The sequence below is a fragment of the Streptomyces barringtoniae genome, assembly GCF_020819595.1.
GTDB classification, from domain to species: Bacteria; Actinomycetota; Actinomycetes; order Streptomycetales; family Streptomycetaceae; genus Streptomyces; species Streptomyces barringtoniae.
Window position 1 is genome coordinate 112934 of the sequence record NZ_JAJHNP010000017.1, and the last position, 55645, is coordinate 168578.

Below are 55645 nucleotides of genomic sequence, written 5' to 3' on the forward strand. Positions count from 1 at the left end.
AGCAGTCCTCGCAGCAGAACGCCGAGGAGTTCAGCCAGTCCCAGGAGAGCGCCAAGGTCGCCGCCCTGAAGCAGCTCGGCATCCCGGTGAAGTCCTGGGTGATCGTCTCCACCGTCGTCAAGGACTCGCCCGCCGAGGGCAGGCTGCACGCCGGTGACGTGATCAAGGCCGTCGACGGCACCGCCGTCAAGCAGCCCTCCGACGTCGCCAAGCTCGTCACCGAGCACAGGCCCGGGCAGAACGTCGTCTTCACCGTCGTCCCCGCCAAGGAGCAGGCCGCCGCCGAGAAGGCGCACAGGACGGCGACGAAGACGCAGGACGTCACCATCACCACGACCACGTCCGACGACACCGGCGCCAAGCGGGCCATCGTCGGGATCTCGGCCGGGACCGACCACACCTTCCCGTTCAGCATCGACATCAAGCTCGCCGACGTCGGCGGCCCCAGCGCCGGTCTGATGTTCGCCCTCGGCATCTACGACAAGCTGACCCCGGGGAAGCTGACCGGCGGCAAGTTCGTCGCAGGCACCGGAACCATCGACGACAACGGCACCGTCGGACCGATCGGCGGCATCGAGATGAAGACGGTCGGCGCACGTGACGCGGGCGCCCAGTACTTCCTGACGCCCGCCGACAACTGCGCGGCTGCCGCCGAGGACACCCCGAGCGGGCTCACCCTGGTCAAGGTGAAGAACATCGGCGACGCGCTCGACGCGCTGAAGGACATCCGCAGCGGGAACACCGCCGCGCTGCCCAAGTGCACCACCAAGGGCTGAGCCGGCCATGACACGGCCGGACTCCTGACGCCGCCGGACTCCTGACGCCGCCGGACTCCTGACGCCGCCGGACTCCTGACACGGCTGGGACGCCCCGCGGGAGGGGGCGCCCCCATCGCCGTACCGAACCGGCCGGGATCAGTCCTCGAAAGTCGCCGCCAGGGCCTCTGCCAGGCCGGGCACCAGGTCGGGGCCGGTCAGGACCTCCGTCGGGGAGTCCTTCTCGCGCAGCCGCAGCGCCGACTCGCGGCCGCCGTCGCGCAGCACCGCGACCGTCATGCGCACCTCCTGGCGCTCGGGGTGGTCGGCGACCCACTTGGCCAGCTTGGCCTCGCTCAGGTTCTGCGGGACCTGCGCCTCGGCGGCCGGCGGCAGCATCAGGCGCTCCACCGAGAGCGCGCAGCCGACCACCGCGTCGGGCCAGGCGATGGTGCCGAGGAACTCGTCCAGCGGCTTGCCGGACGGGATCTCGTCCTGCTCGATCGGGGTGAGACCGGCGGAGGCGGACTCGTCCTCAAGGCCCAGCTGGGCCGCGAGCGCGGGTTCCTGGGCCCGCAGCCGTGCGGTGTCGACAAGGGCGAAGAGGCGAGCGGGCTGGTCCCAGCCGAGGCCGGAGACGTACTCGTCGATCTCGAGTACGGCCCGGGTGAGCGGGCTCGCTGCCATGGGAGTGTTGGACATGGTCACAATCCTGCCTCGTTCACCACCCGAATCGGGAACCGACCAAAGCGTGAGTAAGTTGCATAGGTGTGGGTCCGCGATCACGGGGGGCCACGGCGGGTCCGCGAACACGAGGGCCTGACGGATCGACAGCGAACTTCGAGGTGCGCACCTTGGCTTTCCAGATGCCGGACCGCGGCGGAGGCCCGACGGGGCCACGGATCAGAGCGGGACGACCGTCCCGGGGTGTCCGGACCCTGCTGATGACGCTGGGCGTGCTGGCCGTCCTCGGCATGGCGTTCACCATGTTCGCGGGCTTCTGGACGGACTGGCTCTGGTACCGGTCGGTGCACTACTCGTCCGTGTTCACGACCGTGCTCTGGACCAAGATCGGCCTTTTCTCCGTCTTCGGTCTGCTGATGGCGGTCGCGGTGGGGGTCAACATCTGGCTGGCGCACCGCCTGCGGCCCCCGCTGAGCGCCATGTCCATGGAGCAGCAGAGCCTCGACCGCTACCGGATGGGCATCGCGCCGTACAAGAGGTGGCTGCTGCTCGCCGTCACCGCGCTCGTCGGACTGATCGCCGGCGCCTCCGCGGCCGGCCAGTGGCAAACCTGGCTGATGTGGGTCAACGGCGTGCCCTTCCACCAGAAGGACCCCCAGTTCCACCTCGACGTCTCCTTCTACGCCTTCGACCTGCCCTGGTACCGCTTCCTGCTCGGCTTCGGCTTCGCCACCGCCATCCTGTGCCTGATCGCCGCCGCGCTCACGCACTACCTGTACGGCGGGCTGCGCGTCACCAGCCCCGGCGCGCGGGCCACCGCCGCCGCGACCGGGCATCTGTCGGTGCTGCTCGGCATCTTCGTCGCCCTGAAGGCGGTCGCCTACTGGCTCGACCGGTACGGCCTGGCCGTCAAGTCCAGCGACTTCAAGGCGACCGGCAACTGGACCGGCCTGCGCTACGTCGACGCCAACGCCTATCTGCCGGCGAAGACGATCCTGTTCTGCATCGCCGCCATCTGCGCGCTGCTGTTCTTCGCCACGCTGTGGCGGCGCACCTGGCAGCTCCCCGTCATCGGCTTCGGCCTGATGGTCCTCTCCGCGATCCTCATCGGCGGCCTGTACCCGGCGATCGTGCAGAAGTTCCAGGTCGAGCCCAACGAGCAGGCCAAGGAAGCGCCGTACGTCCAGAAGAACCTCAAGGCGACCCGCGAGGCGTACGGCATCGACGACACCAAGGTCACCGAGTACGCCGGCAAGTCCACGGCCTCGGACACGGCCTCGGACGCGACCAGGCTGCGGGCCGACGCGGACGACGCGGCGAGCATCCGGATCATGGACCCGAACATCGTCTCGCCGACGTTCCAGCAGGCGCAGCAGATGAAGAACTACTACGCCTTCCCGACCAACCTGGACGTCGACCGGTACCCCGCGAAGGACGGCACCGCCGCCAAGGAGCAGGACACGGTCATCGGGCTGCGCGAGCTGAACCTGGACGGAGTCCCGAAGAACAACTGGATCAACGACCACTTCCGCTACACGCACGGCTACGGCGTGGTCGCCGCCAAGGGCACCGAGGCCGATGACCAGGGCCAGCCGGTCTTCACCGAGTCCAACCTGCCGTCCAAGGGCGACCTCGGCACGTACCAACAGCGGGTCTACTACGGCGAGAAGACCAACACGTACTCCATCGTCGGCGGACCGCAGAAGGAGGTCGACTACTCGGCGGACAACGGCGACGAGAAGACCACCAGCTACACCGGCAAGAGCGGCGTCAACCTCGACAACCCGATCAACCGGGCCGCGTATGCGGTGGCGTTCAACGAGCCGCAGATCCTCTACTCCGGCGCGATCGGCAAGGGCTCGCGGATCCTGTACAACCGCACGCCCAAGGACCGCGTCGAGGCGGTCGCGCCCTGGCTGACCATCGACGGGGACGCCTATCCGGCGGTCGTGGACGGCCGTATCCAGTGGATCGTCGACGCGTACACGACGTCGAACGGCTACCCCTACTCCTCCCGTACGACCCTCGGGGACACGACGGCCGACTCGCTGACCGCCGCCAACAACAACCGCGCGGTGGTGGCCCAGCAGAACCAGGTCAACTACATCCGCAACTCGGTGAAGGCGACCGTCGACGCGTACACCGGCGAGGTCAGGCTCTACCAGTGGGACACCCAGGACCCGGTGCTGAAGACCTGGATGAAGGCCTTCCCCGGCACGGTGCAGCCGCGCAAGGCCATCTCCCAGGACCTGATGGGGCATCTGCGCTACCCGCAGGACCTGTTCAAGGTGCAGCGCGAGCTGCTCTCGCGGTACCACGTGACGGACGCGCAGACGTTCCTCAGCGGCAGCGAGGTGTGGCAGGTCCCCGATGACCCGACCAACGACTCGGGCAGCGCGGTGCCTCCGTACTACCTGAGCATGAAGATGCCGGACCAGAGCAAGCGGTCGTTCTCGCTGACGACGACGTTCACACCGAACGGACGTGACAACCTCAGCGCGTTCATGGCGGTCGACTCCGACCCGGGCACCAGTGACTACGGCAAGATCAGAATCCTGAAACTGCCGACCAGCACGACGGCCGACGGTCCCAAACAGGTGCAGAGCCAGTTCAACTCCCGGCCGGACATCGCGGAGACGATCAGCCTGCTCACCCGCGGGCATTCCAAGGTCGAGTACGGCAATCTGCTGACCGTGCCGCTCGACGGCGGACTGCTGTACGCGGAGCCGGTCTACGTCCTCGGCGGTAAGCTCAAGTACCCCTTGCTGGGCAAGGTGCTGGTCACCTACAACGGCAGGACGGCCTTCGAGAACACCCTGGACGAGGCGCTGAACAAGGTCTTCGGCGTGCAGGGGTCGACCACCCCGCCGAACACCGGCACCACCAGTCCGCCCACGTCCTCCAACCCGACCGTCCAACAGGCCCTGGACGAGGCCCAGAAGGCGTACGACGCAGGGCAGAAGGCCCTGCAGGCGCCGAACGGGCCGGACTGGTCCGCGTACGCCAAGGCCCAGAAGGACCTGAAGGACGCGCTGCAGCGGGCGCAGCAGGCGGAGGCCAAGGCCGGCCAGTCCGGCGGCGGCAAGAACGCGGACAAGGGCACCGGCGGAAAGGGCACTTGATCAAGGCCACTCCGCGCCGTGGTACGGTTGACATGCAACGGCGCGGGGTGGAGCAGCTCGGTAGCTCGCTGGGCTCATAACCCAGAGGTCGCAGGTTCAAATCCTGTCCCCGCTACTCCAGTCGAAGGCCCGGATCCCAAGGGATCCGGGCCTTCGTGGTGTGCGAACTCATGTGCTGAGGGGAGGGACGGCCGCGCCGCCGTGGGGAGTTGAGGGGGGTGTGTTTGACTTGTCGTCCTGTGGGCATGTCGACAAAACGCTGAAGTGACCTCACGGGCTGCGGTATACCGGGTGTACCCGGGGTGCAGGTGGTGCGACGATGGACGTTATGGGGGAGAAGGCAACTCTGTTCGAGTCAGGGCGATTTGTGCAGCCTTCCGATGAGGGACCGCCCCGTGACGAGCTGACCGACATGGGGGAAGCCGCCGAGGAGGTACGCCTCGGACTCGCCGCGCAGAGCGGCGACGCCGAGGCGGCGAGCGTCCTCGGAGCCATGCTGCTGCGCCGCGGCGACCTCGACGGAGCCGAACCCCATCTGCGGGCCGCCACCGCGGCCGGCGACCGGGCCGCCGCCAACAACCTGGGCGTCCTGCTGCACCAGCGCGGCTACCCCGAGGAGGCCGCCGGCTGGTGGCGCATCGCCGCCGTCGCCGGATCCGCCGCCGCAGCGCACGCGCTCGGCCGCTACCACCGTGAGCGCGGTGACGAGCCGGCGGCCGAGTACTGGCTGCGCCAGTCCGCCGAGCAGGGCCACGTCCTGGGCGCCTACGCGCTCGCCGACCTCCTGGAGCACCGCGGGGACGTCGGCGCCGAGCACTGGATGCGGGCCGCGGCCGAGCGCGGACACCGTGAGGCCGCCTACCGGCTGGCCCGCGCGCTCGACACCGCCGGGCGCGAGGACGAGGCCGGGGCCGACAACGCTGTCGCGGAGGCGGAACAGTGGTACCGGCAGGCCGCCGCGCGCGGCCACCGGCGTGCCGCGCTGCACCTCGGGGCGATCCTGGAGAAGCGCGGGGAACTGAAGGAGGCCGGGCGCTGGTACCTGACCTCCGCCAAGGACGGCGAGTCCCGGGCCGCCTGCGCGCTCGGCTTCCTGCTGCGCGACGCCGGGGACACCGAGAGCGCGGCCGTGTGGTGGCTGCGCGCCGCCCAGGAGGGCGACGGCAACGCGGCCAACGCGCTCGGCGCGCTGCACGCCGAGCGCGGCGAGACCCAGACCGCCGAGCGCTGGTACCGGGCGGCGCTGGACGCCGGTGACGACAACGGCGCCTACAACCTCGGGCTGCTCTGCGCCGAGCAGGGACGGACCGCGCAGGCCGAGCAGTGGTACCGGCGGGCCGCCTACGCCGGACACCGGGAGGCCGCCAACGCGCTCGCCATCCTGCTGCTCCAGGGCAGTGACACCACCGGCGCCGAGCCGTGGTTCTCCAAGGCCGCCGAGGCCGGCAGCGTGGACGCCGCGTTCAACCTCGGCATCCTCTACGCCGGACGCGGCGAGGAGACCACGGCGCTGCGCTGGTACGAGCGGGCGGCCGCCGCCGGGCACACCGAGGCCGCGCTCCAGGTCGGGATCGCCCGGCTGCGCGAGGGCGAGGAGCAGGAGGCCGAGCGGCATCTGCGGTGCGCGGCGGGCGGGGGCAGCGCGGAGGCGGCGTACCGGCTGGCGGCGCTGCTCGACGCGCGGCGGCCGCCGGAGCCGGCGCACGAGCTGGGCGAGACCGTGCACGAGAAGACCGAGTGCGAGGAGTGGTACGAGCGGGCGGCGACCCAGGGGCACCGGCGCGCGCAGGTGCGGGTCGGGATGCTCGCGGCGGCCCGGGGCGACGTGGTCGAGGCGGCGCGCTGGTACCGGGCGGCGGCGGAGGCCGGGTCGCGCAACGGCGCCTTCAACCTCGGGCTGCTGCTGGCGCGCGAGGGGAGCGAGCCGGAGGCCGCGGTGTGGTGGACGCGGGCGGCCGACGCCGGGCACGGCCGGGCGGCGCTGCGGCTGGCCCTGGTCTACGCGCGTCGGGGCGAGCTGGCGGAGGGGCAGAAGTGGGCCGACCGGGCCGTGGAGCTGGGGCCGGCGGAGGTTTCGGAGCGGGCGGGGCGGCTGCGGGACGCACTGCGGGAGGAACTCTCGGCGTGACGCTGCGCTGGGCTCCGGCGGACGATTTCCCACCCGCCCACCTGTCCGGGTCGGCTGTGAAGTGACCCCGGCCACGTCTCCGGTAACCGATTTGCTTCCGTCGACCTCCCTCACGTAATGTCGTGTTCACCGACGCGGGGTGGAGCAGCTCGGTAGCTCGCTGGGCTCATAACCCAGAGGTCGCAGGTTCAAATCCTGTCCCCGCTACTGAAGGCCGAGGGCCGGAATCCAGAGATGGGTTCCGGCCCTCGGTGTTTGTGCGCGCGTGTGCGATACGAAAAGAGCCCCGGCGGGTCGCCGGGGCTCCAGGGAAGCGGTGGGTTACGCCCGCGCGCAGTCCGGGCACAGCCCCCGGTAGGTCACCTCGACGTCCGACACCGTGAAGCCGAAGCGCTCGGTGTCGGGGAGGTCGGCGAGCGGGTTGCCCGTGGGGTGCACGTCACGGATCGCGCCGCACCGGGCGCAGACCAGGTGCTGATGCGGCCGGTGTGCGTTCGGGTCGTAGCGCTTGGCGCGTTTGTCCGTCGCGACTTCCAGCACCTCGCCGAGCGAGACCAGCTCGCCCAGCGTGTTGTAGACGGTCGCCCGGGAGATCTCGGGCAGCTTCGCGACAGCCCGTGCGTGGACCTCGTCGGCCGTCAGATGGACGTGCTCGCCGTCGAGGACCTCGGCCACGACGCGTCGCTGCGCGGTCATCCGCCATCCGCGTCCCCGCAGCCGTTCCAGAAGGTCGCTCATAGCCACCAGCCTAACAGCAAGGGGGACCAGGACGGGAATAGGTGTGAGTTTGGATCAGCGCTTGATTTGGATTTAGTCCAATGTAGGATCTGGACTGGCTTTGGCCGCAGGACAGGACTGGGACAGGAGTAGTCGGTAATGACGCAGGAGGCGCGCGTGACGCAGGGACCGCTCACCACGGAGGCCGGTGCCCCGATCGCGGACAACCAGAACAGCGAGACGGCGGGCGTCGGCGGACCGGTCCTCGTCCAGGACCAGCTCCTGCTGGAGAAGCTCGCCCACTTCAACCGGGAGCGCATTCCGGAGCGGGTCGTGCACGCGCGGGGTGCGGGCGCCTACGGCACCTTCACCGTCACCGCCGACGTCACGCCGTACACGCGTGCCGCCTTCCTCTCCGAGGTCGGCAAGGAGACCGAGGTCTTCCTGCGCTTCTCGACGGTGGCCGGCAACCTCGGCGCGGCGGACGCCGTCCGTGACCCGCGCGGCTTCGCGCTGAAGTTCTACACCGAGGAGGGCAACTACGACCTCGTCGGCAACAACACCCCGGTGTTCTTCATCCGGGACGCGATCAAGTTCCCGGACTTCATCCACACCCAGAAGCGCGACCCGTACACCGGCTCCACGGAAGCCGACAACGTGTGGGACTTCTGGTCGCTGTCGCCGGAGTCGACGCACCAGGTGACCTGGCTGTTCGGCGACCGCGGCATCCCGGCGTCGTACCGCCACATGGACGGCTTCGGCTCGCACACCTTCCAGTGGAACAACGCTGCGGGCGAGGTCTTCTGGGTCAAGTACCACTTCAAGACCGACCAGGGGATCAGGAACCTCACCGCGGAAGAGGCCGAGGTGCTCGCGGGCCGGGACCCCGACTCGCACCAGCGCGATCTGCGCGAGGCGATCGAGCGCGGGGAGTTCCCGAGCTGGACCGTGGGTGTGCAGATCATGCCGGCGGCCGACGCGGCGACGTACCGCTTCAACCCGTTCGACCTGACCAAGGTGTGGCCGCACGCGGACCACCCGGTCATCGAGATCGGCAGGCTGGAGCTGAACCGCAACCCGCGGAACGTCTTCGCCGAGGTCGAGCAGTCGGTCTTCAGCCCCGCCCACTTCGTGCCGGGCATCGGCCCCTCGCCCGACAGGATGCTCCAGGGCCGCCTCTTCGCGTACGGCGACGCGCACCGCTACCGCGTCGGCATCAACGCCGACCACCTGCCGGTGAACCGTCCGCACGCCACCGAGGCGCGCACCAACTCCCGGGACGGCCACCTCTACGACGGCCGGCACGGCGGGGCGAAGAACTACGAGCCGAACAGCTTCGGCGGGCCGCAGCAGACCGGCCGTCCGCTGTGGCAGCCGGTCCCCGTCGACGGCCCCACCGGCAACCACCCGACGCCGGTGCACGCCGAGGACGACGACTTCGTGCAGGCGGGCAACCTCTACCGGCTGATGTCGGAGGAGGAGCGGGAGCGCCTGGTCGCGAACCTGGCGGGTGCCATCTCGCAGGTCTCGCGCGAGGACATCGCCGAGCGGGCCATCGGCAACTTCCGCAATGCCGACGCCGGCTTCGGCAAGCGGCTGGAGGCGGCGGTGCAGGCGCTGCGCGGCTGAGCCGGTCGTAGTGGAGCCGGCCGTACCGAGTCAGTCGTACCGAGTCGGCCGTATCGAGTCGGCAGCACGACCGTGCTGCCGGGCGGGCCGGACCCCATGGTGCTCGGGGTCCGGCCCGTTCCGCTTGTGGCTCTCTGTCGCTCTGTCCCTCTCCGTCCCTTTCCGGTCGCTCAGAACGCCGGTGCGGGCTCGGGGGCCGGGGCCCAGCAGCGGATGATGTCGCGGACCGAGACGATGCCGGCCACCTCGCCGCGGTCGAGGACGACCAGATGCCGGAAGCCGCCGTGGGCCATGGCGCGTGCGGCCTGCTCCAGGGTCCAGGTCGGGGCGGCGAAGACGACGTCGGTGGTGGTGTGGGCGTGGGTGCGTTCCGTGTCGGGGTTCTGGCCGAGCCCGACGGAGTTGAGGATGTCGCGTTCGGTGACGATGCCGATGCCGCCGGCGTCCGGGTCGAGGACGACGGCGGCGCCGACGCGGCGGGCGGACATCAGGGCGGCTGCCTGGCGGAGGGTGTGGGCGGGGCCGACGGTGAGGATCACCGTGCTCATGGCGTCACGGACGAGCATGGATGGGGCCACCTCCTAGGAATCCAGTGCGCTAGTTCCTGGATTCACAAATTCACAAGTGGGGGTAGCCTCAGACTGACAGGTAAAGCGCGGGTCAACAAGGGGGCGCGCGAAGTCAGTTGAGGGCGTATCGGGAGTGCCCTCCCTGTTCAGCGGCGCGGGTTGAGATATCCCAGCAGCTCGTCGTGCAGCAGGCCGTTGGACGCCGCCGCGTTGCCGCTGTGCGGGCCCGAACGGCCGTCGAGGCCCGTGAAGGTGCCGCCGGCCTCGGTGACGATGATGGCGTTGGCGGCCATGTCCCAGAGCGACAGCTCCGGCTCCGCGCAGATGTCCACGCATCCCTCGGCGACCATCATGTACGGCCAGAAGTCGCCGTACGCGCGCGTGCGCCACACCTGGCGGGTGAGGTCGAGGAAGCCGTCGAGGCGGCCCTGCTCCTCCCAGCCGGAGAGGGAGGAGTAGGCGAACGACGCGTCCTCGAGCTTGCCGACGCCGGAGACATGGATACGGCTCGCGGAGGTCAGGCTGCGGCCGGTGAAGGCGCCGTGGCCCTTCGCGGCCCACCAGCGCCGGCCGATGGCGGGGGCGGAGACGAGGCCGACGACGGGCTGGTAGCCGCCCTCAGCCGCTTCCATCAGGGAGATCAGCGTCGCCCAGACGGGGACGCCGCGTACGTAGTTCTTGGTGCCGTCGATGGGGTCGATCACCCAGCGGCGGGGGCCGGAGCCCTCGCTGCCGTACTCCTCGCCGAGGACCGAGTCCCTCGGGCGGGCGCGCTGGAGCTGGCCGCGGATCAGTTCTTCCGCCGCCTTGTCCGCTTCGCTCACGGGGGTCATGTCCGGCTTCGTCTCGACCTTCAGGTCGAGGGCCTTGAAGCGGTCCATGGTGGCGGCGTCGGCGGCGTCCGCTAGGACGTGGGCGAGGCGCAGGTCGTCTAGGTAGTCCGGCATATATGGAACCGTATCTGCCGGGGTCGGTGGGGGCTAGCAGCGGCGGGCGGTGTCGGTGCACTGTGCTGCGGGTGGCCGTGCGCGCGGTGCTGCGGCCGGGCTGGTTCGTGCGCCGCCCCGGCGGCACGACTGCCCGCAGGCCGTGCGGATACGGCTGCCCGCAGCTCCCCGTACGGCAACCGGCCCCCTGGCCGAACCGCGCCCCGAGCCTCCGCGAACCCTTGACAGTGCATACAAGCGCGTCAAATCTGGGCGCAGAGCCGCTCCGCCCCCAGGGAGGCGATGATGCCTGCTGCCCGGGAGTCCCTGTTGGACGCCGCCTATACGGCCCTCGCGCGCCGGCCGTGGTCCGCGGTGCGGATGGTCGACGTGGCCGCGGCGGCCGGGGTGTCCCGGCAGACCCTGTACAACGAGTTCGGCAGCAAGGACGGGCTGGCCCGCGCGCTCGTGCGGCGGGAGGCCGACGGCTACCTCGCCGGAGTGGAGCGGGCCCTCGCCGGACCGGGCGAGGCGACGGAACGGCTCACCGCCGTCGCCGAATGGACCAGCTCCGCCGCGCGGGACAACGAGCTGGTACGGGCCATGCTCACCGGCTGCTGGGGCGAACGGCTGCCCGCCCCACCGCTCGCCGCCGTACCGTCCTCCTCCCCGGTGCCCGCGCAGCGCCGCGCCGACGGCCCGCTGCCCACGCCCCGCGACTTCGTACGCATCGTGCGGGACCGTGCGGTCATCGCGCTGACCGGCCCCGCGGCCGGCCCCACCGACACCGCCGAACTGGCCCGCCCCTGTGAACTGGCCGTACGCCTCGCCCTGTCCTGCGTCGCGGCACCGCCGGGGGAGAGCGGCACGGCCGAGCTGATCCGCGCGGTCTTCCCCCGCCAGCCGGTGTGATCCGCAGGTCTCAGTGACCGCAGATTTCAGTGATCCGCAGGGCCTCAGTGTTCCCAGCCACCAGTGATCGAGGCTCTCACCGAGCTCAGTACGGGCCGCCCCGGAAGTACCGGGCCCGGTACGGCCGGGCTCCGTCGCCGTGCTCGTGGGCCGCGTCGGACCGGTCCCCGGGAGCCGAACGCTCCGACAGCGCGCGCAGCCGCTCCAGGCCGGCCAGCACCTCGGTGCGGCGGCCGGACTCCTTCATCCACCGGGGCAGCCGCGGGAACATCGCCCTCGTGGCACCGGTGCCGCCCTCGCGCAACACGGCACCGGCATAGGCGGCCAGCGCGTCGACGTGCGCCACGTTGTAGGCCCACAGGACCCGGCTCGCACAACGGGTCTGCAGCCACAGGGGCCGCCGGAAGAACGGGTCCTCGGTCCCGCCGAGCTGCGCCGCGACCAGCCCGCCGCCCTGCACGGCCGCCGTCCACTCGGCGTGCGCGCCACACGCTGCACACGTGAGTCGACGAGGCCTGAACAACAGCTCGGAGTAGTACTCGAGGGCGGGCAGACCAGGGCGCGGGGCGACGTCCGCCCGGCCGCCGCAGCGGGGGCAGACCACCAGGATGCGGTCGGCGAACCGGGCCAGCCACTCTCCCTGGTCGCGGTGCCGGACGGGGCCGGTGTCCTGCTCGGAGTCCATGCCCGGGACCCTAGTGCGCCGACCCCGACAGCTGCAGTCCGATCACCCCGACGATCACCAGGCTGATCGAGACAATCTTCAGGGTGGACACCAGGTCGCCGAGGAAGACCATGCCGTAGATCGCGGTGCCGGCCGCGCCGATGCCGGTCCACACCGCGTAGGCCGGGCCCACGTCGAGCTTCTTCAGGGACAGGGTGAGGAGACCGAAGCTGCCGAGGGCGAACGAGGCGAAGGCGATGGTCGGCCAGAGCCGGGTGAACCCGTGCGAGAGCTTCAGGCACACGGCGAAACCGGTCTCCAGCATCCCGGCCACGATGACCAGCAGCCACGCCATGTGCGGTCCTCCCGTTGATCCGGATCTCCGGCTCGGTGCGATTATGCACTTACCGAACCCGGGCCCCGGCAAACAACGCAAGGCCGCTCAGTCGCCTTCCGTGCGCTCCCGCGTGGCCAGCAGACGGCGCAGCGAGTACAGGCGCGCCGGGTCCGCGTGGCCGTCCGCGACCCAGGCGTCCAGCGCGCAGTCCGGCTCGTCGTGGCTGCACGCGCGCGGACAGCCCTCCGTGCCGGGTTCGAGGTCCGGGAAGGCGTGGATCACCCGGGACGGGTCGATGTGCGCCAGGCCGAAGGAGCGGACCCCGGGGGTGTCGATGACCCAGCCCTCCGCGTCGGACAGGGGGAGCGCCAGGGCCGATGTGGTGGTGTGGCGGCCGCGGCCCGTCACCGCGTTGACGCGTCCCGTCACACGCCGCCGCTTCTCGGGGACCAGCGCGTTCACCAGCGTCGTCTTGCCGACGCCCGAGTGGCCCACGAACGCGGTGACCCTGCCGTCCAGGTACTCCCGCACCCGGTCCGCCGCGTCCCCGTTCTCCAGTTCCTCGCGGCTGGTGACGAGGTACGGGATGTCGAGGGCGCCGTACAGCTCCAGCAGCTTGTCCGGCGGAGCCAGGTCCGACTTGGTCATCACCAGCAGCGGCTCCAGGCCGCCGTCGAAGGCCGCGACCAGACAGCGGTCGATCAGACGCGGGCGCGGTTCCGGGTCGGCCAGGGCCGTGACGATCGCCAGCTGGTCGGCGTTGGCGACGACCACGCGCTCGTACGGGTCGTCGTCGTCGGCGGTGCGCCGCAGCACCGACGTGCGCTCCTCGATGCGGACGATCCGCGCGAGCGTGTCCTTCTTGCCGGTCAGGTCGCCGACCAGGGCCACCCGGTCCCCGACCACCGCCGCCTTGCGGCCCAGTTCACGGGCCTTCATCGCGAGCACGGTCCGGTCGTCGACCAGGCAGGTCAGCCGGCCGCGGTCGACCGTGAGGACCAGGCCCTCGGCGGCGTCCTCGTGCTTGGGCCGGATGTTCGTACGCGGCCGGGTGCCCCGGCGGCCGGGACGGCTGCGGATGTCGTCCTCGTCGGTGTGCTTGCCGTAGCGGCGCATGGCGTACGTCCCCTACTGCCCGAGCATCCCGGTCCACAGCTCGGGGAAGTCCGGCAGGGTCTTCGCCGTGGTCGCCACGTTCTCGATCCGCACGCCCTCGACGGCGAGACCGATGATCGCACCGGCGGTCGCCATGCGGTGGTCCTCGTAGGTGTGGAAGACGCCGCCGTGCAGCGGGCGCGGGCGGATGTGCAGGCCGTCGGCGGTCTCGGTGACGTCACCGCCGAGCTCGTTGATCTCCTTGGTGAGCGCGGCCAGCCGGTCCGTCTCGTGCAGCCGCAGATGGGCCACGCCCCGCAGGGTCGACGGGGAGTCCGCGAGGGCGGCGACGGCCGCGACGCCCGGGGTCAGCTCGCCGACGTCGCCCAGGTCGACGTCGATGCCGTGGATGGCGCCGGAACCGGTGAACACCAGCCCGAACTCGGTGAGTTCGCAGGATCCGCCCATCTCGGTGAAGATCTCCCGCAGCCGGTCACCCGGCTGCGTGGTGCGCTCCGGCCAGTCCGGGATCAGTACCTTGCCGCCGGTGACCAGGGCCGCCGCCAGGAACGGCTGGGCGTTGGACAGGTCCGGCTCGATCGTCAGGTCCCGGCCGAGCAGCGCGCCCGGCGTCACGCGCCACACGTTCGGCTCGCCGCCCGACTCCGGGGTGTCGACCTGGGCGCCGACCGCGCGCAGCATGTCGACGGTCATCCGGATGTGCGGCATGGAGGGCAGGGTCGCGCCGGTGTGGCGGACCTCGACGCCCTGGTTGAAGCGCGGTCCGGACAGGAGCAGGGCCGACACGAACTGCGACGAGGACGACGCGTCGATCGACACCGGGCCGCCGTCCAGGGCCCCGCCACCGTGCACGGTCAGCGGCAGCGCGCCCCGGCCGTCGTCGTCGATCCGGGCGCCGAGCTGCCGCAGCGCGTCGATCACCCCGTGCAGGGGACGCTCGTACGACCGCGGGTCGCCGTCGAACCGGATGGGGCCGTCGGCCAGCGCGGCCACCGGCGGCAGGAAGCGCATCACCGTGCCGGCGTTGCCGACGTCGACCGTGGCCGGGCCGCGCAGGCCCGTCGGCAGTACCCGCCAGGCCTCGCCGGTGCCGTCGGGGCCGACCCCTTCCTCGATCTCCACACCCATCGCACGCAGGGCACCGGCCATCAGCAGGGTGTCGCGGGAGCGCAGCGGGCGGCGCAGCCAGCCGGGCTCGGAGGCGAGGGCCGCCAGCACCAGGGCGCGGTTGGTGACCGACTTGGACCCGGGCACGTGGACCGTCGCGTCGACGGCTCCGCTCGCGTGCGGGGCGGGCCAGAGGGCGGTGTGTGCGGGGTTAACGGTCATGGCCCCACTTTAGTGGCTGGGGACGGCCGGGCCCCTGCACGCGGGGAGGCGCAGGCTCCACCGGTCCGCGGGGGTCGATCCGCCGCGTCTCTCCTGCGATTCCCCCGTCGTCGCGGCCGTGGCGACCTGCTTCAATGCCGACCGCGGGTACGGAGTCTCCAGTCGCGGATCCCGACGCGGGGTTCAGGGAAGGCACGGGGGCGAGCGTGGCCCGCCAGGGCCTTTCGTACGGCTCCCCGGGCGTCACACCTGAAGCAGCCAGCGGCCCCCGCCGATCAGCGAGGACAGCGACACCGCGTGGAACAGGAACAGCCACAGCCCCGCCGGTACGTGCGTCAGCCGCGACAGCTGGTCCGCGTCCGAGTCCCCGGCGCCACCCCGTGACCGCTTCAGCTGCAGCTCGAACGGCGGCCGTACCCCGCCGAACAGCAGGAACCACACCACCGCGTACGCGAACGCCGCCTGCACCTGGGGCCCGGTCAGCCACGACACCAGCAGGAAGGCACCCCCCGCCAGCACCACGGTCAGGACGCCGTACGCGTTGCGGATCATCACCAGCATCGCCACCAGCAGCGCCGTCGCCGCCCACAGCAGCAGCGTGATGCGGCCGGCCGCCAGCAGGGCGGCGCCGCCGAGACCCAGCAGCGAGGGGGCGGTGTACCCGGCCGCCGCCGTCAGGATCATGCCGAGCCCGTACGGCTTGCCCCGGCTGAGCGTGAGGCCGCTGGTGTCGGAGTGCAGCCGGATGCCGGTGAGCTGCCGGCCGGTGAGCAGCGCGATCAGACCGTGGCCGCCCTCGTGCGCGATGGTGATCGCGTTGCGGGATATCCGCCACAGGGTGTGCGGGACGACGACGGCGAGCGCGGCCGCCGAGGTGGCGAGCACCACCCACACGTCGGGATCGGACTGGGTACCGGTGAGCCGGTCCCAGAGGTCGGGCAGCGCGAGGGCGGCGAGGCTGTCCATGTCCGGCGAGGGCTCCCTGTCGTCGTACGGAGTCTGGCAGTGTGGCACGTACGTGCGGACGATATCTGAGACGCCGACGCGGCAGCGATCGTTCCTGACGGCAAACGTGCAGGTCACAGCGTTTCTCCGACCAGTGAACGCCGTGTTCCGGGCGATCTCCGGGACTTTGGTCGTCGCCTCGGAGCGCTCGTCTTCCTTGCGTAAGGTAGTGAAGACCCTGGGTTAGCGTTTCCGCAGGTCGGAGGGGCGGTTTCTTATGTGCGGACGGTATGCGTCGAGTCGTAGGCCCGAGGATCTCGCAGGAATCTTCGAGGTCGAGAAGTGGGAGCCCGAGGAGACCCTGGAGCCCGACTACAACGTGGCCCCGACCAAGGAGGTCTACGCCGTCCTGGACCGCCCCCTGAAGGACGCGGCCGAGCCGCGGCCGGTTCGGCAGCTGCGCAAGCTGAAGTGGGGACTGGTGCCGTCCTGGGCGAAGACTCCCGAGGGCGGCGCCCGGATGATCAACGCGCGCGCCGAGACCGTGCACGAGAAGCCCGCCTACCGCCGCGCCTTCGCCGCCCGGCGCTGCATCATCCCCGCCGACGGCTACTACGAGTGGGTCACCGGCGAGCAGGAGCGCGACCTGGAGGTCGAGGGCAGGAAGAAGCGGCCGCGCAAACAGCCGTACTTCGTGCTGCCGGCCGACGGCTCGGTGTTCGCGATGGCCGGGCTGTACGAGTTCTGGCGCGACCGGACCCTGCCCGACGACCACCCGCAGGCCTGGTGGGTCACCTGCTCGGTGATCACCACGGAGGCCGAGAGGACCCCGCTGGCCGTGGCCCCCGCCGACGGCCCGCACTCCCTGGTCGACATCCACCCCCGGATGCCGCTGATGCTCACCCCGGACCGCTGGGACGCCTGGCTCGACCCGGGCCGCACCGACCCCGACGGCCTGCGCGAGCTGCTGGCGCCGCCCCCGCCCGGCCTGATGCGCGCCTACCCGGTCTCCACGGCCGTCAGCAACGTCCGCAACAACGGCCCGGAGCTGCTGAAGGAGCTCGAGGCGCCGGAAGAGGGCACACTCTTCTAGCGTGATCGAGATTGTCGAGACCGACGCCGGGACCGCACGCATCACCTGGCACAGGGCGAAGCGGGCCCGGCTGGTGCTGGCCGTGAGCCACGGCGCGGGCGGTGGCATCGAGGCACGGGACCTCCAGGCGCTCGCCCGGGTGCTCCCCGAGCACGGCGTGACCGTGGCCCTCGTGGAGCAGCCCTGGCGCGTCGCCGGGAAGAAGGTCGCCCCCGCGCCGAAGACCCTGGACACCGGCTGGCGCGGCATCTGGCCCGCGCTGTCCGGGATGGAGCTGCCGGTGGTCTCCGGCGGCCGCAGCGCCGGGGCCCGGGTCGCCTGCCGTACGGCGGCCGAGCTGGGCGCACACGCCGTACTCGCGCTCAGCTTCCCGCTGCACCCGCCGGGCAAGCCCGAGAAGTCCCGCGCCGGGGAGCTGCTCGGGTCCGGCGTGCCCACGCTGGTCGTGCAGGGCGGCAACGACCCCTTCGGCAGGCCGCAGGAGTTCCCCGAAGGCGGCTTCGGGCTCATCGAGGTGCCGTACGGGGATCACGGGTTCGCGATCCCCAAGCGCGCGGAGATCACCGAGGAGCGGGCCCTGGAGATCATCACCGACGGTGTCGTGGAGTGGCTCGGGTCACTCGGGTGACGGCCGGGAATGCCCCGCGCCGGACCGCTGTTGTGGCGGACAGAAGTGCTGAGGCCTCGGCACCGACGTCGTAGGAGAGGAAGTCCGCCGCATGGGTTCGACCATCTGCCCGAGCCACAAGCGCAGCGCTGACCTGGACTGGACGGTGCTGCACGCGGCCAAGACCGCTCCTATTCGAGGGGCGGCAGGCACGGGTCGTGTTCTATCCTCCGAAACGAGTGGGACCGGTCTCGGTCCTGCCCGGGATCTTGAGGAGGTGGGTCCGGTCACCGGTACCGACGCAGGGACCGACAACGGCCAGGCGGAGCAGCCCGAGGGCCAGGGCGTGAGCGCGGAGGCGATTTCCGAGTCCACCGCCGAGCGCAGTGCGCGCTTCGAGCGGGACGCGCTCGAGTTCCTCGACCAGATGTACTCGGCCGCGCTGCGCATGACGCGCAACCCGGCCGACGCCGAGGACCTGGTGCAGGAGACCTATGCCAAGGCGTACGCGTCCTTCCACCAGTTCCGCGAGGGCACCAACCTCAAGGCGTGGCTGTACCGGATCCTCACCAACACCTTCATCAACTCCTACCGCAAGAAGCAGCGCGAGCCGCAGCGCTCCGCCGCGGAGGAGATCGAGGACTGGCAGCTCGCCCGCGCCGAGTCGCACATGTCGACGGGTCTGCGCTCCGCCGAGTCGCAGGCGCTCGACCACCTGCCCGACTCGGACGTGAAGGAAGCGCTGCAGGCGATCCCCGAGGAGTTCCGCATCGCCGTCTACCTCGCGGACGTAGAGGGCTTTGCGTACAAGGAGATCGCGGACATCATGGGGACACCCATCGGTACGGTGATGTCCCGGCTGCACCGGGGCCGCCGTCAACTGCGCGGCATGCTGGAGGACTACGCCCGTGACCGCGGGCTGGTCCCGGCGGGCGCCGGAGAGTCGAACGAAGCGAAAGGCTCGGGCTCATGAGCTGCGGAGAGCCGCACGAGACGGACTGCAGTGAGGTCCTCGACCATCTGTACGAGTTCCTCGACAGCGAGATGCCGGAAGTCGATCGCGACAAGTTCCAGCACCACTTCGAGGAATGCTCTCCGTGCCTGGAGAAGTACGGCCTGGAGCAGGCCGTGAAGAAGCTGGTCAAGCGGTGCTGCGGGCACGACGACGTACCCGCGGACCTGCGCGCCAAGGTCATGGGACGGATCGACCTGATCCGCTCCGGCCAGGCCGTGCCCGAGCACGACGTGACCGCCACCCCGCAGGAGAGCTGACCGCCATCGGCCGGCTTGTCACCCGAACGTGCTAATCCTCAGGTCGTAGACCCCGCACCCCCCGATCCCCGCCCTAGGCTCCGAGCCCGGGCAGGCACGGTCGGGGAGGGGAGCGATGGAGGCGGTACCGGCGAGAGCACGCGGCTGGGTGGCCGCCGTCGCCCTGCTGGCGCTGCTCTGCCTCCTGCCGCTGCCGACGATACGCACCCCCTGGTGGGCGCTCGGCCTGCTCTCCGCTCTCTACGCCGCCTGTGAACACGTCGTGCGCCGGCGCTTCGGCGGCACCTTCTACCCCGTGCTGCTCGCCGGGGCGTTCCTGCTGCCCCCGCCGGCCGCCGCCCTGGTCCCGCTGCCCGCGGCCCTGCTCTCGCCGGTCGAAGGGGCCGGGCACCGGCCCGCGCCGCTCCGGCGCGTCTGGCGGGCCGCGCGGCCCGCGCTCGCCGTGTGGGGCGCCGCCCGGATGCACTGGGCGCTCGGCGGCCGGGACGCGGTCGTCGCCTCCGACTTCCCGTACGCGCTGCTGCCCGCCGGCGCTGCCATCCTCGCCTTCTGCCTGATCCTCACCGTCCTCGACGGCGGCACCCGCGCCGTCGCCCTGGGCATCCCGCTGCGCCGGGCCTGGCGCGGGCTGCTGTCCCGCTGCCTCGCGCCGGTCGCGGTGCACGGACTCGCCGGGCTGATGATGGCCGTGCTGTGGCGCAGCCCGTACGGCCCGGTCGCCGCGCTGCTCGTGCTGCTGCCGATGTGCGTGTCCTGGTGGGTCTTCGCCCAGTACCACCGCGAACGCGCCGCCCACCAGGCCACCATCCGCGCCCTGGTGCAGGCGGTCGACATCAAGGACGGCTACACCCGCGGTCACAGCGAACGCGTCGGCCAGGCCTCCGTGATGATCGCCCGCGAACTCGGCATGGACGACGACCGAGTCGAGGTGCTGCGCTTCGCCGGCATCCTGCACGACGTCGGCAAGCTCGGCGTCCCGACGAGGCTGCTGCGCAAGGACGGCCCGCTGACCCCCGAGGAACGCCGGATCATCGAACTGCACCCCGAGTACGGCCATGAGATGGTCCGCGGGATCTCCTTCCTCGGCGAGGCCCGCGCCGCGATCCTGCACCACCACGAACGCCTCGACGGCAGCGGCTACCCGTACGGCCTCCTCGGCAACCGGATCCCCGAGTGCGCCCGCGTCGTCGCCGTCGCCGACGCCTTCGACGCGATGACCTCGACCCGCTCCTACCGCCGGGCCCGCCCCGTCGAGGCCGCCGTCGCCGAGCTGGAGGCCTGCGCCGGTACGCAGTTCGACCCGCGCATGGTGGCCGCGCTCGCCCGCGCGCTGGGCCGCTACGGCTGGCATCCCACGGTCACGTCCGAGGACACCGGGACGCCGAAGGAGAGCCAGGGCCGGGCGCCGGTCATCGGGACACCCCGGTGACCGCCCTGCGGATCGTCCACGGCGCCGCCGCCCTCGCCGCGGCCGGCTCCCTCGCCGTCACCCTGTGGACCGGGCTCGACGAACGGGGCGTCGCCCTCGCCTTCGGGGTGCTCACAGCCGTCGGTGAGCTGACCCGCTGGAGCGGCGCCCCGGTACGGCAGGCCGCCCCCCTCGCCACCGCAGGCTCGCTGTCGTACGCCCTGCTCGCAGCGGTGGCCGGACGGCCCACGCACCACGACGCGGCGCAGGTCGTCACCGTGGTCCTCGCCGCCGCCCTGCTCGGCGCCGTCCCGCACATCTGGCACGGACGCACCCCCACCCTCGACCATCTGGCCCGCCGCGTCCTCACCGTCGGCTTCGCCGCCGTCTGCTTCCAACCCCTCTACAACAAGGGCGTGTTCACCTCCTGGAGCGGCCCCGAACACGCGCTGCTCCTGGTCGCCCTGCTCTGCCTCACCGCCCTGTGCGACGCCGTCCTGGCCGCCGCTCTCGCCCACTCCCGCACCCGCTGGCCGTTCGGCCCGTGCCTGCGCGAGGAGCTGCGCGGGCTGCTCGGCATCGGCTCCGCCGTCTGCGCGACCGGCGCGGTGATGGCGCTCGGGGTCGCCGTCGCCGGGCTGTGGGCGCTGCCCGTGTTCTGCCTGCCCCTGCTGCTCACCCAGTTGTCCCTGCGCCGGTACGCGGCCGTCCGCGCCACCTACCGGCAGACCATCGCCTCCCTCGCCCGCGCCACCGAGATCGCCGGCTGCACCCCGGCCGGGCACGCCCGCAGCGTGGCCGCGCTCAGCCTCGCCGTCGGCCGGGATCTCGGCCTGACCGGGGACGAACTGACCGTCCTGGAGTACGCGGCCCTCATGCACGACATCGGCCAGCTCAGCCTGGTCGACCCGGTCCCGGCCGGCGCCACCGCCGGCCTGCCCGCCGCCGAGCAGCGGCGCATCGCGCTGCTCGGCGGGGCCGTCGTGCGGCAGACCGGTGTGTCCGCGGACGTCGCCGTGGTGGTGGAACAGCAGGCGGAACCCTGGCGTGAACAGCCCGTCGCCGCCCGGATCGTCCGGGCCGTGAACGCCTACGAGGAGAAGACCCGGGACGCCGGCCCCGAGGGACCCCTGCGGGCGCTGGAGGAGCTGCGTCTCGGCACCGCCGGTGACTACGATCCGGAGGTGGTGGAGTCCCTGTCCCGGGTCCTGGCCCGGCCGCGGACCTGGTGGGAGAGGGCGCCGGTGGGGGGCGACGGGAGACGCACGGCACTGTCTGACCCCGCTCCCGGCTGGGTAACCCATGGGTAATGAGCGCCTTTCCCACCGTACGTGGTTGGATGCGAGGGAGAGGGTGTCCGGGGGCACAAGCCAGCCCATGGTGCGGAACTGGAACTGGCAGGCGGGAATCGTGAGGATCTTCGGAAAGGGACGGCACCGGCCCTCCGCCTCCTGGCGGCAGGCCACCGACCGCGCGTTCACGCTGATCGGCGACGGCCGGTACGAGGACGCGGGCGAGCTGCTGACACGGGCCGCCGATCTGGAGCCCTGGCTGTCGGAGTCCTGGTTCAACCTCGCCCTGCTGCACAAGTTCCGGCACGACTGGGAGCAGGCCCGCGCCGCCGGTCTGCGGGCGGTCGCGCTGCTGGACCGGGAGGCCGGGGCGCCCGACTGGTGGAACGTCGGCATCGCCGCCACCGCCCTGCAGGACTGGCCGCTGGCCCGCCGCGCCTGGCAGGCGTACGGGCTGAAGGTGCCCGGCGGGGCCGCCGTGGCCGGGGAACCGGTCGGCATGGAGCTGGGCAGCGCGGCCGTACGGCTCTCCCCGGAGGGCGAGGCCGAGGTGGTGTGGGGCCGCAGGCTGGACCCGGCGCGGATCGAGGTGCTGTCCATCCCGCTTCCCTCGTCCGGGCGGCGCTGGGGCGAGGTCGTGCTGCACGACGGGGTCCCGCACGGCGAGCGCACGACGTCCACCGGCCATGCCTACCCGGTCTTCGACGAGATCGAGCTGTGGGCGCCCTCACCCGTTCCGACCTGGGTGGTGCTGCTGGAGGCGGCCACGGAGGCGGACCGGGACGCGCTGGAGCAGCTGGCCGCCGACGCGGGGTTCGCCGCGGAGGACTGGTCCTCCTCGGTGCGGCTGCTGTGCCGGATGTGCTCGGAGTCGCGGATGCCGTCGGACGAGGGCGAGGGCGAGCATCTGGACCCGCACGACCACAGTGAGCCCGGTCATCCCGGGCCGCTGGGGCATCGGACGGACGGGCAGCTGTGGGTGCCGGAGCGGGAGTGCGGGGTGTCGGCGCCGGCTTCGCTGGTGCGGGGGTTGCTGGACGGGTGGGTCGCGGACAGCCCGGACTCCAGGGACTGGCGGGACCTGGAAGAGGTTTGCTGAGCCGCCGACGACCTGCCGCCTTTAGGCTGTACCCGAGACTTTTCCCAGGTTTGCAGGAAGGCGTACGTCGGTCATGGCGCAGCAGGACACCGATCAGCAGCACGCGGGCGTGCTCCCCGTCGACGAGGAGGGGTACGTCGTCGACACGGAGGACTGTGAGGAGCGCGAGAAGGCCTGGCGGGAGCGCGGGACCTCGCGGCCGATCACGGTCGTCGGCAACCCGGTGCTGCACAAGGAGTGCAAGGACGTCACCGAGTTCGGCGAGGAGCTGCAGCAGCTCGTCGCCGACATGTTCGCCAGCCAGCGGACCGCCGAGGGCGTGGGTCTGGCCGCCAACCAGATCGGTGTCGACCTGAAGGTCTTCGTGTACGACTGCCCCGACGACGAGGGCGTCCGGCACGTCGGGGTGGTCTGCAACCCCAGGCTCGTCGAGCTGCCCGCGGACAGGCGCCGCCTGGACGACAGCAACGAGGGCTGCCTGTCCGTGCCGACGGCGTACGCGCCGCTCGCCCGGCCCGACTACGCCGAGGTGACCGGCCAGGACGAGCGGGGCAACCCGGTCAAGGTCCGCGGCACCGGCTACTTCGCACGGTGTTTGCAGCACGAGACCGACCACCTCTACGGCTATCTGTACATCGACCGGCTGTCCAAGCGGGACCGCAAGGACGCGCTGCGGCAGATGGCCGAGAACGAGCCACGTTATCCGGTGGTCGCGAACGACTAGTCGGCAGCGGGACCTTGGGGCGCCCCGCCGGGATCGCTCCCGGTCGGGCGCCCTTTGCATGACCTCGTCCGGATCGTCAGTGCGTCGTACAACCGATCGCTTCTATCTTCCGGGTGATCCTTAATCGGTCACGCAAGGGGGGATTCTCAGCATCCTGGGGTAGTGAGTGAAGCAAATCCGTTCCCATGACGGTCAGTTGTGGTGCTGAATGGAAGTGCGGGGATACGCAACGGCGCACGCCCGGCACGACGGGAGGGTGTGCGCTCCTGGCGGCTGAGAGGGGTTTGTACGTGCATGCTTTCCCACACGGCACCACAGCGACGCCGATGGCGGTCGTAGTACCACCCTCGCTGGCACTCCCGGTGATCGAGTCCGCCTTTCCTCGGCAACTGCACCCGTATTGGCCACGACTCCAGGAGAAGACGCGCCTCTGGCTGCTGGAAAAACGGCTCATGCCTGCGGACAAGGTGCATGAATATGCCGACGGACTGTGCTACACCGACCTCATGGCGGGCTACTACCTCGGCGCCCCCGAAGAGGTCCTGCAGGCCATCGCCGACTACAGCGCATGGTTCTTCGTCTGGGACGACCGCCACGACCGGTACGTCGTCCACGGCCGGGCCGACGACTGGCGGCGCCTCAGGCACCGCCTGCACGCGGCCCTCGACGCACCCCGGCACCATCTGCACCACCCGGACCCGCTGGTCGCAGGGTTCGCGGACGGGGTGCTGCGGCTGTACGGCTTCCTGCCGCGCACCTGGAACCAGCGGTTCGCCCGGCACTTCCACGCGGTGGTCGAGGCCTACGACCGAGAGTTCCGCAACCGCTCCAAGGGATACATTCCCGGCGTCGAGGAATACCTCGCCCTGCGCCGGCACACCTTCGCCCACTGGATATGGACGGACCTGCTGGAGCCGAGCGCCGGGTGTGAACTCCCGGAATCGGTACGGAAAAACCCGGCCTATCGCCGGGCCGCGCTGCTCAGTCAGGAATTCGCCGCCTGGTACAACGATCTGTGCTCGCTGCCGAAGGAAATAGCGGGCGACGAGGTCCACAATCTCGGCATCAGTCTCATCACCCATGAGGGGCTGACTCTCGAGGAATCGGTGGACGAAGTGAGGCGGCGCGTCGAGGAATGCATCAGTGAATTCCTCCAAGTCGAGCAGGAAGCCCTGCGATTCGCCGACGGTCTCGCCGACGGCACCGTCCACGGAAAGGAACTGAGCGCCGCCGTGCGCGCCTGCGTCGGCAACATGCGGAACTGGTTCAGTTCCGTCTACTGGTTCCACCACGAGTCCGGCCGGTACATGGTCGACACCTGGGACGACCGGTCCACGCCCCCGTACGTCACGAACGAAGCGGCAGGTGAGTAATGACCGTCGAGTCTGTGCACCCCCTGACCTCCGAGACTCCCGAGCTGCGTGAACCCCCCCTGGCCGGGGGCGCCGTGCCGGGCCTCGGGCACGGCCTGAAACTGGTCCGCGACCCGCTCGCGTTCATGTCCCGGCTACGCGACCACGGCGACGTCGTACGCCTCAAGCTCGGCCCCAAGACGGTGTACGCCGTCACCGCCCCGGAGCTCACCGGCGCGCTCGCCCTCAACCCCGACTTCAAGATCGACGGACCCCTGTGGGAGTCCCTCGAAGGGCTGCTCGGCAAGGAGGGCGTGGCCACCGCCAACGGCCCCCGGCACCGGCGTCAGCGGCGCACCATCCAGCCCGCGTTCCGTCTCGACGCGATCCCCGACTACGGGCCGATCATGGAGGAGGAGGCGCACGCGCTGACCGAGCGCTGGCAGCCCGGCCGGACCGTCGACTGCACCTCGGAGTCCTTCCGGGTGGCCGTCCGCATCGCCGCCCGCTGCCTGCTGCGCGGCGAGTACATGGACGAGCGCGCCGAGCGGCTCAGCGCCGACCTCGCCACCGTCTTCCGCGGCATGTACCGGCGGATGGTCATCCCGCTCGGGCCGCTGTACCGGCTGCCGTTCCCGGCCAACCGCGAATTCAACCGGGCACTGGCCGATTTGCATCTGCTGGTGGACGAGATCGTCGCCGAGCGGAGGGCATCTGGTCAAAAGCCGGACGATTTGCTGACGGCATTGCTGGAGGCAAAGGACGACAATGGCGACCCCATCGGGGAACAGGAGATCCACGACCAGGTCGTCGCGATACTCACCCCTGGAAGCGAAACAGTGGCTTCCACGATCATGTGGCTGCTTCAGGTCCTCGCGGAACACCCGGAACACGCCGAGAAGGTACGGACCGAGGTCGAATCCGTGACCGGCGGTCGACCGGTCGGATTCGAGCACGTCCGCTCACTCACGCACACCAACAATGTCGTCGTCGAGGCCATGCGGCTCAGGCCGGCCGTATGGATATTGACGCGGCGCGCGGTGACCGACACCGCGCTCGGCGACTATCGCATTCCGGCCGGGGCGGACATCGTCTACAGCCCCTACGCGATCCAGCGCGACGCCCGCTCCTACGACCGCCACCTCGACTTCGACCCCGACCGGTGGCTGCCGGAGCGGGCCAAGGAGGTGCCCAAGTACGCCATGAGCCCCTTCAGCGTCGGCAACCGCAAGTGCCCCAGCGACCACTTCTCCATGACCCAGCTGAGCCTGATCACCGCGGCGATCTCGGCGAAGTACCGGTTCGAGCAGGTTGCCGGGTCCAACGACACCACCCGTGTGGGCATCACGCTCCGCCCGCACAACCTGCTGCTGAGGCCGATGCCCTGGTAGGAGTGTCTGGGGAGGACACCTACCTGGTACCGGCGCGCGCTCATGCGGCCTCAGGGCCCCGGAACGCGCGCCGGTAGGCGTTCGGGGTGGTGCCGAGCGCCCGGACGAACTGGTGCCGCAGCGCCGCCGCCGTACCGAACCCGGTGCGCCAGGCGATCGCGTCCATGGTCTCGTCGGTCCCCTCCAGCAACTCCTGTGCGCGCAGCACCCGTTGGCGCAGGATCCATCGATAGGGAGTGGTTCCGGTCTCCTGCTGGAAGCGGCGCGCGAAGGTACGCGGCGCCATGTGGGCGCGGGCGGCGAGCTGCTCGACGGTCACCTCCTGGTCGAGGTGCTCCTCCATCCACACCAGCACCTCGCCGACGGTGTCGCACGGCCCCATCGGCAGCGGCCGCTCGATGTACTGCGCCTGCCCGCCGTCCCGGTGCGGAGGCACCACCATCCGGCGGGCGATCTTGTTGGCGACCTCGGGACCCTGCTCCTTGCGCACGAGATGCAGACAGGCGTCGATCCCGGCGGCGGTGCCGGCCGAGGTGATCACGGGGTCCTCGTCGACGTAGAGCACGTCCGGCTCGACGGTCAGCCGCGGATACCGGAGGGCCAGCTCCGCCGCGTGGTGCCAGTGCACGGCACAGCGCCGGCCCTCCAGCAGTCCGGCGGCGGCGAGCACGAAGACGCCCGAGCAGACGCTGAGCACCCGGGCACCCCGGTCCACCCCGCGGCGCAGGGCGTCGAGCAGCCCGGGCGGGAACGCGCGCGATTCGTAGCGGGCCCCGGCCGGTACGGCGATCAGGTCGGCCGACTCCAGACGCTCCAGGCCGTGCTCGACCTGCAGGGAGAACCCCGCGTTCGAGCGCAGCACCGGGCCCTCGGCCGAGGCGACCGCGAAGTCGTACACCGGCAGGCCCTCGTCACTGCGGTCGATGCCGAACACCTCACACACGACGGCCATCTCGAAGGGGTTCACGCCGTCCAGCAGCACGGCGGCCACGTTCTGCAGCATGCTGCCAGTGTGCCTCGCCGGTGGCAGTAAATCGAGGGTGTACGGCAGTCCTGCCACTCCCGGTAAGGAGTATCCGGCGCGACAGTGGTGTACATGAACGTGACACAGACAGAAGGACTGCTCGGAATGATCGCCGTGATCGGGATCCTGGGCCTCCTGGTCCTCCCGGCGGTGATCGGCATCGCCCACGACAGGATCATCGACCGCCAGATCAGAAGGTCACAGCGAGAGGAGGCGACGAAGACGAAGGAGAAGAAGGAGACGGGGAGGCCGAGCCGGCCCCGCAGGCACCACGGCGCGGCCCGCCCCGTCTGAACAGCCGGTCAGAAGTCCTCGTCCAGGTCGACGGTGCCCTCCACCGCGACCTGGTACGCCGACGGACGGCGCTCGAAGAAGTTCGTCAGCTCCTGGACGCCCTGCAGCTCCATGAAGGAGAACGGGTTCTCCGAGCCGTACACCGGGGCGAAGCCGAGGCGGGTCAGGCGCTGGTCGGCGACGCACTCCAGGTACTGCCGCATCGACTCGGTGTTCATGCCCGGAAGGCCCTCACCGCACAGGTCGCGCGCGAACTGCAGCTCGGCCTCGACGGCCTCCTCAAGCATGTCGGTGACCTGCTGCCCCAGCTCGTCGTCGAACAGGTCCGGCTCCTCCTTGCGGACGGTGTCGACCACGTCGAAGGCGAAGGACATGTGCATCGTCTCGTCCCGGAACACCCAGTTGGTGCCGGTGGCCAGACCGTGCAGCAGACCCCGGCTGCGGAACCAGTAGACGTACGCGAAGGCACCGTAGAAGAACAGGCCCTCGATGCACGCGGCGAAGCAGATCAGGTTGAGCAGGAAGCGACGGCGGTCGGCCTTCGTCTCCAGCCGCTCGAGCTTCTCCACCGAGTCCATCCACTTGAAGCAGAACTGCGCCTTCTCGCGGATGGACGGGATGTTCTCGACGGCCGCGAAGGCCGCCGCCCGGTCGTCCGGGTCGGGCAGGTAGGTGTCCAGGAGCGTCAGGTAGAACTGGACGTGCACGGCCTCCTCGAAGAGCTGCCGGCTCAGGTAGAGCCGCGCCTCGGGGGAGTTGATGTGCTTGTACAGCGTCAGCACCAGGTTGTTGGCGACGATCGAGTCACCGGTGGCGAAGAAGGCGACCAGGCGTCCGATGAGGTGCTGCTCCTCGGGCGTCAGCTTCGCGAGGTCGGCGACGTCCGAGTGGAGGTCGACCTCCTCCACGGTCCAGGTGTTCTTGATCGCGTCCCGGTAGCGCTCGTAGAAGTCCGGATACCGCATGGGGCGCAGAGTCAGCTCGAAGCCGGGATCGAGAAGGTTCTGATTGCTGGGCATTACTGGCAGGCCTCGCAGGACTCGGGGTTTTCCAGGGAGCAGGCGACCGCGTCGGGGTCGGCGACCTGCTGGACGGGGATGGTCTTCTGGGTCTGCGCCTGGGCCGCGCGGGCGATACGGGTCGCCGGGCGGGAGCGCAGGTAGTACGTCGTCTTCAGACCCGACTTCCAGGCGTACGCGTACATCGAGGAGAGCTTGCCGATGGTCGGCGTCTCCAGGAAGAGGTTCAGGGACTGGGCCTGGTCCAGGTACGGGGTGCGGGCCGCCGCCATGTCGATCAGCCCGCGCTGCGGGATCTCCCAGGCCGTGCGGTACAGCGCCCGTACGTCGGCCGGGATCCACGCGAAGTCCTGCACCGAGCCGTTCGAGTCGCGCAGCGCCTCACGGGTGCGGGCGTCCCACACGCCCAGCTCCTTCAGGTCCTGCACCAGGTAGGAGTTGACCTGCAGGAACTCACCGGACAGCGTCTCGCGCTTGAACAGGTTCGACACCTGCGGCTCGATGCACTCGTACACGCCCGCGATGGAGGCGATGGTGGCGGTGGGCGCAATGGCCAGCAGGAGGGAGTTGCGCATGCCGACCTCGGCGACACGGCTGCGCAGGGCCGCCCAGCGCTCCGGCCAGGTCGGTTCGACGCCGTAGTGGTCGGGGTGCAGCACGCCCCGGGCCGTACGCGTCTTCTCCCAGGCCGGCAGCGGGCCGTTGCGCTCGGCCAGGTCGGCGGATGCCTCGTACGCGGCGAGCATGATCCGCTCGGCGATCCGCGTGGACAGGGCCTTGGCCTCCGGCGAGTCGAAGGGCAGCCGCAGCTTGAAGAAGACGTCCTGCAGACCCATCGCGCCGAGGCCGACGGGACGCCACTTGGCGTTCGACCGTCCCGCCTGCTCGGTCGGGTAGAAGTTGATGTCGACCACGCGGTCGAGGAAGGTGACCGCGGTGCGGACGGTGTCGTCCAGCCGCTGCCAGTCGATGTCCCCGTCGGCCACGAAGGCACCGAGGTTCACCGAACCCAGGTTGCAGACCGCCGTCTCCCCGTCGTCCGTGACCTCCAGGATCTCCGTGCAGAGGTTGGAGGAGTGGACCACGTGCCCCGGCAGGGCCGTCTGGTTGGCGGTGCGGTTCGCCGCGTCCTTGAAGGTCATCCAGCCGTTGCCGGTCTGCGCGAGGGTGCGCATCATCCGGCCGTACAGATCACGCGCCGGCATGGTCTTCTTCGCCAGGCCCGCCGCCTCGGCCTTGCGGTACGCGGCGTCGAACTCCTCGCCCCACAGGTCCACCAGCTCCGGCACGTCCGCCGGGGAGAACAGCGACCACTGCGCGTCGGCGTTGACCCGGCGCATGAACTCGTCCGGGATCCAGTGCGCGAGGTTCAGGTTGTGCGTACGGCGGGCGTCCTCACCGGTGTTGTCCCGCAGCTCCAGGAACTCCTCGATGTCGGAGTGCCAGGTCTCCAGGTACACGGCCGCGGCGCCCTTGCGCCGGCCGCCCTGGTTCACGGCGGCCACCGAGGCGTCCAGCGTCTTCAGGAACGGCACGATGCCGTTGGAGTGCCCGTTGGTGCCGCGGATCAGGGAACCGCGGCTGCGGATCCGGGAGTACGACAGACCGATGCCGCCCGCGTGCTTGGAGAGCCGGGCCACCTGGTGGTAGCGGTCGTAGATGGAGTCCAGCTCGTCCAGCGGGGAGTCGAGGAGGTAGCAGGACGACATCTGCGGGTGCCGCGTGCCGGAGTTGAAGAGCGTGGGCGAGGACGGAAGGTAGTCGAGCCGGCTCATGAGCCCGTAGAGCGCGGCCACTTCGTCCACGGAGCGGGTCGTGTCGTCCTCGGCCAGGCCGCTCGCGACCCGCAGCATGAAGTGCTGGGGCGTCTCGATGACCCTGCGGGTGATCGGGTGCCGGAGCAGGTAACGGCTGTGCAGGGTGCGCAGGCCGAAGTAGCCGAAGCGGTCGTCGGCCCGGCGGTCGATCAGCGCGTCGAGCCGCTCGGCGTGCAGCCGTACGAAGTCGGCGGTGCGGTCGGCGATGAGCCCCTCGCGGTGCCCCACGGCCACGGACTCGGTGAAGGACGTCACGCCCTGCGAGGCGGCCTCGGCGCGGATGGAGACGGTCAGCAGCCGGGCGGCCAGCCGCGAGTAGGCGGGATCCTCGGAGATGAGCCCGGCGGCGGCCTCCGTGGCCAGCTCGCGCAACTCCGCCTCGTCAGCCCTCGCCGACCGGCCCCGCAGCGCGGCGGCGGCGACCCGGCCGGGGTCGGCGTCGGGAAGGTCGGCGGTCAGCTCGGTCAGGGTCCGCAGCAACGCGGTACCGGGACCGTCGGTCTCCAGGCCGCTGGCTGAAGCCGGATCTGCTGGCGCGATGGTCACGTGGGGCTCTCCCTCGCTCGGCACGGGGGCCTTGTGGAGGGCAGCGGGCAGCCACGAGCGCGCACGGCGTCGCGTCCACCGGCCCATCCCACGAGGCCCGGACGTCTGAAGGCCACCCGAACCGGACGGCCGGGTGCGCTGTCGGCAGGTCCTCGGACTGACTCCTGAGCGCAGACGCGCACAAGTACACCGTTGCGGGACAGTTCCGGATTCGCACCGGATTCCCCTGCGGCGACAGCGAGCACGAGCATACATCTAGTGCCGGGTTGCGGTGACACCCCCAGATGTTGTGTCGTGACGGTGTCAGAGCGTCAACTCGTAGGTGAGCAGAGTGATGTCGTCCAGTTCCGGGATCGGGTTCCAGTCGCGTTCCGGGACGCGGACGAATCCGAGGCGCTCGTAGATGCGGTGGGCCGCGTGCATGGTGCGCTGGGTGGACAGGACGACGGCCGTGCAGCCCTGCACGGCCCGTGCGCGGTCGATGCAGGCCCGGACGAGGGCCTCGCCGGCACCCTGGCCGCGAGCGGCTCCGGAGACCGCCAGCATGCGGATCTCGGCCTCTCCGGGGCGGGCGATGTCGGCCATGGGGCCGGGGGACGGCACGAAGGTGACTCCGCCGAGGAGGGTGTCGTTCCGCACGGCCACGAGGACCTCCGCCGCGGCCGCCCGCTTGGCCACGTCTCTCAGTTCGCCCAGGTACCAGTCGCTCTCCCCGAAGTCGAGGAGGCCGTCTCGGAGGTAGGCCTGGGCGGTGATCTCGCCCAGGGCGTCGTACTCGTCGGGGATGGCCTGCCGGATCACGATGTCCATGGCACCGAGTGTGCCGGAGGGGTACGACAACGGGCCGCCGGATTTTCCTCCGGCGGCCCGTCGTACGGCAGTCGCTCAGTGACCGGCGCCCGCCGTCGCCGGCGGCAGTTCCACCTGCACCCCCGGGTCGCCCGCGTCCGCCGTGTAGTCCTCCGGCCTGGTCTCGTCCGTGCCCTCGGGGGCCTTCACGGCCTTGAGGACGAAGGTGAGGACCACGGTGACCACGACGTTGAGGACGAACGCGGTGAGGCCGATGTAGCCGATCTCGCCGATGCCGGGGATCTCCTTGGCCGAGCCGCCGAAGTGCTTCTGGGTCGGGGAGGCGACGCCGTACGCGGCGACCGTGCCGTACGCCATGCCGACCGCCCAGCCGGCGAGCAGGGCCCAGCGGTGGAACCAGTGGGTGAACAGGCCGCCGACCAGGGCCGGGAAGGTCTGCAGGATCCAGATGCCGCCCAGCAGCTGGAAGTTGATGGCGACGGTCTTGTCCATGGTGAGGACGAAGACCAGCGCGCCGACCTTCACCAGCAGCGAGACGATCTTGGAGACCTGGGCCTCCTGCTTCGGCGTCGCGTCGGGCTTGATGAAGTCCCTGTAGATGTTGCGGGTGAAGAGGTTCGCCGCCGCGATCGACATGATCGCCGCCGGGACCAGCGCGCCGATGCCGATCGCCGCGAAGGCCACGCCCGCGAACCAGTCCGGGAACATGTTCTCGAACAGCTGCGGGATCGCCAGCTGGCCGTTGGTGACCTTGACCCCGGCCGCGATCGCCATGAAGCCGAGCAGCGCGAGCAGGCCGAGCATCAGGGAGTACAGCGGCAGGATCGTGGTGTTGCGGCGGATCACCTCACGGCTCTTGGAGGACAGGGTCGCGGTGATCGAGTGCGGGTACATGAAGAGCGCGAGCGCGGAGCCCAGGGCCAGGGTGGCGTACGTCCACTGGCCGGCCTCCGGGGGCACGAGCGCGCCGCGCGGCTTGCCGGTCGCCGGGTTGACCTGGCTGAACGCGTGGGCCGCCTTGGCGAAGACGTCGTCGAAGCCACCCAGCTTGATCGGGATGTAGATGATCGCCACCGCGATGACGATGTAGATCAGCGCGTCCTTGACGAACGCGATCAGGGCGGGGGCGCGCAGGCCGGAGGAGTAGGTGTAGGCCGCCAGCACGCCGAAGGCGATCAGCAGCGGCAGGTCCCGCACGAACCAGTTGGTGCTGCTGTCGCCGCCGACGCCCATGACGTCCAGCACGGCCTGGATGCCGACGAGCTGGAGCGCGATGTACGGCATCGTCGCCAGGATGCCGGTCAGCGCGACCGCCAGCGACAGGCCCTTGGAGCCGAAGCGGCCGCGGACGAAGTCCGAGGTGGTGACGTATCCGTGGCGGTGCGAGACCGACCACAGGCGCGGCAGGAACGTGAAGATCAGCGGGTAGACCAGGATCGTGTACGGCACCGCGAAGAAGCCGGACGCGCCCGCCGCGTAGATCGCCGCGGGTACGGCGACGAAGGTGTACGCCGTGTACAGGTCGCCGCCGAGCAGGAACCACGTGATCCAGGTGCCGAACGACCGTCCGCCCAGGCCCCATTCGTCCAGGGAGTGCTCGTTCTCGGCCCTGCGCCAGCGGGCGGCGAGGAAGCCCAGCACCGTGACGGCCAGGAAGAAGAAGATGAAGACGCCGAGTGCGACGCCGTTGACGCCGTCCTTCACTTCACCTCACCACCCTTCTCGGAAGCGGGGGAGGCGGAGGAGGCATGGGCGCCGCGGGCGCGCTGGTCGCGCTGCCACAGCGTGTACGCGGTCATCGTGAGCGCGGTGGAGATCAGCACCCAGAGCATCTGGTACCAGTAGAAGAACGGGATCCCGGCGAAGGCGGGATCCGTCTTGGCGAAGGAGCCGACCCAGAGCATCGCCACGAAAGGCGCGACGAGACACAGGCCGATGATCACGCGGACCGGTGTCACCACCGGTGGTCTCACTTCAGGCGTTTCGGACATGCCACGTGCTCCGTCCCCTCGCTGATCACCTGTGTAATGCGCAGGCAATCTAGGTGACGGTGTCGTGGCAGTGGAAGACCTCGTCCGTATCTCGGTATATCGATTCAGCGAAGGTCCCGGCTCCTGCTTGCCTACTCCACAGGCCGCTTCAGCCTCGCGACGAACTTGTACCGGTCGCCCCGGTACACCGACCGCACCCACTCCACCGGCTTGCCCTCACGGTCCAGGGAGTGGCGGGAGAGCATCAGCATCGGCAGGCCCACGTCGGTGCCGAGCAGGCCCGCCTCGCGCGGGGTGGCCAGCGAGGTCTCGATGGTCTCCTCGGCCTCGGCGAGGTGGACGTCGTAGACCTCGGCGAGGGCGGTGTAGAGGGAGGTGTACTTCACCAGGGAGCGGCGCAGGGCCGGGAAGCGCTTGGCGCTCAGGTGGGTGGTCTCGATGGCCATCGGCTCGCCGTTGGCCATGCGCAGCCGCTCGATGCGCAGCACCCGTCCGCCGGCGGCGATGTCGAGCAGCCCGGCGAGCCGGTCGTCGGCGGTGATGTAGCCGACGTCCAGCAGCTGCGAGGTCGGCTCCAGGCCCTGGGCGCGCATGTCCTCGGTGTAGGAGGTGAGCTGGAGCGCCTGGGAGACCTTGGGCTTGGCGACGAAGGTGCCCTTGCCCTGGATGCGCTCCAGGCGGCCTTCGACCACCAGTTCCTGCAGGGCCTGGCGGACGGTGGTGCGGGAGGTGTCGAACTCGGCCGCCAGCGTGCGCTCGGGCGGGACCGGCGTGCCCGGCGCCTGGGTCTCCGTCATGTCGAGCAGGTGCTTCTTCAGGCGGTAGTACTTGGGCACGCGCGCCGTACGGACGGTCGTACCGGCCTCGTTCTCCGCACTGCTGACGTCGGTGGTCATGCTCTGCCTTCCCGGCTCCCGGTGCCGAAAGCGACCGACTGACATCGGCCACGGCTCACATCGTGGCACGGGTTCTTCTGTCAGGACTCCACCCGCACGCTCCGTGATCTCCTCTATATACCGTTGCAACCGAGGTTGGTCTAGTCCATCAGCCCCGGCGTCCCGGCCTAGATCCCCTGCCACTCCGGCTTGCCCGCGAACGTGTGCCGGAAGTAGTCGGCCAGCTTCAGCTTGGACGCGGCCGCCTCGTCGACGACCACCGTGGCGTGCGGGTGCAGCTGCAGCGCGGAGGCCGGGCAGACGGCCGCGACCGGGCCCTCGACGGTCGCGGCGACCGCGTCCGCCTTGCCCTCGCCGGTCGCCAGCAGCACCAGGTGCCGGGCCTCCAGGATGGTGCCGATGCCCTGGGTGATGACGTGGTGCGGCACCTGGTCGATGTCGCCGTCGAAGAAGCGCGCGTTGTCGACGCGGGTCTGCTCGGTCAGCGTCTTGATCCGGGTGCGCGAGGCGAGGGACGAGCACGGCTCGTTGAACCCGATGTGCCCGTCGGTGCCGATGCCCAGCAGCTGCAGGTCCACACCGCCGGCCGCGGCGAGCGCGCGGTCGTACGCCTCGCAGGCCGCCTGGACGTCCTCGGCGGTGCCGTCGGGACCGAGGAACTTGTCCATGCCGATCCCGAGCGGCTCCAGGACCTCCCGGCGCAGTACCGAGCGGTAGGACTCGGGGTGGTCGGCGGGCAGCCCCACGTACTCGTCGAGCTGGGCGATGCGCGCCCGCGAGGTGTCCACGGCGCCGGAGCGCCACTTCGCGGTCAGCGCCTGGTAGACGGGCAGCGGGGTGGAGCCGGTGGCCACGCCGAGCAGGGCGTCGGGCTTGCGTCGCAGCAGCTGTGCCATGGCCTCGGCGACCAGCTCGCCGCCCGCCGCGGCGTCCGGAACGATGACAACTTCCACGCTGGGCCTGCCGTTCTGAAGTGGGCTCTGGACGACTCTGTGTGGTTTAGACCAATCTAACAGAACCGGGTCTCCCGAAGTGAGCCCCTGTATTTTTCTAAGGGCCGCTATAAAATGCCCTCCATGGTGAGCGGTCAGGACACGGGAACGCGGGCCGGGGCCTCCAGATCGCGCGGCCGCCCGCGCTCCTTCGATCGTGCCACCGCGCTGGAGAAGGCGCTCATGGCTTTCTGGAAGCACGGCTACGAGGCCACCTCGGTCGCCGACCTCACCAGGATCATGGGCATCGGCGCCCCGAGCCTGTACGCGGCCTTCGGTGACAAGCGGACCCTGTTCGAGGAGGTCGTGCGGCTCTACACCGACACCTACGGCGCCTTCGGCGAGCGGGCCCTCGCAGAGGAGCCCACCGCCCGCGCCGCCGTCACGCGCATGCTGCGCGAGGCCGCCGCCGGGTACACCGACCCCGCGCACCCGTACGGCTGCCTGGTCGTGCACGCCGCCACCAACTGCACCAGCCCCGAGGTGGAACGGCTGCTGCGCGAGCGGCGCACCGCGGACATCGCCGCCTTCGAGTCCCGGATCCGGGCGGACGTCACGGCGGGCCGGCTGCCGTCCGGCACCGACGCCGCCGCCCTCGCCCGGCACACCGGCGCCATGATCCAGGGCATGTCCCAGCAGGCCCGCGACGGGGCGAGCCGGGAAGAACTGGAAGCACTCGTGGAAATTGCCATGTCCATCTGGCCCCAAGGGTGACCCGGGCGGGCTAGGCTTCGTGGCATCGGGTGCCATTGGTCTTGTGCGCCGGTGTCGTTGCACCAATCTTTGTGCACCGGTCTTCGTGCGGGCCGGCAAGACCATGGACACATCGTTATGGACACATCGTTGTGGTCTAGTCCACAATCGCACTGGACATCCAGACCGTGGACTTCCAAGTGAACAAGCCTCCGTCTTCCCCGCACAGGAAGGCGGATCGAGGGACCGGAGCTCTCTGCCCTGACTGCCCCGGCTCCTCGACCTTCGGCCGACCGGGACCGCACACCCCACGGCCGATGATGCTCCGGGCTGCGGTGCCGGGAGGGTTGAGGGTCCCTTCCAGGCGCCGCGGCCCGCGGGTGTTCTCCGGGGCCGGGCACGGGCGTTTTCGGCCATCCGAGACCCGCGGGTACGCTCACAACGTGCCCTCCATGAACGAACTGGTCCGCCAGCACACCGCCCTCGACGACTCCGATCTCGAGTGGCTCCATCTGCTGGTCTCGGAGTGGCAGCTGCTCTCCGACCTCTCCTTCGCCGACCTGGTCCTGTGGGTCCCCACCCGGGACGGCACCCGGTACGTCTCGGTCGCCCAGATGCGGCCGAACACCGGCCCCACCTCCTACCAGGACGACATGGTCGGCCACCTGGTCCCGCGCGGCCGGCGGCCCATGCTGGACGCGGCGCTGGACGAGGGCCGGATCGTGCGCGAGGGCGACCCGGAGTGGCGCGAAGAGGTCCCCGTACGGGTCGAGTCCATCCCCGTACGGCGCGAGGGCCGCGTGCTCGGCGTGATCGCCCGCAACACCAACCTGCTCACGGTCCGCACCCCGAGCCGTCTGGAGCTCACCTATCTGCAGAGCGCCTCCGACCTCGCGCAGATGATCGCGGCAGGTTCCTTTCCCTTCCCGAACCAGCAGGTCGACATGGACGCCTCGCCGCGCGTCGGCGACGGCCTGATCCGGCTGGACATCGACGGCCTCGTCCAGTACGCCTCCCCGAACGCCCTGTCCGCCTACCACCGCCTCGGCCTCGCCGCCGACCTGGTCGGTCAGCACCTCGGGCAGACCACCGCCGAACTGGCCCCGACCCGGGGACCGGTCGACGAGGCGCTCGTCAAGCTGGCCAGCGGCTGGGCGCCGCGCGAGTTCGAGATCGAGGCCAACGACGGCGTCATCCAGTTCCGGGCGATCCCGCTCAAGCCCAAGGGCACCCGGATCGGTTCGCTGGTGCTGTGCCGGGACGTCACCGAACTGCGGCGCCGCGAGCGGGAGTTGATCACCAAGGACGCGACCATCCGGGAGATCCACCACCGGGTGAAGAACAACCTCCAGACCGTCGCCGCGCTGCTGCGACTGCAGGCGCGGCGCATCGAGTCCGAGCGCGGCCGGGAGGCCCTGGAGGAGGCCGTCCGCCGGGTCGGCTCGATCGCGATCGTGCATGAGACGCTGTCTCAGAACCTGGACGAGCGCGTGGAGTTCGACGACATCGCCGACCGCGTGCTGGCGATGGTCGCCGAGATCTCGCCGGGTAAGGTGACCGGCCGGCGCAGCGGGCGCTTCGGGATCCTCGACGCCGAGGTGGCCACCCCGCTGTCGATGGTCCTCACCGAGATCCTGCAGAACGCCCTGGAGCACGGCTTCCGCGAGGGCGACACCGGCACGGTCGAGGTCTCGGCGGTCCGCGGCGGTACGACGAAGGAGGCCCGGCTCCTCGTCACGGTCCAGGACGACGGCGTCGGCCTGCCCGAGGGCTTCGACCCGCACCGCTCGGGCAACCTGGGACTGCAGATCGTACGGACTCTGGTGGAAGGGGAGTTGGGAGGCTCCTTCGACATGGTCCCGGCGCCGGGACAGGGGACCAGGGTGATCCTCGACATTCCGGTGCGGGCGCAGAAGCAGTAGCCCAATCGCCGTACAGCGGCGGCCGGTTGCAGCGGCGGCCGGTCGCGGACAGCAAAAAGCCTCGGACCGCCGTCGGTCCGAGGCCTGTGCTCGTTGCTGCTCTGCTTATATCGCTAAGCGCATCGGGGGATACTGCGCGCTGCGGCTCGGGGGCGGGAGATGCGTGCGTGCTGCACGCGCCGCCAAGCTCAGGCTGTCAGCAGGGTGGGTATGTCAGGCGGAGGCCTGACGGGCCCGGTTGCGGGCGGCGCGGCGCTTCATGGCGCGGCGCTCGTCCTCGCTGAGACCACCCCAGACGCCGGAGTCCTGACCGGACTCGAGCGCCCACTGCAGACACTGCTCGATCACCGGGCAGCGACGGCAGACGGCCTTGGCTTCCTCGATCTGCAGCAGCGCAGGACCGGTGTTGCCGATGGGGAAGAAGAGCTCGGGGTCTTCCTCGCGGCAAACGGCGTTGTGACGCCAGTCCATGGCTGCTACCTCTCCTAGGTTCTCTGAACGTATTACGTACAGGTTGCTTGTGAATGTGAACGCTTTCACGAATCCCTCAACAAGTGAAGGGCCGACCGCCGAGTCTTCCCCGGCGTGGTCCTTGGTTTGAAGAGGGGTTCCGGTGATCAGTGGAGGCCGGTGTTGCGGGCCGTCCCGATCGCCACGTAGAGACTCGCAAACCTCGGCGACGGATACAACCCCTTCCGGAAAGTTTTTTTTGATTCCTCGGTGTCGACTAGGTCACAGCCGTACTTCCATGGGGTGGATCCTGGCCTAAACGTTCGAGTGAAAGGACTTTCGCCCGTTCCGCTCACACAATCACACGCAGTGCACGGCGTACGCCTGTGAACGTCACGCTCGTACGCAGTCCCAGGTGGTCACCGTCCATCTGCAGGGGCAGAGGCACCTTCGAATGCAAGGTGAACTGATCCAGATCATGCAGCGAGACGACATGTCGACCATGGGGTCCGCGCTCGGGGGACGAAGTGAGCAACTGGGTGCCATACCGGGCAACCGCGGCCGTCGACAAGCGGCTGAGACCGAGTACGTCGATGCCGGTATCGAACGAGGCCTTAGGTGATGTGTACATGGGGCGATTGCCGAGATACGTCCAAGGGGACGTGTTCGAGATTATGGCGACCACAAGATCGGCGATCGGGTCCTCGCCGGGTTGCTCCAGCGTGATCGACCCGTGCCGCCGGTTCTGCTCACCGAGGAACTGCCGGATCACCTGCCGTACGTACAACGCGTGCGTCGACTTCTTCCCACGCTCGCGCTGCTGCTCCACCCGGCCGACGACACCCGCGTCGAATCCCAGTCCCGCGTTGAAGGTGAACCAGCGGTCCGGGACCGCCTCGTCCTCGGTGCCGGGCGTGCCCGAGGTCAGCCCGAGCCCGACGAGCCGTTCCCGGCTCTCCCGCAACGCGTCCAGCAGGGCGCCGGTGGCCTCGACCGGGTCGTTGGGCAGGCCCAGGGCGCGGGCGAAGACGTTCGTGGAGCCACCGGGTACGACGGCGAGGCCGGGCAGGCGCTCCGGGTCCGGGCCGGCGTGCAGCAGGCCGTTGACGACCTCGTTGACCGTGCCGTCGCCGCCGAGGGTCACCACGAGATCGATGTCGTCACTGTCCGCCGCCTGCCGGCCGAGGTCGCGCGCGTGCCCGCGGTACTCGGTGGTGACCGCCTCCAGCTTCATCTCGCTCGCCAGCGCGTGGATCAGCACGTCACGCCTGCGTGCGCTTGTGGTGGTTGCCGCCGGATTGACCACGAGAAGTGCACGCATGGACTGCAGCGTACCTACTGGGGGGTACCGGGCCCATATCGAGGTAGGGATCGGGTAAGAGGTGGGGGCGTGAACCTGGACACTCGGAACCCTGCCGGCCGTCGGAACCCGGCCGGCGGGGGGAAGCGCACCGGCCCCTGCCCGCACCGGGCCGACGGCTACTCTTCTGGTGTGAGCAGTGAGCAGAACCCCGCCCCCGACCACGCCGACACCGCCGAAGCCGGCGCAGCGGGCCGTCCCCGCCGGCTGACCTACGCCGCCGTGCTGGCCGGGCTGGAGGGCGTCGCCCTCGGGGCCGGCGGGCTGTGGGTGCTCGTCCTCGGGCTCACCGGCTCCCCGGACGACCGGCAGCAGGCCGTGACCCTCGGTGTCACCCTCGCCGTGCTCGCGCTGCTGCCGCTGCTCGCCGCGCGCGGACTGCTGCTGCGGCGCAGCTGGAGCCGCGGCCCCGCGGTGATCACCCAGATCATGGCGCTGCCGATCGCCTACAACCTGCTCAAGGCCGACAGCATGGCCATCCCGGCCGGCATCGCCCTTGCGGTGGTGGCCGTGGCGGCGCTGATCCTCCTCGTCAACGGCGAGACGACCCGGGCCCTCGGCATCAAGGGACCGGGCCGCGCCGAGTAAGGCGCTCACTCCTCCACGAGGAGCTTCTCCCGCAGCTGGGCCAGCGTGCGGGCCAGCAGCCGGGAGACGTGCATCTGGGAGATGCCGACCTCCTGGGCGATCTGCGACTGGGTCATGTTGCCGAAGAAGCGCAGTAGCAGGATCCGCTTCTCCCGCGGGGGCAGATCCTCCAGCAGCGGCTTGAGGGACTCCCGGTACTCCACGCCTTCCAGCGCCTCGTCCTCCGCGCCGAGGGTGTCGGCGACCGCCGGGGACTCGTCGTCGGTGTCGGGGACGTCCAGGGACAGCGTGGAGTACGCGTTGGCGGACTCCAGGCCCTCCAGGACCTCCTCCTCGGAGATCGCGAGCTTCTCGGCCAGCTCGTGGACCGTCGGGGAGCGGCCGTGCAGCTGGGACAGCTCGGCCGTCGCCGTGGTCAGCGCGAGCCGCAGCTCCTGCAGCCGGCGCGGCACGCGGACCGCCCAGCCCTTGTCACGGAAGTGCCGCTTGATCTCGCCGACCACGGTCGGCGTGGCGTACGTGGAGAACTCCACGCCGCGCTCCGGGTCGAACCGGTCGACGGACTTGATCAGCCCGATCGTGGCCACCTGGGTGAGATCGTCCAGCGGCTCGCCGCGGTTGCGGAACCGGCGCGCCAGGTGCTCCACGAGCGGCAGATGCATACGGACCAGCCGATTGCGCAGCTCCGCGTACTCCGGGCTGCCCTCCTTCAGCGTGCGCAGCTCCACGAACATCGCCCGTGCCCCGCTGCGGTCAGCCGGGTCGTGCTGTACGGGCTGCACGGCCTGTACAGCCTGCACGGGCTGCGCGCCCGGCGCGTCGTCCTCGGCGTACCGCTCGTGCTCGCTCATCGTCCCGCCCGTAGCCCTTCCCCGAGCCCTGGCCCCCGCACGGCGCCCCGCCGTGGGCGCGCCCTGCGCAGGCGCCTCGCCACCGGCCCGCGCGGAGTCGTCCTGCGGGTGCGGTCTGGCCTGCTCGGGGATGCCGTCGATGCCGTCCGCCATGCGCCGGGAACCGTCCTGGGGAGCCTCCCCGGAGAGGTCGCCCGTGCTCGGCCAGGGGGCACCCCCGTCCCCGGCCGGCAGCTCCCGTGTGCCGCGCTCTTCGTCCCGCACCGGACCGTCCCCGTTCCTCACGCCGGGCCGGGGCCCGCGCCGCGCTGTTTGTAGAGGCTGATCGACACGGTCTTGTCCTCGTCCACGGCGGACGAGACCTTGCCCGCGAGGGCCGAGAGCACGGTCCAGGCGAAGGTGTCCCGCGAGGGGGCGTGGCCGTCCGTGGTCGGCGCGGAGACCGTGACCTCCAGCGAGTCGTCGACGAGTCGGAAGACACAGCTGAGCACCGAGCCGGGCACGGCCTGCTGGAGCAGGATCGCGCAGGCCTCGTCCACGGCGATGCGCAGGTCCTCGATCTCGTCCAGGGTGAAGTCCAAGCGGGCCGCGAGTCCGGCCGTGGCCGTCCGCAGCACCGACAGGTAGGCACCCGCGGCCGGCAGCCGGACTTCCACGAAGTCCTGGTTCGCCGCGGGCTCGCCTGCGATCTGGGACACCCTCACCTCCATGGTGGTACAAGCTTTACGGGGCCGAGGGTCGCCCCCCGGGGTAACGCGGACGCGGTTCCGCGGTGACGCTATCGCGCTCCGAACGTTCCTGTCCCGGGACCCCAACCCCCCTGGCGTCACTCACAGTAAAGCTGTGCATACGCTCCGTGTCTAGAGGGTTTGCGGGCCCAAATGGGAAGAGCGCGCGCCGGGTTGACGTACCCAGACGCCCGACGCTCGAACCGTCGTGCGGTCACCGCCGCATGCAGTGTCACACGAGAACGCGCTCGGGCGGGAATGCGATCACCCGGAAAGTCGCTCGGTAGAAGGTCGGAACAGGGTCGGAGCAGGGCCGGAACGGGGTCAGACGAGTACGTGGTCCACGAAGCACCACCGCCAGTCCTCGCCGGGCTCGAAGGTCCGCATCACCGGGTGACCGGACATCTCGTGGTGCTGCGTCGCGTGCCTGCCGGGCGAGGAGTCGCAGCAGCCGACATGGCCGCAGGTGAGGCACAGCCGCAGCTGCACCGGGTGCGTGCCGTCGCGCAGGCACTCGGGGCAGGTCGGACCGAGGGGCTCCGGTTCCGGGAGCGGCAGCGCGTCGGCGTGCGTGCACTGTTTCATGATTGCCAGATTACGACGGTCGTGCGGGTGGCCGCGCGGAAAACGAGGGTGGGCGAGGATCATGGATGTGATGCCGCTGCTGTTGCTGGTGGCGGGCAGCGCGGCGATCGCGGGGGCCGCGCGGCGCACTCCGGTGCCGGCGCCGCTGCTGCTGGTCGCCGTGGGCCTCGCGGTCTCGTACGTCCCGGGCATCCCGCACTACACCCTGGACCCGGAGATCGTCCTGCCCCTGGTGCTGCCCCCGCTGCTGTACAAGGAGGGCACCGAGAGCTCGTACCTCGATCTGCGCGCCCAGATGCGGCCCGTGGGGCTGCTGTCGATCGGATACGTGCTCTTCGCGACCTTCGCCGTCGGCTGGGCCGCCTATCTCGTCGTACCGGGGCTGCCGCTGCCCGCCGCGCTGGTGCTGGGCGCGGTGGTCGCGCCGACGGACGCGGTCGCGGCCGCGGCGATCGCGCGCCGGGTCGGCCTGCCCTCCAGGATCACCACCATCCTCCAGGGCGAGTCCCTGCTCAACGACGCCACCGCGATCACCGCCTACAAGGTGGCCCTCGGCGCGGCCGTCGGCGCGGGCGCGACCTGGGCGGGCGGGTTCGGGGAGTTCCTGCGGGCCGCCATCGGCGGGGTCGTCGTCGGACTGGTGCTCATGGTGCCGATCCACTGGCTGCGCACGCACCTGAAGGAGGCCCTTCTCCAGAACACCCTCTCCCTGCTGATCCCGTTCGTCGCCTACGGCGTCGCCGAGCAGTTCCACGGCTCCGGCGTCCTCGCGGTCGTCGTGGTCGCGGTCTATCTCGGGCACCACGCGTGGGAGGTCGACTTCGCCACCCGGCTCCAGGAGGACGCGGTCTGGCGGATGGTCGCCTTCGTGCTGGAATCGGCGGTCTTCGCGCTGATCGGCCTGCAGCTGCCCACCGTCCTCAAGGGGCTGGCCGCGTACCACGGGGCCGACGCGGCCTGGTACGCGATCGCGGTCTTCCTCGTGGTCGTCGCGGCCCGCTTCGTCTGGGTGTACCCGGCCGCCTTCGTGCCCCGCCTGCTCTTCCGGCGCATCCGCGAACGCGAGGACAACCCGACCTGGCGGGCGCCGATCGTCACGTCGTGGGCCGCCATGCGCGGTGTGGTCTCCCTGGCCATCGCCTTCTCGATCCCGCTCACGGTGCACGGCGGCACCCCCTTCCCGCAGCGGAACCTGATCCTCTTCCTGACCTTCAGCACGGTCATCGGCACCCTCGTGGTGCAGGGCCTGACCCTCGCGCCGCTGATCCGCCTGATGAGGTTCCCCGGCCGCGACCCGCAGGCCGAGACCCTCGCCGAGGCCAACGCCCAGGCACAGGCCTCCCGCGCCGCCGAGAGCCGCCTCGACGACCTCCTCGCCGACGACCGCAACGCCCTGCCGCCACCGCTCGCCGACCGCCTGCGCACGGTCCTGGAACGCCGCCGCAACGCCGTGTGGGAACGCCTCGGCCAGACCAACCCCGTCACCGGCGAATCGGTGGACGACACCTACCGGCGTCTCTCCCGCGAGATGATCAGCGCCGAACGCGAGGTCTTCGTCAGGCTCCGCGACCACCGCTACATCGACGACGAGATGCTGCGCGCGCTGCTCAGACGCCTGGACCTGGAGGAGGCGGCGGCCTACCGGGAGGCGAGCTAGCCCTACGGGAAGGGCCGCCCGGTGACGACGGCCGCGATCGCCGTGCCGCGCGTGAAGGCGCCCTCTGCCGCGAGGGCGACAAGTCCGTACAGCAACTTGGCGACATAGAGACGTTCGACGGGCAGCCCGTGGCGGTCCTCGAAGTCCTCGGCGAACGCGTGCAGTTCCGGTGTCGTACGGGCGTAACCGCCGAAGTGGAAACGCTCGTCGAGGGACCAGGAGCCGGTACGGCCGCCGAAGGCACGTTCCTGCAGTGCCTGTATGCCGTCTTCCAGGAAGCCGCCCCTGAGGACCGGCACGCCGAGCGCCCGCTGCCCCGGGGCCAGACCAGCGGCCAGCCCGGCGAGCGTGCCGCCGGTGCCGCAGGCGACCGCGACGACGTCGGCGTGCCCGCGCAGCTCCTCGCCGAGGGCCCGGCAGCCACGTACGGCCGCGCTGTTGCTGCCGCCCTCGGGCACGACGTACGCCTCCTCGGCGCCGGCCGCGCGCAGGACGGCGCCCAGCGTCTCCGGCTCGCTCTTCTGCCGGTACGTCGATCTGTCGACGAAGTGCAGCCGCATGCCGTCCGCCGCGCACCGGGCCAGGGAGGGGTTGAGCGGGCGGTCGGCCAGCTCGTCGCCGCGGACCACACCGGTGGTCGCCAGCCCGAGGATGCGGCCCGCGGCGGCGGTGGCCCGCAGGTGGTTGGAGTAGGCCCCGCCGAAGGTCACCAGCGGCCGCCCCGCCGCCGCCTCGATGTTCGGCACCAGCTTGCGCCACTTGTTGCCGACGAGGTCGGGGTGGATCAGGTCGTCGCGCTTGAGGAGGAGCCGGAGTCCGTGCCTGTCGAACCGCTCGTCCCCGACCTCTTGGAGGGGGGAGGGGAGTCGGGGGGTGAGGGCGGTCCGGCTGGTCACTCATTCATTGTCGCCACTCGTCGAGATCCCTCTTCGTGCCCAGTAATCCGATGATCCATTCCCGCTCTTTCGGGTAATGGTGCGACCACGCACCGTGATGGAAGGCTCGGTGCCGAGACCGGTGCCCCCTGCGATTCGGTGCCGGGCATACCTGGGAGGCAATTCTCTATGTCGGTAGGCGAAGAGGTCCGCACGGAACAGGGCAAGCCGCAGCAGTCCCTCGGGACCGCGGCCGCGCGGAACCTGGCCACCACCACCAAGTCCGTACCTCAGATGCAGGAGATCAGCTCCCGCTGGCTGCTGCGCACACTCCCGTGGGTCGACGTACAGGGCGGTACATACCGCGTGAACAGGCGGCTGACGTACTCCGTCGGCGACGGCCGCATCACCTTCGTGAAGACCGGGGACCAGGTCGAGGTCATCCCGGCCGAACTCGGCGAGCTGCCGGCCCTGCGCTCGTACGAGGACGAGGAGGTGCTGACGGAGCTCGCCCGGCGCTGCCGCCAGCGCGACTTCGCACGGGGCGAGGTGATCGCCGACTTCGGCAACCAGACGGGCGAGGTCTACCTGCTGGCGCACGGCAGGGTCGAGAAGATCGGCTCCGGCCCCTACGGCGACGACGCCGTCCTCGGCGTGCTCGCCGACGGCGCCTACTTCGGCGACCAGGCGCTGCTGGACCCGGACGCCATCTGGGAGTACACCGTCCGCGCCGACACCGCGACCACCGTGCTGATCCTCAGCCGCCAGGACTTCCAGCAGGTCGCCGAGCGCTCGGACAGCCTGCGCGACCACCTCGAGCAGCTGCGCTCGCTGCCGGAGCAGCGGACCAACAAGTACGGCGAGAAGGAGGTCGAGCTGGCGGCCGGTCACTCCGGCGAGCCCGACATCCCGCACACCTTCGTGGACTACGAGGCGCGGCCCCGTGAGTACGAGCTGAGCATCGCCCAGACCGTGCTGCGCATCCACACGCGCGTGGCCGACCTCTACAACCAGCCGATGAACCAGACCGAGCAGCAACTGCGGCTCACGGTCGAGGCGCTCAAGGAGCGCCAGGAGCACGAGCTGATCAACAACCGCGACTTCGGTCTGCTCAACAACTGCGAGTACGACCAGCGGATCCAGCCGCACGACGGCGTGCCCGGACCGGACGACATGGACGAGCTGCTCAGCCGCCGGCGCAGCACCAAGCTGTTCCTGGCCCATCCGCGCGCGATCGCCGCGTTCGGGCGCGAGCTGAACAAGCGCGGACTGGTCCCGGAGACCGTCGAGATCGGCGGCAACCGCATCCCGACCTGGCGCGGAGTGCCGATCTACCCGTGCGCCAAGATCCCGGTCACCCCGGAGCGCACGACGTCGATCATCGCGATGCGCACGGGTGAGCAGGACCAGGGTGTCATCGGCCTGCGGCAGTCGGGCATCCCGGACGAGATCGAGCCGAGCCTGTCCGTGCGGTTCATGGGCATCAACGAACAGGCCATCATCAAGTACCTGGTGACGGCCTACTACTCGGCCGCCGTCCTGGTGCCCGACGCGCTCGGCGTGCTGGAGAACGTCGAGATCGGCCGGTGGAGGTGACGTTTCCGCACTTCGCGGCCGTGTCCCCGCCCTCCGGGGAGGGTAGACCCTCGGAATATGCGTCCGGCCGGGCCGGCGACGCCGGTGTCCGCGGACCTGGCGAGGGGGAGACATGGCCGAGTTCATGACGGAGACCGAACAGCGTTCCCCCGCCGTGCCGCACCCCGGCACGGCAGGGGAACGGCGGGGGAGGACCGGCGACAGCGGTGCCGGTCCGCTCGACGGGCATGCCGAGGGGCAGCCCGAAGAACATGCCGGGGAACTTCGCGAAGGACCTCCCGGGGAACATCCCGAGGGGCAGCTCGACCAGCATGAGGCGGCGGCGCTGCTGGAGCGCACCCGGGCCGTCGTCGACCCGCAGCTGCGGGCGGCCCTGGAGTCGCTGCCCGCCCCCATGCGCCGGGTCGCGCTCCACCACTTCGGCTGGCAGCACGCGGACGGCACCCCGGCAACCGGCCACGCGGGCAAGGCGATACGGCCCGCGCTCGTCCTGGCGGCGGCCGCGGCCCTCGGCGGAACGGCGGCCCGTACGGCGGCGGTCCGGGCGGCGGTCGCGGTCGAACTGGTCCACAACTTCACGCTGTTGCACGACGACGTGATGGACCGGGACACCTCCCGCCGGCACCGGCCCACGGCCTGGACCGTGTTCGGCGACGCCGACGCGATCCTCGCAGGTGACGCCCTCCAGGCGCTGGCCCTGCGGCTGCTCGCCGAGGATCCGCACCCGGCCGCCGGTCCGGCCGCGGTCCGGCTCGCGGACTGTGTCGTGGAGCTGTGCGCCGGCCAGCACACCGACACGGACATGGAGCGCCGCGCCCCGGACGAGGTCACCCTCGACGAGGTGCTCGCCATGGCCGAGGCGAAGACCGGTGCGCTGCTGGGCTGCGCCTGCGCCCTGGGGGCGCTCTACGCGGGCGCCGGCCAGGAGGAGGTGGCGGCGCTTGACGGCTTCGGCCGCCAGGCCGGGCTCGCCTTCCAGCTGATCGACGACGTCATCGGGATATGGGGTGACCCACGGCGCACCGGGAAGCCGGCCGGTGCCGATCTCGCCGCCCGCAAGAAGTCGCTGCCCGTGGTGGCGGCCCTGTCCTCCGGAACCGAGGCCGCGGCCGAACTCGCCGAGCTGTACGGGAAGCCGTACGTCTCCGGTGACGAGGAGGGCATCGCGCGTACGGCAGTGGCCGTGGAGCGGGCCGGCGGCCGGGACTGGGCGCAGGCCGAGGCGGCCGACCGGATGGCCCGCGCCGTGCAGGAGCTGTCCCGCGCCGTTCCCGTCCCCGAGGCGGCGGGTGGTCTGTTGGCGCTGGCCGAGTTCGTGACGCGGCGCAGGAGCTGAGGGCTGTCGGCTTCGGCAGCCGAGAGGAACCCGGGGCCCCGGGGCGTGCGGTTCCTGACCCCGTACGGTTCCGGGGTTCCGGCTTGGCGGCCCCTGCGCATGCCCATGGTGCGCGGGGTCTGCTGTTTCTTCGAGCTCGCGCAGGCGCACGAGGCGGCGGGTGGTCGCCGTCACGATCCGTACCGCAGGAAGCGCCGGCCCCCCGCCCGCCCTACCCTGAGGACATGGCCAGCGAGGACCACGTCTGTCCCGTCTGCGGACAGCCCGTCGAGACGGTCGTCGGACGGCGCAAGACGCTGGGCGCCTGGGTGCCGGTGTGGGGCCCCGGCCCCTGCCGCAACCCCGACTGCCCGGCCTACGGGGAGCCTGCCGAGCCGGCGGCTCCGGCCGAGGGGACCGAGCAGCCGCGCCCCGGTGAGTCCGAGGCCGAGAAATCCTGAGCCCTGCCGAGGAGGTCTTGAGCCGAGGGAGCGGACCAATGAGGTACCTGGTGATGGTGCAGGGTACGCAGGCGGAGTACGACGCGATGGCCGGCAAGCCCACCCGGCACGCCCCGGCCTGGACCGAGGTGCAGCTCAAGGCCATGTACCTGTACATGGGCGCCATCAGCGACGGCCTCGCCCAGTCCGGCGAACTCGTGGAGGCCCAAGGCCTGGCCGAACCCGCCCGCACCCGGCTGGTCGCGCGCGGCAAGGACGGCGAGACCGTGATCACCGACGACCCGTACGGCGAGACCGAGGCGCTGATGGCCGGTTACTGGGTGGTGGACTGCGCGAGCCTGGACCGGGTCACCGAGATAGCCGAACGCGTGACCCGCTGTCCCGGCCCCGAGGGCCTGATCGACTACCCCGTGGTGATCCGGCCCCTCATGGACGGCGCCGGCGACACCGCCGCCGGACGGACGACATCGGTGCCGGACAGGACATCGGCGCCGAAGAAGGCGCCGGTGCCGGACAAGGCGGCGCGCGCGGCCGGGCCGGGACCGTAGCGTGGCCGCATGCCGAAACTTCCGAACATCGTCCACATCACCGAGCGCTCCCTGTGGGAGGCGGCGCGCGAGCGCGGCACCTATGAGGTGTCGACCCGTGGCCGAAGCCTCCAGGAGGAGGGCTTCATCCACTTCTCCACCCGCGAACAGCTCCCGCGCATCGCCGAGTTCCTCTACGGCGACTACGACGGCCCGGACGAGCTGGTCGTGCTGGTCGTGGACCCTGCCCTGGTCGGCGCGCCGGTGAAGTACGAGGCCATGGAGCCCGGCGGGGAGGAGTTCCCGCACGTGTACGGGCCGGTGCCGGCCGACGCCGTGGTGGACGTCGAGCCCTGGGGGTGACCGGGCAGGGGGAACACCTCGCCGCCGCGGTGGTGGCGATGGCCGGTGACGTTCTGGGCGCTCGCCGTGGCCTTGGCCGTGGCCGGCACACCGGGGTGGTGCGCCTCTACGCGACGACGGCCCGCCGACCGCCGCCCGGCAGACCGCCCGTCTCCGGGGCGCGGCCGGTCAGGCAGTAGACGCCGCCCGCCGGATCGCGCATCACGGTCCAGTGCGGACCCTCGCTCACCAAGGCGGCGCCGTGCTTCTCGTGCCGGGCGCGGACGTCGGCGATGTCCGCGCAGGCGAGGTCGAGATGGGCGGAGGCAGGGCGTTCGTCGTCGAGTCGCTGGAGCAGGATCCGGACGGGCAGCCCCGCCGGCGGCCTCAGCACCTCGAACTCCGGCCGCGATCCCGTGAGCCGCTGCCAGCCGGTGAGCCCGGCCCAGAACGCGGACTCGGCGGCGTACGCCGACGACGGGATGTCGAGGCACACCTGGTCGAGCCGGCTGCCGGCCACCACCGGCGGCCGTACCGTCTCCCCGTGCCAGGGCACGGCACAGAACAACTGGCCCGACGGGGACCGCAGGACGGCCCAGTCGCCGTGGTCCGCCACCGGCTCCGCACCGAGTTCCAGGGCCGCCGAGGTCAGCTCCCGTACGTCCTCGGCACAGAGGTCGAGGTGGGCGCCGCCGCAGCCCTCGGTGACGCCCTGGAGCTTCACGCACGGGTCCGTACCGGTCGCGCCCTCGGGCAGCAGGGTCGTGAACTCGCCCCGCTCACCACGGGGCCGGGACGCCCGGGTGCCGGTGACGGCCGTCCAGAAGGCGCGCGCCTCCGGCAGCCGGGCGGCGGGCCGGTCGGCGAAGGCGTACGTCCAGCGAATGATCACGTGGGGAGTGTAGGCGTGAACTCCCCGTCGGGACCGGGAGATTCACGCGGGTGGGGCGGCAGGCCGTTCACCCCGGGGGCCGCTGGAGGAAGCGCAGCTGGTTGCCCGCCGGGTCCCGGAAGGCGCAGTCGCGCACCCCGTACGGCTGGTCCGTGGGCTCCTGCAGCACATCGGCGCCGGACTTACGCACCCGCTCGTACAGGGCGTCGCAGTCCTCGGTCGTGAAGATGACACCCCTGAGCATGCCCTTGGCGAGCAGCTCGGCGAGCGCCTGCCGGTCGGCGGGGGAGGCGTCGGGGTTCGCGCCGGGCGGCTCCAGCACGATCTCGACGTCCGGCTGCAGCGGCGAGCCCAGCGTCACCCAGCGCATGCCCTCGAAGCCCACGTCGTTGCGGACCTCCAGGCCGAGCACGTCACGGTAGAAGGCGAGCGCCTTGTCATGGTCGTCCACCGCGATGAAGCACTGCTTGAGTTTCACGTCCATGGGCTCACGCTAGGCCCATCCGGCCGCAGCCGCGCGCGAGCCGACAAGGCCGCCGGGCACCGGGGGAGGGGGCAAGGCCGACGGGACGGGCGGCCGGTGGGAGTTGTGGGTGCGAAAGGGTCGGTGAGGGCGGCGGTACGGCGCCGAAGACGACGGCGCGGGCGGTGCGAAGGGGTTGAGGGTGGTGGCCCGGGGCGCGTCGGTGGGGTGGCGGGGCGTAGGTGGCGGTGAGGGTCGTGACCGCGGGGGCGTGGGGAGGCTGAGGTCAGCCGTGCGGGTGGTGGGTGACGGCCGTGGCGTGGGGGCGCGAAGAGGTTGAGAGGGGTGGTGCGCGGTGGGCCGGTGGGCGTACCGGAGCGGAGGGGAGCTGGGAGGTGAAAGCCGAGAAGACCACGGGAGAGCCGCAGAGGCTGACACCAGCCGTACGTGCGGCTCGGAGTGGGCGGCGATGTGGGGCGGAGCGGAGGCACTGAGGGCGCTGGTGCGGGCGGTGCTGAGCGGCGGTGGTGCGGGTCGGGTCGTGAGGCCGGTGGTGTGGAAGGAGTGGCCGGTCTCGCAGGAGCGGCCGGTGGAGGACAGCGCGGGCGGCTCAGTACGGTCTGCGGCGAGGGCGGGTGAACGTGCGGGCCACGCAGGACGGGATCACCGCGCTCTCCTCGTGGTCGCGGGACCGGTATGCGCTCGGCGTCTCTCCGACCAGCTCGGTGAAGCGGGAGCTGAAGGAGCCGAGCGAGGTACAGCCCACGGCGAGGCACACCTCGGTCACGGTGAGGTCGCCCCGGCGCAGCAGCGCCTTGGCCCGCTCGATCCTGCGGGTCATGAGATAGCTGTACGGCGTCTCGCCGAAGGCCTTGCGGAAGCTGCGCTGGAAGTGCCCCGGCGACATGTGTGCGCCCCTGGCCAGCTCGGTCATGTCGAGCGGCTCGGCGTACTCACGGTCCATGCGGTCCCGTACGCGCCGCAGCCGTCTGAGGTCCTCCAGGGTCACGTCCACAGCTTGGCACAGGGCACTGACACCGGGAGATGCAACGGTTTCGCACAGGACTGCACAACAGGCTCCCCCATATTCGAGACGCCGTTCGCCTTCAGTTCTCCGCGCATTGGCCCGCCCTTGCTTGCCTTGGGGAATGGACCACATCACGTTCCTCGTGGCGGTCGTCATCGTCACGGCACTGGCGTTCGACTTCACGAACGGGTTCCACGACACCGCGAACGCGATGGCGACCTCCATCGCCACCGGCGCGCTCAAGCCGCGCGTCGCGGTTCTGGTCAGCGGAATCCTCAACATCGTCGGGGCCTTTCTGTCCACCGAGGTGGCCAGGACGATCTCCGGCGGGATCGTGGACGACACCCTGGTCAGCCCAGCGATGATCTTCGCGGGGCTGGTCGGTGCGATCCTGTGGAACCTGGTGACCTGGCTGGCCGGACTGCCCTCCAGTTCCTCCCACGCGCTCTTCGGCGGGCTGATCGGCGCGGTCTGGGTCGGTGCGGGCTCCCACGGCGTGCACTTCGACAAGGTCGTCGACAAGGTGCTGATCCCGGCCGTGGCCTCCCCGGTGGTGGCCGGACTGGCCGCCCTGTTCGCCACCTACCTCGCCTACAAGCTCTCCGCCCGCGCCCGGCAGGACTCGGTGACCCGGGGATTCCGCCTTGGCCAGATCGCCTCCGCCTCCCTGGTCTCCCTCGCGCACGGCACCAACGACGCGCAGAAGACCATGGGCGTCATCACGCTGACCCTGATCTCGGCGGGCGCGCTCGGCCACGACGCCGGCCCGCCGGTGTGGGTGATCGGCGCGGCCGGCCTGGCCATCGGCCTCGGCACCTATCTGGGCGGCTGGCGGATCATCCGCACCATGGGCAAGGGCCTGGCGGAGATCCAGTCGCCTCAGGGCTTCGCCGCCGAGACGGCCTCCACGGCCGTGATCCTCACCTCCGCCCACCTCGGTTTCGCGCTGTCCACCACGCAGGTGGCCTCCGGCAGCATCCTCGGCGCCGGTCTCGGCCGCCGGCTCGCCGAGGTCCGCTGGGGCGTGGCCGGTCGTATGGTGCTGGCCTGGCTGATCACCCTGCCCGCCGCCGCGCTGGTCGGCGGCCTCTCGGCGAGCGTGGTCAAGCACGGCGGCAATCTCGGTACGGCGGTCATCGCCCTGGTCGCCCTGGCCCTCGCCGTCGTCATCGTCGCCGCGTCCCGCCGCAATCCGGTGCGCGCCGACAACGTCAACGACCACCACGAGGTCACCCTCCGCACCCCGGCCCCGACGAACGTCGGCACGGCCGCCTGAACCTCCGGGAGCCCCCATGCATGTCGACTGGTCCGCCCTCGGCAACGTCGCCGCGGTCAGCCTCGGCGTCACGGTCGCCGTGGTCGTCGTCTTCACCTTCGGCGTCCTGGGCCTGTCCCGCGCCGAAGCCGACGGCGCCGGAGCCGGCCGCTCCGCCGCCGCGACCCTGGGCCGGCTCCAGGCCGCCCTGTGCTTCCTCGCCTGCGCGGCGGTGGTGGCGTACGGGATCTATCTGATCGTGCCGCAGTTCCACTGACGGACACGCAAGCAACAGCCACGCAAGCAACGGCAGGGGCCCGGTCGAGGGGAAACCGGCCGGGCCCTTTCACCGCGGTGTCCGCAGCCTCGCGCCTCTACGGCCCGCGCGGCCTCAGGCGCCGGAAGACCCGCCGTCGGTCTCCCGCTCCCTTTGGAGAAGGGGTGCGGTGGTGGCCCGCGGGATCAGATGGGTGGGCAGCACGATGTGCTGCTTGTGGTCCGACTCGGAGTCGTTGATCAGCTTCAGGGCCAGCCGGCCGGCCTCGCGTCCGATGTCCGAGGGTGACTGGGCGATGGTGGAAAGGTCGAACCAGTCGGCCACCGGCTGGTCGTCGAAGCCCAGGACGGACATCTGCTCGGGTACCTCGATCCGGGTCCGGCGCAGCGTCCGGATGACGGCGACGGCGACCTCGTCCTGTTCGGCGAAGACGGCGGTGGGCGGCTCGCGGAGGCTCAGCAGCCTGCCGAGCGCTTCGGTGGTGGCGCGTTTGTCGCCGACCGGCAGGGCGGCCACCAGGTCGTCGTCGAGCGGGATGCCCGCTTCGGTGAGCGCCTGCTGGTAGCCGAGCAGCCGTTCGTTGGAGCTGAAGGAGAAGCCGCTCGCGCCCACCGTCTTGATGAAGGCGATCCGGCGGTGGCCGAGGTTGAGCAGGTGCCGGGTGCCGTGCAGGGCGCCGGCCACGTCGTCGACGTACACGCTGGGGCGGCCGTCGACGTGCTGGCTGACGTAGATGACCGGCATGCCGAGGTTGTCCAGCCGTCCGGTCTCCTCCTCGGTGAGGTCGAAGGAGAAGACGAGCAGCGCGTCGGCGTTCCGGCGGGCGGGCAGCCGGTCGAAGAACGAGGTGCGCTCGGCGAGATCGGGGATCACATAGACGGTCAGCTCCATGCCCGCCGCCCGCAGCAGCGGGCTCAGGCTGGAGAGAGCCGCGCCCATGAACCAGGCGTTGAGCGTGGGGACGAGCACGGCCACGGTGCCCGTCTTCCCCGTGACAAGGCTTGCGGCCTGACGCGAGACGGCGAAGTTCAGTTCGCGGGCGGCCTGTTCGACGCGGGTGCGCACCTCCGGCGAGACGGTGCTCAGGCCGCGCAGGGTCCGCGAGACGGTGGAGGCGGATACCCCGGCCCGTTCGGCGACGTCAGCCATCGTGGGGTGTCGCTGAGCTGGTGGCATGTGCCGGACGGTAGCACAGGAGACCCCCGCGTAGAGCCCTGCCGTGACAGCGCTTTCACGGCTCTGATGCCCCGCCGTCCTCTCATTACCCAGAAGTAACGCATTGACTTCCGCTTACCCCGCTCCTAGCGTGCAAGCGTTGTCTCGGCCGGGTCAAAGTCGCTCCCCGGACGCTCGCTGCAGCCGCTTTGACCTGCGTGTTTGATCAAGATGTTGCTGTGACAACGCAGTCTCACAACAGAGTCGCCTTCGGTTCCGCACGACCAGGAGAGACAGACAGTGAAGACCAGAACAGCCAGAGCCCTTCGGTGCTCGGCCGCGCTCGCCGCCGCCGGACTCCTCCTCGCCGCCTGCGGCTCGTCCGACGACGGCGGTTCCGCCGGGCAGTCCGGGACCACGTCGTTCACCGGCCGCGGTCCCATCACCTACGTGGCCGGAAAGGACACCACCGGCGCCGTACAGCCGGTCCTCGACCGCTGGAACAAGCTGCACCCGAAGGAGAAGGTCACCTTCATCCAGCTGCCGACGGACGCGGACGCGCAGCGCCAGCAGATGATCCAGAACGCCGAGACGAAGTCCGACGCCTACACGGTGCTCTCCCTGGACGTCGTGTGGACGTCGGAGTTCGCCGCGCACCAGTGGATCGACAGGCTCCCCGAACAGCAGTTCCCCCTGGGGAAGATGCTGAAGCCGGTGGTGGAGACGGCGAGGTACCGCGGCGGCCTGTACGCGGCCCCGGCCAGCTCGGACGGCGGCCTGCTGTACTACCGCAGCGACCTGCTGAAGCAGGCCGGAGTCACCAGGCCCCCGGCCACCTGGGCCGAGATGAAGGCCGACTGCGCCAAGGTGAAGAAGCTGCCCGCGGCCAAGGGCGTGTCCTGCTACGCCGGGCAGTTCCAGAAGTACGAGGGCCTGACGGTGAACTTCTCCGAGGCCGTGAACTCCGCGGGCGGTGTCGTGACCGACGCCAACGGCAAGCCCGACGTGGACACCCCCGCGGCGAAGAAGGGCCTGGACTTCCTCGCCGGCTCCTTCAAGGACGGGACGATCCCCAAGGAGGCCATCACCTACCAGGAGGAGGACGGCCGCCAGGCGTTCCAGGCCGGCAAGCTGGTCTTCCTGCGCAACTGGCCGTACATGTACGC

The 55645-nt window shown here is 70.8% G+C and carries 54 protein-coding genes, 2 tRNA genes, 1 pseudogene and 1 riboswitch (2 of these 58 cut by a window edge); of the genes and pseudogenes, 30 read left to right on the forward strand and 27 right to left on the reverse strand.

The window, feature by feature from the left end; translation table 11 throughout:
• On the forward strand, nucleotides 1–776 hold the 3' portion of the coding sequence (locus LMU33_RS28070; protein ID WP_228623404.1) for a YlbL family protein. It extends 322 nt beyond the left edge of the window; the window shows 776 of its 1098 coding nt (coding positions 323–1098); its start codon lies beyond the left edge, outside the window; it ends in the stop codon at nucleotides 774–776.
• Nucleotides 777–914: 138 nt separating this feature from the next.
• Here the strand turns inward: LMU33_RS28070 and LMU33_RS28075 are convergent, their stop codons facing one another.
• Complete coding sequence (locus LMU33_RS28075; RefSeq protein ID WP_228623405.1) at nucleotides 915–1457, reverse strand: PPA1309 family protein; 543 nt, start codon at nucleotides 1455–1457, stop codon at nucleotides 915–917.
• Nucleotides 1458–1621: 164 nt separating this feature from the next.
• Between LMU33_RS28075 and LMU33_RS28080 the strand changes: the two genes are divergently transcribed.
• The 4 genes from LMU33_RS28080 (at nucleotide 1622) to LMU33_RS28095 (ending at nucleotide 6896) form a co-directional block, all read left to right on the forward strand.
• Nucleotides 1622–4561, forward strand: a complete 2940-nt coding sequence (locus tag LMU33_RS28080; RefSeq protein WP_228623482.1) for a UPF0182 family membrane protein — start codon at nucleotides 1622–1624, stop codon at nucleotides 4559–4561.
• 41 nt (nucleotides 4562–4602) lie between these two features.
• Nucleotides 4603–4676, forward strand: a tRNA-Met gene (locus LMU33_RS28085).
• Between the two features lie 204 nt (nucleotides 4677–4880).
• Nucleotides 4881–6689 (forward strand): tetratricopeptide repeat protein, encoded by a 1809-nt coding sequence (locus LMU33_RS28090; RefSeq protein ID WP_228623406.1) that lies wholly within the window; start codon nucleotides 4881–4883, stop codon nucleotides 6687–6689.
• Between the two features lie 133 nt (nucleotides 6690–6822).
• Nucleotides 6823–6896, forward strand: a tRNA-Met gene (locus LMU33_RS28095).
• Nucleotides 6897–7010: 114 nt separating this feature from the next.
• Here the strand turns inward: LMU33_RS28095 and LMU33_RS28100 are convergent.
• On the reverse strand, nucleotides 7011–7427 hold the full coding sequence (locus LMU33_RS28100) for a Fur family transcriptional regulator (RefSeq protein WP_228623407.1): 417 nt from the start codon (nucleotides 7425–7427) through the stop codon (nucleotides 7011–7013).
• 156 nt (nucleotides 7428–7583) lie between these two features.
• On the opposite strand from LMU33_RS28100, the gene LMU33_RS28105 reads away from it, so the two are divergent.
• The gene (locus LMU33_RS28105; RefSeq protein ID WP_228623408.1) at nucleotides 7584–9035 is read left to right on the forward strand and encodes a catalase; all 1452 of its coding nucleotides are present in this window, start codon (nucleotides 7584–7586) and stop codon (nucleotides 9033–9035) included.
• Between the two features lie 170 nt (nucleotides 9036–9205).
• Here LMU33_RS28105 and LMU33_RS28110 read toward each other — a convergent pair whose 3' ends face one another.
• Entirely contained in the window at nucleotides 9206–9601 is a 396-nt protein-coding gene (locus tag LMU33_RS28110) for a CBS domain-containing protein (RefSeq protein WP_228623409.1), read from the reverse strand.
• Between the two features lie 149 nt (nucleotides 9602–9750).
• Entirely contained in the window at nucleotides 9751–10551 is an 801-nt protein-coding gene (gene hisN, locus LMU33_RS28115) for a histidinol-phosphatase (RefSeq protein WP_228623410.1), read from the reverse strand.
• 282 nt (nucleotides 10552–10833) lie between these two features.
• Here hisN and LMU33_RS28120 point away from each other — a divergent pair, with 282 nt between their 5' ends.
• Nucleotides 10834–11442: a TetR/AcrR family transcriptional regulator gene (locus LMU33_RS28120; protein ID WP_228623411.1), complete on the forward strand. Its 609-nt coding sequence runs from the start codon at nucleotides 10834–10836 to the stop codon at nucleotides 11440–11442.
• 85 nt (nucleotides 11443–11527) lie between these two features.
• On the opposite strand, the gene LMU33_RS28125 is transcribed toward LMU33_RS28120, so the two are convergent.
• The 5 genes from LMU33_RS28125 to LMU33_RS28145 form a co-directional block, all read right to left on the reverse strand.
• Nucleotides 11528–12127 carry a hypothetical protein gene (locus tag LMU33_RS28125; RefSeq protein WP_228623412.1) on the reverse strand — a complete coding sequence of 200 codons (600 nt, stop codon included), beginning with the start codon at nucleotides 12125–12127 and terminating at the stop codon, nucleotides 11528–11530.
• Nucleotides 12128–12137: 10 nt separating this feature from the next.
• Nucleotides 12138–12461: a DMT family transporter gene (locus LMU33_RS28130; protein ID WP_228623413.1), complete on the reverse strand. Its 324-nt coding sequence runs from the start codon at nucleotides 12459–12461 to the stop codon at nucleotides 12138–12140.
• An 87-nt stretch (nucleotides 12462–12548) separates the two neighbouring features.
• Nucleotides 12549–13559, reverse strand: coding sequence for a ribosome small subunit-dependent GTPase A (rsgA, locus tag LMU33_RS28135; RefSeq protein WP_228623414.1), 1011 nt, complete (start codon nucleotides 13557–13559; stop codon nucleotides 12549–12551).
• Nucleotides 13560–13571: 12 nt separating this feature from the next.
• Complete coding sequence (gene aroA, locus LMU33_RS28140; RefSeq protein WP_228623415.1) at nucleotides 13572–14888, reverse strand: 3-phosphoshikimate 1-carboxyvinyltransferase; 1317 nt, start codon at nucleotides 14886–14888, stop codon at nucleotides 13572–13574.
• Between the two features lie 243 nt (nucleotides 14889–15131).
• The gene (locus tag LMU33_RS28145; RefSeq protein ID WP_228623416.1) at nucleotides 15132–15854 is read right to left on the reverse strand and encodes a M50 family metallopeptidase; all 723 of its coding nucleotides are present in this window, start codon (nucleotides 15852–15854) and stop codon (nucleotides 15132–15134) included.
• 256 nt (nucleotides 15855–16110) lie between these two features.
• Between LMU33_RS28145 and LMU33_RS28150 the strand changes: the two genes are divergently transcribed.
• The 10 genes from LMU33_RS28150 (at nucleotide 16111) to LMU33_RS28195 (ending at nucleotide 26071) form a co-directional block, all read left to right on the forward strand.
• Nucleotides 16111–16926, forward strand: a complete 816-nt coding sequence (locus tag LMU33_RS28150; protein ID WP_228623417.1) for an SOS response-associated peptidase — start codon at nucleotides 16111–16113, stop codon at nucleotides 16924–16926.
• A 1-nt stretch (nucleotide 16927) separates the two neighbouring features.
• A complete protein-coding gene (locus LMU33_RS28155) occupies nucleotides 16928–17554 on the forward strand; it encodes an alpha/beta hydrolase family protein (RefSeq protein ID WP_228623418.1) in 627 nt (208 codons plus the stop codon).
• 256 nt (nucleotides 17555–17810) lie between these two features.
• A complete protein-coding gene (gene sigR / locus LMU33_RS28160) occupies nucleotides 17811–18506 on the forward strand; it encodes an RNA polymerase sigma factor SigR (RefSeq protein WP_228623419.1) in 696 nt (231 codons plus the stop codon).
• Nucleotides 18503–18805 carry a mycothiol system anti-sigma-R factor gene (gene rsrA, locus LMU33_RS28165; RefSeq protein ID WP_228623420.1) on the forward strand — a complete coding sequence of 101 codons (303 nt, stop codon included), beginning with the start codon at nucleotides 18503–18505 and terminating at the stop codon, nucleotides 18803–18805. Before sigR ends, rsrA begins: the two co-directional genes overlap by 4 nt.
• A gap of 115 nt (nucleotides 18806–18920) precedes the next feature.
• Nucleotides 18921–20234 (forward strand): HD-GYP domain-containing protein, encoded by a 1314-nt coding sequence (locus tag LMU33_RS28170; RefSeq protein WP_228623421.1) that lies wholly within the window; start codon nucleotides 18921–18923, stop codon nucleotides 20232–20234.
• Nucleotides 20231–21523: an HD domain-containing protein gene (locus tag LMU33_RS28175; RefSeq protein WP_228623422.1), complete on the forward strand. Its 1293-nt coding sequence runs from the start codon at nucleotides 20231–20233 to the stop codon at nucleotides 21521–21523. The genes LMU33_RS28170 and LMU33_RS28175 overlap by 4 nt, the downstream gene beginning before the upstream one ends.
• A 100-nt stretch (nucleotides 21524–21623) precedes the next feature.
• Entirely contained in the window at nucleotides 21624–22604 is a 981-nt protein-coding gene (locus tag LMU33_RS28180; RefSeq protein WP_228623423.1) for a hypothetical protein, read from the forward strand.
• A gap of 73 nt (nucleotides 22605–22677) precedes the next feature.
• Entirely contained in the window at nucleotides 22678–23328 is a 651-nt protein-coding gene (def, locus tag LMU33_RS28185) for a peptide deformylase (RefSeq protein ID WP_228623424.1), read from the forward strand.
• 290 nt (nucleotides 23329–23618) lie between these two features.
• Nucleotides 23619–24701, forward strand: coding sequence for an epi-isozizaene synthase (gene cyc1 / locus LMU33_RS28190; RefSeq protein WP_228623425.1), 1083 nt, complete (start codon nucleotides 23619–23621; stop codon nucleotides 24699–24701).
• Nucleotides 24701–26071 carry a bifunctional albaflavenone monooxygenase/terpene synthase gene (locus tag LMU33_RS28195; RefSeq protein WP_228623426.1) on the forward strand — a complete coding sequence of 457 codons (1371 nt, stop codon included), beginning with the start codon at nucleotides 24701–24703 and terminating at the stop codon, nucleotides 26069–26071. The genes cyc1 and LMU33_RS28195 overlap by 1 nt, the downstream gene beginning before the upstream one ends.
• Nucleotides 26072–26111: 40 nt before the next feature.
• On the opposite strand, the gene LMU33_RS28200 is transcribed toward LMU33_RS28195, so the two are convergent.
• A complete protein-coding gene (locus tag LMU33_RS28200) occupies nucleotides 26112–27074 on the reverse strand; it encodes a GlxA family transcriptional regulator (protein ID WP_228623427.1) in 963 nt (320 codons plus the stop codon).
• Nucleotides 27075–27167: 93 nt separating this feature from the next.
• Between LMU33_RS28200 and LMU33_RS28205 the strand changes: the two genes are divergently transcribed.
• Complete coding sequence (locus LMU33_RS28205) at nucleotides 27168–27389, forward strand: hypothetical protein (protein WP_228623428.1); 222 nt, start codon at nucleotides 27168–27170, stop codon at nucleotides 27387–27389.
• An 8-nt stretch (nucleotides 27390–27397) separates the two neighbouring features.
• Here the strand turns inward: LMU33_RS28205 and LMU33_RS28210 are convergent, their stop codons facing one another.
• The 7 genes from LMU33_RS28210 to nagB form a co-directional block, all read right to left on the reverse strand.
• Nucleotides 27398–28408, reverse strand: a complete 1011-nt coding sequence (locus LMU33_RS28210) for a ribonucleotide-diphosphate reductase subunit beta (RefSeq protein WP_228623429.1) — start codon at nucleotides 28406–28408, stop codon at nucleotides 27398–27400.
• Nucleotides 28408–30771, reverse strand: a complete 2364-nt coding sequence (locus LMU33_RS28215; protein ID WP_228623430.1) for a ribonucleoside-diphosphate reductase subunit alpha — start codon at nucleotides 30769–30771, stop codon at nucleotides 28408–28410. The genes LMU33_RS28210 and LMU33_RS28215 overlap by 1 nt, the downstream gene beginning before the upstream one ends.
• 126 nt (nucleotides 30772–30897) lie before the next feature.
• Nucleotides 30898–31022: riboswitch (cobalamin riboswitch) on the reverse strand.
• A 52-nt stretch (nucleotides 31023–31074) separates the two neighbouring features.
• Nucleotides 31075–31581, reverse strand: coding sequence for a GNAT family N-acetyltransferase (locus LMU33_RS28220; protein ID WP_228623431.1), 507 nt, complete (start codon nucleotides 31579–31581; stop codon nucleotides 31075–31077).
• Nucleotides 31582–31656: 75 nt separating this feature from the next.
• Entirely contained in the window at nucleotides 31657–33285 is a 1629-nt protein-coding gene (gene mctP, locus LMU33_RS28225; protein WP_228623432.1) for a monocarboxylate uptake permease MctP, read from the reverse strand.
• Nucleotides 33282–33572 (reverse strand): DUF3311 domain-containing protein, encoded by a 291-nt coding sequence (locus LMU33_RS28230; protein WP_228623433.1) that lies wholly within the window; start codon nucleotides 33570–33572, stop codon nucleotides 33282–33284. Before LMU33_RS28230 ends, mctP begins: the two co-directional genes overlap by 4 nt.
• A 131-nt stretch (nucleotides 33573–33703) precedes the next feature.
• Nucleotides 33704–34468 (reverse strand): GntR family transcriptional regulator, encoded by a 765-nt coding sequence (locus tag LMU33_RS28235; RefSeq protein ID WP_228623434.1) that lies wholly within the window; start codon nucleotides 34466–34468, stop codon nucleotides 33704–33706.
• Nucleotides 34469–34635: 167 nt separating this feature from the next.
• A complete protein-coding gene (gene nagB / locus LMU33_RS28240) occupies nucleotides 34636–35421 on the reverse strand; it encodes a glucosamine-6-phosphate deaminase (protein ID WP_228623435.1) in 786 nt (261 codons plus the stop codon).
• 123 nt (nucleotides 35422–35544) lie between these two features.
• Here nagB and LMU33_RS28245 point away from each other — a divergent pair, with 123 nt between their 5' ends.
• Together LMU33_RS28245 and LMU33_RS28250 are read left to right on the forward strand one after the other, a co-directional pair.
• Entirely contained in the window at nucleotides 35545–36174 is a 630-nt protein-coding gene (locus LMU33_RS28245; RefSeq protein ID WP_228623436.1) for a TetR/AcrR family transcriptional regulator, read from the forward strand.
• Between the two features lie 431 nt (nucleotides 36175–36605).
• Nucleotides 36606–38075 (forward strand): sensor histidine kinase, encoded by a 1470-nt coding sequence (locus tag LMU33_RS28250; protein WP_228623483.1) that lies wholly within the window; start codon nucleotides 36606–36608, stop codon nucleotides 38073–38075.
• 213 nt (nucleotides 38076–38288) lie between these two features.
• On the opposite strand, the gene LMU33_RS28255 is transcribed toward LMU33_RS28250, so the two are convergent.
• On the reverse strand, nucleotides 38289–38546 hold the full coding sequence (locus LMU33_RS28255) for a WhiB family transcriptional regulator (protein WP_003992873.1): 258 nt from the start codon (nucleotides 38544–38546) through the stop codon (nucleotides 38289–38291).
• A gap of 331 nt (nucleotides 38547–38877) precedes the next feature.
• Nucleotides 38878–39846 (reverse strand): diacylglycerol/lipid kinase family protein, encoded by a 969-nt coding sequence (locus LMU33_RS28260; RefSeq protein ID WP_228623437.1) that lies wholly within the window; start codon nucleotides 39844–39846, stop codon nucleotides 38878–38880.
• Between the two features lie 171 nt (nucleotides 39847–40017).
• On the opposite strand from LMU33_RS28260, the gene LMU33_RS28265 reads away from it, so the two are divergent.
• On the forward strand, nucleotides 40018–40473 hold the full coding sequence (locus tag LMU33_RS28265; protein WP_228623438.1) for a hypothetical protein: 456 nt from the start codon (nucleotides 40018–40020) through the stop codon (nucleotides 40471–40473).
• Nucleotides 40474–40478: 5 nt separating this feature from the next.
• Here the strand turns inward: LMU33_RS28265 and LMU33_RS28270 are convergent, their stop codons facing one another.
• The 3 genes from LMU33_RS28270 to LMU33_RS28280 all read right to left on the reverse strand — a co-directional run bounded on the left by LMU33_RS28270 (nucleotide 40479) and on the right by LMU33_RS28280 (nucleotide 42637).
• A complete protein-coding gene (locus LMU33_RS28270; RefSeq protein ID WP_228623439.1) occupies nucleotides 40479–41588 on the reverse strand; it encodes an RNA polymerase sigma factor SigF in 1110 nt (369 codons plus the stop codon).
• Between the two features lie 17 nt (nucleotides 41589–41605).
• The gene (locus LMU33_RS28275; RefSeq protein WP_009190566.1) at nucleotides 41606–42022 is read right to left on the reverse strand and encodes an ATP-binding protein; all 417 of its coding nucleotides are present in this window, start codon (nucleotides 42020–42022) and stop codon (nucleotides 41606–41608) included.
• A 354-nt stretch (nucleotides 42023–42376) separates the two neighbouring features.
• The gene (locus LMU33_RS28280; protein ID WP_228623440.1) at nucleotides 42377–42637 is read right to left on the reverse strand and encodes a UBP-type zinc finger domain-containing protein; all 261 of its coding nucleotides are present in this window, start codon (nucleotides 42635–42637) and stop codon (nucleotides 42377–42379) included.
• A gap of 61 nt (nucleotides 42638–42698) precedes the next feature.
• Here LMU33_RS28280 and LMU33_RS28285 point away from each other — a divergent pair, with 61 nt between their 5' ends.
• Nucleotides 42699–44294, forward strand: coding sequence for a Na+/H+ antiporter (locus LMU33_RS28285; protein WP_228623441.1), 1596 nt, complete (start codon nucleotides 42699–42701; stop codon nucleotides 44292–44294).
• 2 nt (nucleotides 44295–44296) lie between these two features.
• Here the strand turns inward: LMU33_RS28285 and LMU33_RS28290 are convergent, their stop codons facing one another.
• Nucleotides 44297–45190, reverse strand: a complete 894-nt coding sequence (locus LMU33_RS28290) for a 1-aminocyclopropane-1-carboxylate deaminase/D-cysteine desulfhydrase (RefSeq protein WP_228623442.1) — start codon at nucleotides 45188–45190, stop codon at nucleotides 44297–44299.
• Between the two features lie 168 nt (nucleotides 45191–45358).
• Here LMU33_RS28290 and LMU33_RS28295 point away from each other — a divergent pair, with 168 nt between their 5' ends.
• The 5 genes and pseudogenes from LMU33_RS28295 to LMU33_RS28315 all read left to right on the forward strand — a co-directional run bounded on the left by LMU33_RS28295 (nucleotide 45359) and on the right by LMU33_RS28315 (nucleotide 49431).
• Nucleotides 45359–46765: a family 2B encapsulin nanocompartment shell protein gene (locus tag LMU33_RS28295; RefSeq protein WP_228623443.1), complete on the forward strand. Its 1407-nt coding sequence runs from the start codon at nucleotides 45359–45361 to the stop codon at nucleotides 46763–46765.
• A 112-nt stretch (nucleotides 46766–46877) separates the two neighbouring features.
• Entirely contained in the window at nucleotides 46878–48101 is a 1224-nt protein-coding gene (locus tag LMU33_RS28300) for a family 2 encapsulin nanocompartment cargo protein polyprenyl transferase (protein WP_228623444.1), read from the forward strand.
• 224 nt (nucleotides 48102–48325) lie between these two features.
• Nucleotides 48326–48541: a hypothetical protein gene (locus LMU33_RS28305; protein WP_228623445.1), complete on the forward strand. Its 216-nt coding sequence runs from the start codon at nucleotides 48326–48328 to the stop codon at nucleotides 48539–48541.
• Between the two features lie 38 nt (nucleotides 48542–48579).
• Nucleotides 48580–48987 (forward strand): annotated as a pseudogene (locus tag LMU33_RS28310) (YciI family protein); the annotation flags it as partial.
• A 111-nt stretch (nucleotides 48988–49098) separates the two neighbouring features.
• Nucleotides 49099–49431 (forward strand): DUF952 domain-containing protein, encoded by a 333-nt coding sequence (locus tag LMU33_RS28315; RefSeq protein ID WP_228623446.1) that lies wholly within the window; start codon nucleotides 49099–49101, stop codon nucleotides 49429–49431.
• 106 nt (nucleotides 49432–49537) lie between these two features.
• On the opposite strand, the gene LMU33_RS28320 is transcribed toward LMU33_RS28315, so the two are convergent.
• The 3 genes from LMU33_RS28320 to LMU33_RS28330 all read right to left on the reverse strand — a co-directional run bounded on the left by LMU33_RS28320 (nucleotide 49538) and on the right by LMU33_RS28330 (nucleotide 51774).
• Nucleotides 49538–50302, reverse strand: a complete 765-nt coding sequence (locus LMU33_RS28320; protein WP_228623447.1) for a VOC family protein — start codon at nucleotides 50300–50302, stop codon at nucleotides 49538–49540.
• A 67-nt stretch (nucleotides 50303–50369) separates the two neighbouring features.
• Nucleotides 50370–50786, reverse strand: coding sequence for a VOC family protein (locus tag LMU33_RS28325; RefSeq protein WP_228623448.1), 417 nt, complete (start codon nucleotides 50784–50786; stop codon nucleotides 50370–50372).
• Nucleotides 50787–51375: 589 nt separating this feature from the next.
• Nucleotides 51376–51774, reverse strand: a complete 399-nt coding sequence (locus tag LMU33_RS28330) for a helix-turn-helix transcriptional regulator (RefSeq protein WP_228623449.1) — start codon at nucleotides 51772–51774, stop codon at nucleotides 51376–51378.
• Nucleotides 51775–51913: 139 nt separating this feature from the next.
• On the opposite strand from LMU33_RS28330, the gene LMU33_RS28335 reads away from it, so the two are divergent.
• Nucleotides 51914–53068, forward strand: coding sequence for an inorganic phosphate transporter (locus LMU33_RS28335; protein ID WP_228623450.1), 1155 nt, complete (start codon nucleotides 51914–51916; stop codon nucleotides 53066–53068).
• Between the two features lie 16 nt (nucleotides 53069–53084).
• A complete protein-coding gene (locus LMU33_RS28340; RefSeq protein WP_228623451.1) occupies nucleotides 53085–53324 on the forward strand; it encodes a hypothetical protein in 240 nt (79 codons plus the stop codon).
• A 114-nt stretch (nucleotides 53325–53438) separates the two neighbouring features.
• Here the strand turns inward: LMU33_RS28340 and LMU33_RS28345 are convergent, their stop codons facing one another.
• On the reverse strand, nucleotides 53439–54473 hold the full coding sequence (locus tag LMU33_RS28345; RefSeq protein WP_228623484.1) for a LacI family DNA-binding transcriptional regulator: 1035 nt from the start codon (nucleotides 54471–54473) through the stop codon (nucleotides 53439–53441).
• 306 nt (nucleotides 54474–54779) lie between these two features.
• On the opposite strand from LMU33_RS28345, the gene LMU33_RS28350 reads away from it, so the two are divergent.
• Nucleotides 54780–55645, forward strand: partial view of an ABC transporter substrate-binding protein gene (locus LMU33_RS28350; protein WP_228623452.1) — the 5' portion only. Its footprint extends 433 nt past the window's final position; 866 of the gene's 1299 nt are visible here — the first part of the coding sequence; the start codon lies at nucleotides 54780–54782; its stop codon lies beyond the right edge, outside the window.

Bases quoted from the DNA above. Each gene is read 5' to 3' on its own strand.
- LMU33_RS28075 (WP_228623405.1), bottom strand. From the start codon at position 1,457: ATGTCCAACACTCCCATGGCAGCGAGCCCGCTCACCCGGGCCGTACTC.
- LMU33_RS28080 (WP_228623482.1), top strand. From the start codon at position 1,622: ATGCCGGACCGCGGCGGAGGCCCGACGGGGCCACGGATCAGAGCGGGA.
- LMU33_RS28090 (WP_228623406.1), top strand. From the start codon at position 4,881: ATGGACGTTATGGGGGAGAAGGCAACTCTGTTCGAGTCAGGGCGATTT.
- LMU33_RS28100 (WP_228623407.1), bottom strand. From the start codon at position 7,427: ATGAGCGACCTTCTGGAACGGCTGCGGGGACGCGGATGGCGGATGACC.
- LMU33_RS28110 (WP_228623409.1), bottom strand. From the start codon at position 9,601: ATGCTCGTCCGTGACGCCATGAGCACGGTGATCCTCACCGTCGGCCCC.
- hisN (WP_228623410.1), bottom strand. From the start codon at position 10,551: ATGCCGGACTACCTAGACGACCTGCGCCTCGCCCACGTCCTAGCGGAC.
- LMU33_RS28120 (WP_228623411.1), top strand. From the start codon at position 10,834: ATGATGCCTGCTGCCCGGGAGTCCCTGTTGGACGCCGCCTATACGGCC.
- LMU33_RS28125 (WP_228623412.1), bottom strand. From the start codon at position 12,127: ATGGACTCCGAGCAGGACACCGGCCCCGTCCGGCACCGCGACCAGGGA.
- LMU33_RS28130 (WP_228623413.1), bottom strand. From the start codon at position 12,461: ATGGCGTGGCTGCTGGTCATCGTGGCCGGGATGCTGGAGACCGGTTTC.
- rsgA (WP_228623414.1), bottom strand. From the start codon at position 13,559: ATGCGCCGCTACGGCAAGCACACCGACGAGGACGACATCCGCAGCCGT.
- aroA (WP_228623415.1), bottom strand. From the start codon at position 14,888: ATGACCGTTAACCCCGCACACACCGCCCTCTGGCCCGCCCCGCACGCG.
- LMU33_RS28145 (WP_228623416.1), bottom strand. From the start codon at position 15,854: ATGGACAGCCTCGCCGCCCTCGCGCTGCCCGACCTCTGGGACCGGCTC.
- LMU33_RS28150 (WP_228623417.1), top strand. From the start codon at position 16,111: ATGTGCGGACGGTATGCGTCGAGTCGTAGGCCCGAGGATCTCGCAGGA.
- rsrA (WP_228623420.1), top strand. From the start codon at position 18,503: ATGAGCTGCGGAGAGCCGCACGAGACGGACTGCAGTGAGGTCCTCGAC.
- LMU33_RS28170 (WP_228623421.1), top strand. From the start codon at position 18,921: ATGGAGGCGGTACCGGCGAGAGCACGCGGCTGGGTGGCCGCCGTCGCC.
- def (WP_228623424.1), top strand. From the start codon at position 22,678: ATGGCGCAGCAGGACACCGATCAGCAGCACGCGGGCGTGCTCCCCGTC.
- LMU33_RS28195 (WP_228623426.1), top strand. From the start codon at position 24,701: ATGACCGTCGAGTCTGTGCACCCCCTGACCTCCGAGACTCCCGAGCTG.
- LMU33_RS28200 (WP_228623427.1), bottom strand. From the start codon at position 27,074: ATGCTGCAGAACGTGGCCGCCGTGCTGCTGGACGGCGTGAACCCCTTC.
- LMU33_RS28205 (WP_228623428.1), top strand. From the start codon at position 27,168: ATGAACGTGACACAGACAGAAGGACTGCTCGGAATGATCGCCGTGATC.
- LMU33_RS28210 (WP_228623429.1), bottom strand. From the start codon at position 28,408: ATGCCCAGCAATCAGAACCTTCTCGATCCCGGCTTCGAGCTGACTCTG.
- LMU33_RS28220 (WP_228623431.1), bottom strand. From the start codon at position 31,581: ATGGACATCGTGATCCGGCAGGCCATCCCCGACGAGTACGACGCCCTG.
- LMU33_RS28230 (WP_228623433.1), bottom strand. From the start codon at position 33,572: ATGTCCGAAACGCCTGAAGTGAGACCACCGGTGGTGACACCGGTCCGC.
- LMU33_RS28235 (WP_228623434.1), bottom strand. From the start codon at position 34,468: ATGACCACCGACGTCAGCAGTGCGGAGAACGAGGCCGGTACGACCGTC.
- LMU33_RS28245 (WP_228623436.1), top strand. From the start codon at position 35,545: ATGGTGAGCGGTCAGGACACGGGAACGCGGGCCGGGGCCTCCAGATCG.
- LMU33_RS28250 (WP_228623483.1), top strand. From the start codon at position 36,606: ATGAACGAACTGGTCCGCCAGCACACCGCCCTCGACGACTCCGATCTC.
- LMU33_RS28255 (WP_003992873.1), bottom strand. From the start codon at position 38,546: ATGGACTGGCGTCACAACGCCGTTTGCCGCGAGGAAGACCCCGAGCTC.
- LMU33_RS28260 (WP_228623437.1), bottom strand. From the start codon at position 39,846: ATGCGTGCACTTCTCGTGGTCAATCCGGCGGCAACCACCACAAGCGCA.
- LMU33_RS28280 (WP_228623440.1), bottom strand. From the start codon at position 42,637: ATGAAACAGTGCACGCACGCCGACGCGCTGCCGCTCCCGGAACCGGAG.
- LMU33_RS28285 (WP_228623441.1), top strand. From the start codon at position 42,699: ATGGATGTGATGCCGCTGCTGTTGCTGGTGGCGGGCAGCGCGGCGATC.
- LMU33_RS28295 (WP_228623443.1), top strand. From the start codon at position 45,359: ATGTCGGTAGGCGAAGAGGTCCGCACGGAACAGGGCAAGCCGCAGCAG.
- LMU33_RS28300 (WP_228623444.1), top strand. From the start codon at position 46,878: ATGGCCGAGTTCATGACGGAGACCGAACAGCGTTCCCCCGCCGTGCCG.
- LMU33_RS28305 (WP_228623445.1), top strand. From the start codon at position 48,326: ATGGCCAGCGAGGACCACGTCTGTCCCGTCTGCGGACAGCCCGTCGAG.
- LMU33_RS28315 (WP_228623446.1), top strand. From the start codon at position 49,099: ATGCCGAAACTTCCGAACATCGTCCACATCACCGAGCGCTCCCTGTGG.
- LMU33_RS28325 (WP_228623448.1), bottom strand. From the start codon at position 50,786: ATGGACGTGAAACTCAAGCAGTGCTTCATCGCGGTGGACGACCATGAC.
- LMU33_RS28335 (WP_228623450.1), top strand. From the start codon at position 51,914: ATGGACCACATCACGTTCCTCGTGGCGGTCGTCATCGTCACGGCACTG.
- LMU33_RS28340 (WP_228623451.1), top strand. From the start codon at position 53,085: ATGCATGTCGACTGGTCCGCCCTCGGCAACGTCGCCGCGGTCAGCCTC.
- LMU33_RS28345 (WP_228623484.1), bottom strand. From the start codon at position 54,473: ATGGCTGACGTCGCCGAACGGGCCGGGGTATCCGCCTCCACCGTCTCG.